This is a genomic window from Salmonella sp. A1325 (assembly GCF_056991255.1).
In genome coordinates this window covers 115,344-173,014 of the sequence record NZ_JAMLWO010000007.1, presented here as the reverse complement: position 1 = coordinate 173,014, position 57,671 = coordinate 115,344, and the positions used below count along the sequence as shown (strand labels likewise).

Genomic DNA, 57,671 nt, shown 5'->3' with positions numbered 1-57,671 from the left:
TAGGTGTTACATGTCCGAGCTTAATGAAAAGTTAGCCACAGCCTGGGAAGGTTTTACCAAAGGTGACTGGCAGAATGAAGTAAACGTCCGTGACTTCATTCAGAAAAACTACACTCCGTATGAGGGTGACGAGTCCTTCCTGGCTGGCGCTACTGACGCGACCACCAAGCTGTGGGACAGCGTAATGGAAGGCGTTAAACAGGAAAACCGCACTCACGCGCCTGTTGACTTTGACACCTCCGTTGCTTCCACCATCACTTCTCACGACGCTGGCTACATCAACAAAGCGCTTGAGAAAATTGTTGGTCTGCAGACTGAAGCTCCGCTGAAGCGTGCGATTATCCCGTTCGGCGGCATCAAAATGGTTGAAGGTTCCTGCAAAGCGTACAATCGCGAGCTGGACCCAATGATCAAAAAAATCTTCACCGAATACCGTAAGACCCACAACCAGGGCGTATTCGACGTTTATACTCCGGACATCCTGCGTTGCCGTAAATCCGGCGTTCTGACCGGTCTGCCGGATGCGTATGGCCGTGGTCGTATCATCGGTGACTACCGTCGCGTAGCGTTGTACGGTATCGACTACCTGATGAAAGACAAATTCGCGCAGTTTACGTCTCTGCAATCCGATCTGGAAAACGGCGTAAATCTGGAAGCGACTATCCGTCTGCGTGAAGAAATCGCTGAACAGCACCGCGCTCTGGGTCAGATCAAAGAAATGGCGGCTAAATACGGCTGCGATATCTCTGGTCCGGCGACTAACGCTCAGGAAGCAATCCAGTGGACTTACTTCGGTTACCTGGCTGCGGTTAAATCTCAGAACGGCGCAGCAATGTCCTTCGGTCGTGTATCCACCTTCCTGGATGCGTACATCGAACGTGACCTGAAAGCAGGCAAAATCACCGAGCAAGACGCACAGGAAATGATTGACCACCTGGTCATGAAACTGCGTATGGTTCGCTTCCTGCGTACTCCTGAATATGATGAACTGTTCTCCGGTGACCCGATTTGGGCAACTGAATCAATCGGTGGTATGGGCGTTGATGGCCGTACTCTGGTTACCAAAAACAGCTTCCGCTTCCTGAACACCCTGTACACCATGGGTCCTTCTCCGGAGCCGAACATCACCGTTCTGTGGTCTGAAAAACTGCCGCTGAACTTCAAGAAATTCGCCGCTAAAGTCTCCATCGACACCTCTTCTCTGCAGTACGAGAACGATGACCTGATGCGTCCGGACTTCAACAACGATGACTACGCTATCGCATGCTGCGTAAGCCCGATGATCGTTGGTAAACAAATGCAGTTCTTCGGCGCGCGTGCAAACCTGGCGAAAACCATGCTGTACGCAATCAACGGCGGCGTTGATGAAAAACTGAAAATGCAGGTTGGTCCGAAATCCGAACCGATCAAAGGCGATGTTCTGAACTTCGACGAAGTGATGGATCGCATGGATCACTTCATGGACTGGCTGGCTAAACAGTATGTCACCGCGCTGAACGTTATCCATTACATGCACGACAAGTACAGCTACGAAGCCTCTCTGATGGCGTTGCACGACCGTGACGTTATCCGCACCATGGCGTGTGGTATCGCAGGTCTGTCTGTTGCGGCTGACTCCCTGTCTGCCATCAAATATGCGAAAGTTAAACCGATTCGTGACGAAGATGGTCTGGCTATCGACTTCGAAATCGAAGGCGAATACCCGCAGTTTGGTAACAACGACGCTCGTGTAGATGACATGGCGGTTGACCTGGTAGAACGTTTCATGAAGAAAATTCAGAAACTGACCACCTACCGTGGCGCTATCCCGACGCAGTCTGTTCTGACCATCACTTCTAACGTTGTGTATGGTAAGAAAACTGGTAACACCCCGGATGGTCGTCGTGCTGGCGCGCCGTTCGGACCAGGTGCTAACCCGATGCACGGTCGTGACCAGAAAGGCGCTGTCGCTTCTCTGACCTCCGTTGCTAAACTGCCGTTTGCTTACGCGAAAGATGGTATTTCTTATACCTTCTCTATCGTTCCGAACGCACTGGGTAAAGACGACGAAGTTCGTAAGACTAACCTGGCAGGTCTGATGGATGGTTACTTCCACCACGAAGCGTCCATCGAAGGCGGTCAGCACCTGAACGTCAACGTCATGAACCGTGAAATGTTGTTGGACGCGATGGAACATCCGGAAAAATATCCGCAGCTGACCATCCGTGTATCTGGTTACGCAGTACGTTTTAACTCCCTGACGAAAGAACAGCAGCAGGACGTTATTACTCGTACCTTCACGCAGACCATGTAATGGGTTTGACTGAAATTACGCCATAAAAAGCGTACAAAAAAGGCTCCATATCAGTGGGGCCTTTTTAATTTTTATAAAAGCATATTTCGACAACCAGAATTTTTACTTATAAATAAAGTGTTATTATGTGATCTATATATTCTTCTCAGAATAGCATCAATTTCTCTTTTATTATTTTGATACTCCTCATAATCCTTATTTAATGCATCTGAAAACAGCATGGTGTTAGCTTCTGTAAAATCACATGACAATGACGGTATATATCCATGTAGCAGATAGATAAGTGTTGGATGAACCATATCAAACAGGACTTCTCCCTCTAATTCCCAGTAACCTATTTTACAAAATTGGGTAGAAATCTCAAAAGACCCCATTTGAAGACAACGTAGTTTATCCATCTCATCCTCAGTAAGCGTACCATTCCATTCAACACATGCCATTTTTCTATTTTCTCCAGATCGCATAAGCTTATAAACCTCATCCCTAATTTCATCATCCTCATTAACTTTCTGCCTAAGGTTAAAAGCAAAGTTTTCTAATAATTCTGGATAGCAAGCAATTTTTTCTCCATACTTAATACATGCTTTAAAAAACAACTCTTCCTCATCTTCTTCCATCACTTTAAAAATACAGTTTTCTGAAACGTTGAGGATACGATGCAAATTACATTTATCAATAACCCTGCCATCAATCTCAAATAAAACTTGTGTCTGACTCACATCAAAACGCATAACAAAGCGGTCTTGTTGAGATGGATTAGCATATTGTTTTAATTGTGCAAAGGCATATATCTTCTCCATGCCGATTGTATCAACATTAAGTTCAGCTTGATTTTCACGTTCACATCCATGGATGAGTGTGTATAATACCTCCAGCACCTCTCTTTTTTTATGTGTTCTGAAGTAGTCCTTAAATCTATCCCATAACCCCATGTATAGCGCTTCTTCTTTATCAGGACTCATCAAACGGGCTAGCCGTGAAGCATTAACTTCATAGTTATGACGATTACCAAAACTTAACGCAACTGGCATAATAACTCCCTTGATTATTTACCGCGAAAGCAAAATAATTTAATCCGTTGCTCTCATTTTTTGATTAAAACCACACTCTATTTAAGAGATTGAATCAGTCCGGGTTTAGAAATGACATCAGATTTACACCTGATAACACGTTGAATGCGACGCCAGGCGCTGTACAGCGCATAACGTTCTTTGGACACATCTGAATTATGTTGAGAATTATTTTCGTTCTGACTACAAAAAAACGGCGCCAACCATTTGAAAAAAGAGGCGGATCATAAACAGCAAAACCAGGACGCTATGGATGATACACTTACAGTATGTATTGCGGCTCGGGCGTTAAACAGAGGTACCGGGCTGATGAATGAGCCACAATTTCTGGCGGTGCGAGTTATGCAGCATAGATTTGCCGTATATTTTATACTGAATAGAGGTAAAATAGCTCCATTGCAGCACATTCTGGAACAGCCACACATTCTGTAGTCCAAAATTTACGCTCGCAGTACCGCTTTTTTACAGGATGCAACCCCCTTACCAGGGTGCTCAACATGCCCGGAATGTGTCCATAAACCCCATGTTATTTAGAGCTAGCCGAAGCGATATGAGTAACTTAACCGATTGTATTACAAATGAAAGTGTTGCAGTAACTGCTGATAAAAAGCCGGTTATTGGTCGCATTCACTCCTTTGAATCCTGTGGCACCGTTGATGGCCCAGGCATCCGCTTTATTACCTTTTTCCAGGGCTGCCTGATGCGCTGCCTGTATTGCCATAACCGCGACACATGGGATACGCATGGCGGTAAAGAAATCACCGTTGAAGACTTAATGAAAGAGGTGGTGACCTATCGGCATTTTATGAATGCTTCTGGCGGCGGCGTGACGGCATCCGGCGGCGAGGCCATTTTGCAGGCAGAATTTGTACGCGACTGGTTTCGCGCCTGTAAAAAAGAAGGTATCCACACCTGTCTCGACACCAACGGCTTTGTGCGCCGTTATGACCCGGTGATTGATGAACTGCTGGACGTTACCGATCTGGTGATGCTCGATCTCAAGCAGATGAATGATGAGATCCACCAGAATCTGGTCGGTGTCTCTAATCACCGGACGCTGGAATTCGCGCAGTATTTATCAAAGAAAAATGTGAAGGTCTGGATCCGTTACGTTGTCGTTCCCGGCTGGTCTGACGACGATGATTCCGCGCATCGCCTGGGTGAGTTTACCCGCGATATGGGTAATGTCGAAAAAATCGAACTGCTGCCCTATCATGAGCTGGGCAAACATAAATGGGTGGCAATGGGCGAAGAATATAAACTGGATGGCGTGAAGCCGCCTAAAAAAGAGACCATGGAGCGTGTAAAGGGTATTCTTGAGCAGTATGGTCATAAAGTGATGTATTAATCGCCTGCTATCTTATCCGCTTTTAAACGGCTACCCATGACGGTAGCCGTTTTGCTGTATGGGTAACGCTCTTACCGCTAAAATACCCGACTCCGCCGTCAGACAGGCCTGGTTAACAATATTGCGCTTACCAGGTATTACGCTTATCTGCTGCTGGGTTGAAGGTCTGACAACTATTGCTGACCCGGTGCCTGTTAATACCATGGTCTCCGCCTGGAACCCAGGCACCTGTGACCTTAAAAGGCGCTCGCCTGACAGGAGCGCCGTGGAAAAGAGCGTAGTTATGTGTTTCTACGCGCCAGCAGTGGGAAAATTAATCCCAACCCGACCAGGACAAAAGGCGTCACGATGTTCAACGTCAGCTGGAATGTCCACTCCGGTGTGAACGCCTCCATTTTGGGGAAAATACCGGTAAGGCAGGCAAACGCGGTGAAGGCAAAACACCATATTCCCACAGTTAACGCCAACGCCCGGTTGCGAATAAACACATATTCGGGTTTGTACTTTTGCGCCAGTCGAATGACAGCAATAAAGGCGACAAATACCCACAGATAGCGCAGCGGCATAACAACTGAGTTGAGATTAAGCAGCCATTTGTACAGGTTGTTCATATCGCCGATGCCAAGCGTTGGCAACATAATCAAGATAGCGACCAACACCAATGTCAGCAAATAACCGTTAACTGGCGTACCTGAAGCGTTAGTACGACATAAGCGCTGCGGGATATATTTACTGTCTGCATCACCCAGCAATACTTTTAGTGGCGCATCAATAGAAAACACCAGCGCGGCGATTTGCCCCAGAGTATTGGCAATGGCATAAATCACCATTAATGAATTACCCATATGGTAATACTCACCCAATTTCTGGAATGCATAATATTGCCCATTGGTCATTAAATCGTCAGGTATATGCCGGGAATCAAACATCATTCCCATCGCCAACGAACCGAGGATAGCGCAGACCGCAACCATGACGGCTAAAAAGAGCATCCCCTTCGGAAATTCTTTTCCTGGATTCCGCGTCTGGTTGACATAAGGCGAGATCTTCTCTGCCCCACCAACCGCAAAGACCAACATAGAGATAGTGGTGATATAGGTAAAATCGATATGAGGAATAAATGACTGCCAGGTGATGTTTGCGGTCGCAATTTCAACGTTTGTAATTGCTGGCGCGGTCACTGCCATCACAACATATAAAATTGACATGATAAACATGGCAATCCCGGCCACAGACCCAACAACCTTTAGCGATTTCATCCCCCTGGAAGCAACCCACATAAAGAAAACAAACAATGCCAGCGTCAGCCCCTGCAAGGCAACGACGGTATATTCTTTTATCAACGAGCCGTCGCCTTTTAAAGCCCATCCCAATGCAATGAGTATCGCCTGCGGCTTTTGCGCCAGGTAGGGAATATGCACGACCCAATAAGTCCATGCCGCAAGGTAAGCCAACCCCGGCCCCATCGTATGCTTAATCCAGGTACTGACGCCCCCTTTTCCCTCTTTGAAGGTTGAGCCCAGTTGCCCCACGATTAAGGCATAAGGAATAAAATAGAGCGCAAAAATAAACACCCAGGAGAAGACAACCACTAACCCCTGGTTAGCATAGTTATTGACAACATTGCCGAATCCCCAAACGGTAATAAACGACATCAGGGCGATGTTGTACCATCGCAACTGTTTTTCCTGCACATTCGGCATAACGTGATCCTTCGTGAACACAATGCTATTACTATAAATGAAGCGGGGAATTATGCGCGGTAAAGACGAAGAGAGAAAATAGAGGAGCGCAAAATTATAACCTTCGGCACATTTTATTTTTCAGTAAAGCAAGAAAATTATGCAGGTCAATTATTTTACGTAAAACATAAACAAAGAGTATGCAAGACTCACGTCCTGCATACGATTCAGAGAACAGTTAGATGTGGGCGACAGGATTAGGCGTCTGGCCGGCGTTACGTAACAGCATCAGCAGATAAATAAACGATACGCTGGCGATCATAATAAACAGCAGATTATCTGAATAATTCTGCATTAACATCGCAGCAAAAGACGGCCCCAACAGGCTCCCTACTGTATAACTTAACAACAGTGCCTGGTTCATTGCCACAAGCTGGTGGTGTTCGACTTTTTCACAGGCCCAGGCCATTGCAACAGGATAAAGCGTAAAACCCGCCGCCCCCAGAATAAACAGAGCTGGCGCCATCGCCGCCTGGGTTAACATGGCAATACTACCGAGTATGACAACGAAGACCTGTACGCGTAACACCAGCAAGCGACCAAATTTGTCCGCCAGACGTCCCATTGGCCATTGCCCCAAAATGCCGGCGCTCACCAGCACCGCCATCCAGAAACCGATGCTGGCGTTAGCCATCCCCTGATGCTTCAGATATAACGGCATCAGGCCATATAATGAACCAAGAACAATGCCGGAAATAATGCAACCATTCACGCCAAGACGCGCCTGGCGTAGCTTCAGCATGGCGCTAATAGAAGAGGAATGACGTGCCTGCGTTTGCTGATTTACAATTCGGGTAAAGAGTAGCGGCAGAATTCCCGCCAGAATCATTCCGGTCACCCAGGGAAGGACGTGCAGCAATTCACCAGATACTTTACTGACCAATAATTGTCCAAGGAAGGTCCCCATGTAATAGACCATCATATAGGCAGCCAGCAGGCGCCCGCGATTATGCGAGGTTCCGCTGCACATCAACGCGCTTTCGACAACCACCCAAATCATGGCGCAGCCGATACCGGCAATAAAACGCCAGCTCATCCAGCTCCAGAACCCCACCATCACGCCCAACCCGACACAACCCGCGGCGAAGATCAGCGAGGCAAGATAATAGCTACGGTTAAACCCAATGCGTTTAATTAAATACCCGGTAAATAACGTCCCGACCAGATTGCCGGTAAAATAAGACGAGCTGACCATCCCCACCTGCCAGGTCGGAAGGTTTGCCTGAGCAAGCCACAGCGGCACAAGCGTATTCAGTACCGCAATGGCCAGGGTCAACAAAAGTAGCCCGCACAGCAAAAGCATGACGGGACGGGTATAGGTGGACATGAATAAAAACCGTGAGGAAGTTCAAATTTCATGCGCATCATGCCATCGCCAAAAACATTGTCAATCGGCTCCGCATGGGCGATCCGCAAGTTTTGAGACTATCGATTTGATTTACTTATTCTGCACGTGAATATATTAAAAGGCTAAAAAATCATCCCCTTGTTTTTATTGATCTAACCCGCAAAATCGGCGTTTTGTTCAGTCGAAAAATTTCATGGTTCCTTTAGCTTCGTTTTCTTCTCTATGGATTTATATGCACCTTCTCCGCCCCGGTTATATCCCTTAAATTGATGGCGGCTAAAGGCGTATTCGGCCTGCACGTTCTGCAGGCCGAATACGCGTCAACGCGTTAGCTGGCTACCGCCATGCCCACGGTCATATGCAGCCCATAGAATACGCCGCGGCCAATCAATTCCCCCGCCAGCATCAGAATGAAGGCGACAGAGAGCAACGGTACCGCAGGTTGATACCCTTTTAACTGTGGCACAATCCAGCAGCACAACGCCGCCGCAAGCAGCACCATACGCCAGGCCATCAGCGAGCCATAATCCGGCACCAGAGCAGACGCCTGCTGAATGGAACTGTGAATCGTCGCCAGTTCCGCGCCCTGCATGGCCACCATAATGGCAATAACCACCAGCGCCAGCACCGACACCGCAGGCAACAGACGCATCGCCCAACCGTTCACGCCCGCGATGCGCAGCAGCAGATAACCCAGTAGCGGCCCCCCCATAAAGAGCGTCAGGAAGAAGCCCAGCGGCGTCCAGACGCTATACCAAGTCGGTACTGTATCGATGCTGTTATAGACGCGTACCATCATCCAGACGAAGACGACGCCCAGTACCATCGTGATAATCAGCCAGAGTGTGCGCAGTGCCGGCGGCAGCTTTTTCAGTACCGCCAACAGCCAGCCAATCCCGCCGACCGCAAAAAACACCGAGCCACTGGCAATTTCATTGCTCAGTGCGGAAGCACCCACGCGGTTAAGCGAGTTAAACGCGCGCATCGGCGAGCCCAGATGCAGCATCGAGGCGATAAAGCCAATCCCCATCAGCACCCACAGACCAAACATACAGGCGATCACCCGCTGCTGCGTTTCCGCGCGCAGGTCGCCCTTCATCAGCGCCAGAGCCAGAACAATAAAACCACCGGCCACGCACTGACCAAAGACCGTGAAGATCATCAACGGCCATTCATGCCATCCACTTCCCATCTTATACCTCCTTCGGATTGGCCAGATAACCGGTGGTGTCCCCGGTCGGGCGGCTGTTGGCGTTGGGTTTAATCACAATATTCGGCTTCGTGAAATGCGCGCGCGGCAGCGGCGCGACGGCAGCCAGCTCACCGTGTTTTTTACGCAGCTCGTCGATAGGACCAAAGTCCAGCGCTCGCAGCGGACAGGATTCGACGCAGATCGGTTTTTTGCCTTCCGCCACCCGGTCGTAACAGCCGTCGCACTTGGTCATATGACCTTTGGCCGCGTTGTACTGCGGCGCGCCGTACGGGCAGGCCATGTGGCAGTAGCGACAGCCGATACAGACCTCTTCGTTCACCACCACAAAACCGTCATCGCGCTTGTGCATCGCGCCGCTCGGGCAGACTTTGGTACAGGCCGGGTCTTCGCAGTGGTTACAGGAGATGGAGAGATAATAGGCAAAGACGTTCTGGTGCCAGACGCCGTTATCTTCCTGCCAGTCGCCGCCCGCATACTCATAAATGCGGCGGAAGCTGACATCCGGGGTCAAATCTTTGTAGTCCTTGCAGGCCAGTTCGCAGGTTTTGCAACCGGTGCAACGGCTGGAATCAATAAAAAATCCATACTGGGTTGTCATCGGTTACTCCTTACGCCTTTTCAACCTGAACGAGGTTCGTATGTGACGGGTTCCCCTTCGCCAGCGGAGAAGGACGTTGGGTCGTCAGTACGTTAATACATCCGCCCTGATCCACGCGTTTTGCATCCGGGTCATACCATGCGCCTTCTCCCAGGGCGACCACGCCCGGCATCATGCGCGGCGTCACTTTAGCCTCGATATGTACTTCGCCGCGATCGTTGAAGATGCGGACTTTATCGCCATTGTTGATACCGCGTTTCTGCGCATCCATTGGGTTAATCCACATTTCCTGGCGACAGGCGGCTTTCAGTACGTCTACGTTGCCATAAGTGGAATGCACACGCGCTTTATAGTGGAAACCCGTCAGCTGCAGCGGGAATTTATCCGTTAGCGGATCGTTATAGTTTTCAAAACCTGGCGTGTAGATCGGTAATGGATCGATCACGTCGCCTTCCGGCAGCTCCCAGGTGGCGGCGATATCCGCCAACGCCTGTGAATAGATTTCAATCTTGCCCGATGGCGTTGTAAGTGGATTCGCTTGCGGATCTTCGCGGAAGTCTTTATAGGCGACATGGTGGCCTTCGGGGTCACGCTGTTTGAAGATGCCTTGCTTACGGAACTCCTCAAAGGTGGGCAGATTCGGAATGGATTTACGCGACTGTTCGTACAGATGACGCATCCACTCTTCTTGCGTCCGTCCTTCGGTAAACTGTTGTTCCACGCCAAGACGTTTCGCCAGTTCGTTGGTCATCTCATAAATCGTCTTACACTCGAAGCGCGGTTTAATCGCCTGGTCAGTGAAGATAACGTAAGACATGTTTCCGCAGGAGGCATCCAGCGCAAAGTCCATCTGCTCAGAAGCAGTGCAATCAGGCAACAGAATATCGGCGTATTTTGCCGACGAGGTCATATGACAGTCGATAACGACGATCATTTCGCATTTCTTGTCATCCTGCAGGATTTCGTGGGTGCGGTTAATCTCAGAGTGCTGGTTAATCAAACAGTTGCCAGCATAGTTCCAGATCATTTTGATCGGCACGTCCAGCTTATCTTTCCCCCGCACGCCATCACGCAACGCCGTCATTTCCGGGCCGCGTTCAATGGCATCGGTCCACATAAACATGGAGATGCTGGTTTCAACCGGATTTTCCAACGTGGGCATACGTTCAAATGGCAGGGCATAAGACCCTTCGCGCGCGCCACTGTTACCGCCGTTAATCCCAACATTACCCGTCAGGATCGCCAGCATTGAGATGGCGCGCGTGGCGATTTCTCCATTAGCATGACGTTGTGGTCCCCACCCCTGGCAAATATAGGCGGGTTTAGCGCTGCCGATTTCTCGCGCCAGCTTAATAATGCGATCCGCCGGGATACCGGTAATTTGCGCCGCCCACTCCGGCGTCTTCGCGATACCGTCTTTACCCTGGCCAAGAATATAGGCTTTGTAGTGACCGTTTTTCGGCGCGCTGGCAGGCAAGGTTTTTTCGTCATAACCGACGCAATATTTATCCAGGAACGGCTGATCGACCATGTTCTCGGTGATTAAGACATATGCCAGACCATTGACCAGCGCCGCATCGGTACCTGGACGAATCGGAATCCACTCATCTTCACGACCAGCGCCAGTGTCGGTGTAACGAGGGTCGATAATGATCATCCGCGCGTTTGATTTCTGCCGCGCCTGTTCAAGATAATAGGTTACACCGCCCCCGCTCATGCGGGTTTCGCCAGGGTTATTACCAAACAACACCACCAGCTTACTGTTTTCAATGTCGGATGGACTATTGCCATCCGCCCAGCCGCCATAGGTGTAGTTCAGACCCGCTGCGATTTGCGCGGAAGAGTAATCACCGTAGTGGTTAAGATAACCGCCGCAGCAGTTCATCAGACGAGCGACCAGCGTTTTTCCCGGCGGCCATGAACGTGTCAAAGTGCCGCCCAGCGTACCCGTGCCATAGTTCAGATAAATGGACTCGTTGCCATACTCTTTGATAAGACGCTGCATATTGGTGGCAATGATATCGTAGGCTTCGTCCCAGCTAATACGCTCAAATTTACCTTCGCCGCGCGCGCCGACGCGCTTCATCGGATACTTGAGCCGATCCGGGTTATAGACGCGACGACGCATAGAACGACCGCGCAGGCAGGCGCGAACCTGGTGCAGGCCATCATAATCATCGTTTCCGGTATTATCCGTTTCTACATATTTGATTTCGCCATCCACAACATGCATACGTAGCGGACAACGGCTGCCACAGTTTACCGTACAGGCGCTCCAGACGACTTTCTCGCCGGTTTTCGCCGGGCTTATTGCCTCTGCGGCGTTAGCGATGCGGGTAAATGGCAGGGTAAATGCGCTACTGGCTATCGCCAGGCCGCCTATCGCGGTGGTTTTGACTAAACCACGACGGCTCACCTCGGCTGCCAGCACGGCATCAGGGATCTTAGTTTTCATAAGGGCTCACTCTGCTGCTCACAATAAAAAAAAACAATAAAACGATGTATAGAATTTTATATAGCGATAACATCGCTATAAAGTCTGATATATATCGAAAAAATAGAAAAATAGCGTTAAAAACTGACCTTCATTCGAAATCAGTATTACCCCTAATAGGGTAGGGATTATTGTCCGGTATCAAACTGGCATAAAAAAAGCGCCCGAAGGCGCTTTTTAGAAAAGGAGAAAGCGAGGATTAGCCGATATATTCCAGTCCGTTCATGTACGGACGTAATACTTCCGGCACTTCAATGCGGCCATCAGCCTGCTGATAGTTTTCCATCACGGCCACCAGGGTACGACCTACCGCCAGACCAGAACCATTCAGGGTATGGACCAGACGGGTCTTTTTGTCGGACTTGCTGCGACAGCGTGCCTGCATACGACGCGCCTGGAAGTCCCAGACGTTAGAGCAGGAAGAGATCTCGCGGTAGGTATTCTGCGCCGGAACCCAGACTTCGAGGTCATAGGTTTTGCAGGCGCCGAAGCCCATATCGCCAGTGCACAGAATGATTTTACGATACGGCAGTCCCAGTAGCTGGAGCACTTTTTCCGCGTGGCCGGTCATCTCTTCCAACGCAGCCATAGAATCTTCCGGGCGAACGATCTGCACCATTTCCACTTTGTCAAACTGATGCATACGAATCAGGCCACGGGTATCACGACCATAAGAACCTGCTTCAGAACGGAAACAAGGCGTATGCGCCGTCATTTTAATCGGCAGCTGATCTTCGTCGATGATTTCATCGCGTACCAGATTGGTCAGCGGAACCTCCGCCGTCGGGATCAAAGCATAGTTGCTGCTGTCTGCTTCTTCTTCCAGCGGACGGGTATGGAACAAGTCGCCTGCGAATTTCGGCAGTTGACCGGTGCCATACAGCGTGTCGTGGTTAACCAGATACGGCACGTAGTTTTCGCTATAGCCGTGCTGTTCCGTATGCAGATCCAACATGAACTGCGACAATGCGCGATGCATACGCGCAATCTGTCCTTTCATCACTACAAAACGGGAGCCGGTCAGCTTAACCGCGGCGGCAAAGTCGAGGCCGGAGTGCATTTCCCCTAAGGTGACGTGATCGCGGATTTCAAAATCAAACTCACGCGGGGTACCCCAGCGGCTGACTTCAACGTTGTCGTTTTCATCTTTACCTACCGGCACTTCATCCGCAGGCAGGTTTGGGATGGTCAGCGCGATATCGCGGATCTCCGCCAGCAAGGTATCCAGCTCGGCTTTCGCCGCATCCAGCTCTTCGCCCAGTTTATTCACTTCCAGGCGTAAAGGCTCGATATCTTCCCCGCGCGCTTTCGCCTGGCCGATGGATTTCGATCGAGAATTACGCTCCGCCTGCAGGTTTTCCGTGTTGACCTGCAAAACTTTACGACGCTCTTCAAGAGCGCGCAGCTTATCTACATCCAGCTTAAAGCCCCGGCGTGCCAGTTTTTCAGCGACTGCGTCTGGCTCATTACGCAGCAGATTGGGATCGAGCATGCTTATCCTGTGCTTATCGAATAATAAAAGGAAACGCGATCAATTGATGATCGCCTCTGATTGTATTGATGAACGTAAACCGCGTTTACGTAATAGCGACGTTTTCGCCTTACCTGACCGACGACAGCAACAACGCATCCATTGCGCTATACCCGCAGACCTCATAAGCAACGTGCTATCAGGCATAACGAGATTCATCATCAACGCCATGATACCTGGAGCATCATATTTAGAGATAACCTTACCGCAACGTTTACACTAGCGGTAGCGTTTTGTGGGGCTATTTTGATCCTGTTCAGCCAGCCAGGCGAGCTTTTCGCCAATCTTGCCTTCCAGACCACGATTTGTCGGATGATAATAGCGCGTTTGCGCGATTTCCGGCGGGAAGTACACTTCACCCGCAGCATAGGCATTGGGCTCATCGTGGGCATAGCGGTACTCCTGGCCATAGCCCATCTCTTTCATCAGTTTGGTTGGCGCATTACGCAGATGGACAGGAACGTCATAATCAGGACGTTCGCGCGCGTCGGCCAGCGCAGCCTTAAAGGCGGTATAGACGGCGTTGCTCTTCGGCGCGCAGGCGAGATAAACGATAGCCTGCGCGATCGCCCTTTCGCCTTCAGCCGGACCAACGCGGGTGAAACAATCCCACGCGGCAATAGCGACCTGCATCGCGCGCGGATCGGCATTACCCACATCTTCCGAGGCAATCGCCAAGCAGCGACGCGCCACGTACAGCGGATCGCCTCCCGCGGTAATGATACGGGCATACCAATAGAGGGCGGCATCCGGCGCGCTGCCGCGCACTGATTTATGTAAGGCGGAAATAAGATCGTAGAAGCGATCGCCTTTGTTATCAAAACGCGCGCTGCGCTCGCCGGCGATCTCGGTCAACAAGGAGGGCAATAAAACGCGTTTGCCGCTATCATCCGCCTCCGCCATATCGGCCATCATTTCCAGCGTATTTAAGGCGCGCCGCGCGTCGCCATTGACCAGCTCAGCAATCGCTCGCCGTGTCTCATCCGGTAACACGATATCCTGATCGCCGTAACCACGCGTTTTGTCCTGCATCGCCTGGTCCAGTACTTGCTCAATATCGTCAGTGGTCAACGATTTCAGCAAATAGACCCGCGCTCGCGACAAGAGCGCCGAGTTCAGCTCAAAAGAGGGATTTTCCGTGGTCGCGCCGATAAAGGTGATAGTGCCATCTTCGATATGCGGTAAAAAGGCGTCCTGCTGGCTTTTGTTAAAGCGATGCACTTCATCGACAAACAGGATGGTACGGCGACCAGCATTACGATTCTGGCGGGCGCGCTCGATAGCTTCACGAATCTCTTTTACCCCAGAAGTGACGGCGGAAATACGCTCGACATCGGCGCTGGCGTAGCGGGCGATCACTTCAGCGAGCGTGGTTTTCCCCGTCCCTGGCGGCCCCCATAAAATCATGGAGTGCAGATGCCCGGCCTCAATAGCGCGAGGCAACGGCTTACCTGCGGCCAGCAAATGCTGCTGGCCGATATACTGCGCTAAATTTTCCGGCCGCATTCGCGCGGCCAGCGGTTGAAACGTATTATCAGAAAAATCGAGCGACAGATTGCTCACTCATCGCCTCTACTTACGTTGGTCGTCTATCGTTACCCCTTGCGGCGGAGTAAACGTAAATTTTGACGGATCAACAGCGCCGTTTTGCTGGGATTTTAGCTGATAGGCGCTACGCTGATCGTCTTGTTCTACGGCGCTAAACTGGTGGATAGTCCCGTCGCGTCCCACATTGATGGTGAACTGTTTCAGATTGCCGTTGCTGGCTTTCGGCGTCAGCACAAAATTATCGCCATCCTGCTTAATATTATATTGCTGCCAGTCGCTGGCCTGGTTGCGGGCAATCAGCATAAACGGTGTATTTCCGGTGGCATCTTTCAACCACGTGGCGGTAGCCTGTTCTACAAACGGGTTATAGAACCATAACGTTTTGCCGTCAGAAACCAGAATACTCTCGTCAGGTTGCGTCATATGCCAGTTGAATAGATTTGGCCGCTTAACCCATAAATCACCCTGTCCCTCCTGCACCGCGGCACCGCTGCCATCGGTGACTTTTTGAGTAAAGGTGGCATGAAAGCTGCTCACTTTATCCAGACGGCTTTTCAGAGAGCTGGCGGCGTCAGCCCATACGCTGCTGGCTACAACGCTTGAAAGTAATGCACAGGCGATTGCCATTTTTTTCATCATTATTCCTCAGGTTTCGACACTCCCGACCAGGAGCTCCTTTTGCTTTCTATTCCAGGCCAAAAATCAGCATGAGGAAAGAAGAAAATACTGAATTTTGTTGCCGGATGGCAGCCTGCACAGCGCCATCCGGCTTACAGGTTTACTCAAAAGGCGGCGGAGCCAGCACTTCACGATTACCGTTATGCCCCTGAGCGCTGACAATACCCTGCGCTTCCATCTGTTCGATAATACGCGCCGCACGGTTATAGCCGATGCGGAACTGACGCTGAACGCCGGAAATGGACGCTTTACGCTTCTGGGTGACGAAATTAACGGCCTGATCGAATAGCGCATCTAATTCTTCGCCGCCGTCAAAACCGCCACCACCACCTTCGCTTTCGCTGTCGGAGGTAATGCCATCCACATATTGCGGACGACCGCGCGCTTTCCAGTCCTGAACCACCGCATGGACTTCCTGGTCACGCACAAACGCCCCATGGACACGTACCGGCATGGTGGAGTTTGGTCCGGAATAGAGCATGTCCCCCATTCCCAATAGCGACTCAGCGCCACCCTGATCAAGAATGGTGCGGGAGTCGATCTTACTGGATACGGTAAAAGCGATACGGGTTGGTATGTTGGCTTTAATTAAACCAGTAATCACATCGACCGACGGACGCTGCGTCGCCAGTACCAGGTGAATCCCCGCGGCGCGCGCTTTCTGCGCCAAACGCGCGATCAGCTCTTCAACTTTTTTGCCAACGGTCATCATCAGGTCGGCAAATTCATCAACCAGTACCACGATATACGGCAGTTTTTCCAGAACCGGATGCTGAACATCCATACTGTCGCCCGGCTTCCAGTACGGGTCCGGAATCGGACGTCCCATGCGGGCCGCTTCGGCGATTTTCTCGTTATACCCAGCCAGATTACGCACGCCGAGCGCGGACATCAGCTTATAGCGACGCTCCATCTCATTGACGCTCCAGCGTAACGCGTTAGCCGCGTCTTTCATGTCGGTAACAACTTCTGTCAGCAGATGCGGTATACCTTCATAGACCGAGAGTTCTAACATTTTCGGGTCGATCATGATAAAGCGAACGTCTTCCGGCTGCGCTTTATACAGCATACTGAGGATCATGGCGTTAACCCCGACCGACTTACCGGAACCGGTCGTACCGGCCACCAGCAGGTGAGGCATTTTCGCCAGATCCGCCACTACCGGATCGCCCGCGATATCCTTACCTAACACCACGGTAAGCGGCGACGGATTCTCGCGGAATTTGGCGTTATCCAACACTTCGCGCAGATAAACGGTTTGCCGTTTCTTGTTCGGCAATTCCAACCCTACGTAAGGTTTGCCTGGAATGACTTCCACAACGCGTACGGCTACCGTTGACAATGAGCGCGCCAGATCCCGGGAAAGGTTGGAGATACGCGCCGCTTTAACGCCCGGGGCCAGATTCAGTTCAAAGCGAGTAATGACCGGGCCTGGCGAATAGTTCACCACATCAGCTTTAATGCGGAAGTCCGCCAGGCGCGCTTCAACCAGACGCGCCATTTGTTCCAGCGCAAAGGTATCTACCGGTTCAACTTCGCTCGGCGGCGGCGTCAGAAGATCTAACGAAGGCAGCGGCGTCGTCGGACGCTGTAATGGACGACTGTCGCCGTTACGCATCAACAGCGGGTGGATCAGGCTGTCTTGCGGCGCTGTCGGTTGCTGCGGCTGCTGATACTGTGGCTGCGGCGCTACCGGCTGTTGCGGCTGCTGATACTGCGGCTGCGGCGCTACCGGCTGTTGCGGCTGCGGATACTGCGGTTGCGGCGCTACCGGCTGTTGCGGCTGCTGATACTGTGGCTGCGGCGCTACCGGCTGCTGCGGCTGCTGATACTGCGGCTGAGGCGCTACCGGCTGCTGCGGCTGCTGATACTGCGGCTGTGGCGCTACCGGCTGTTGCGGCTGCTGATACTGCGGCTGAGGCGCTACCGGCTGTTGCGGCTGCTGATACTGTGGCTGCGGCGCTACCGACTGTTGCGGCTGCTGATACTGCGGTTGTGGCGCTACCGGCTGCTGAACAGGCGTTGATTCGGGCATGACACTCGGCGTGAACAGCGGTTCGTGCGGGCCTTCATCAACCAATACTTTCATTGGCGAGAAATCCAGATCGTCCAGTGAGAACGGCTGCGCGCCAGCGGGTTGCTCGCCGGAATAGCGCTGCTGTTGCGAAGCGGCAAACTGGCGGGCTAATTCAGCTTCCGCAGCGGTATCGTCATCTTCTGCCTGTTGAGTATCATGCTGATACGTCTCACCATAACGATGCTGCTGCGACTGCGCAAACTGACGGGCTAATTCGTCCTGATGCATTGCATCTATTTCTTCATCGGTTAGCTGCGCGCCCGTCTCGTACTGATTGCGCTCCGCCTCGCGGGCTTTTTCTTCTGCAATCCTCTGTGACGGCAGCTTAATACCATACGATGCCAGTTCCCGTCGGGTCGGCACGCGAACGCGGTTCGGACGCGGCAGTTGCGGACCAATTCCCTCTTTCACCTGCGGACGCGGCGCGCCGCCGGTAGCCAGACTAAAGGCAGGCGCAGCGGCCGCGGCGCCTGCTGCCAGGGTGCCACTCTTAATACCTGCGTCAAGCGACGCGGCGGCGGCTACCGCTTCCACTGGCGGTATGGATGGCGCGACAGATACCGTAGGTTTGACCGGCACGTTCTCTTTTACCGGCTCCGGAATCGGTTGATACCATGCCGCCAGTTGTTCGCGCTCACGGGCGCGTTTCTCTTCCACCTCTTCAAAATAGTAAAGCGGAGGACGGGCGGGTCTGGTCTCTTCTATGTCAGGTTCAGGCTCGGTGGTAACCGGCTGTTCGATAACCGGCGGCGGCATGTGAGAAGGTTCAGCCGCTATCGGCTCCGGCTGATAAACCGGCGTCGGCTGATGGGTCGGCTCCGGCTGCCAGTGTTGTTCGGCATCCGGCGCCTGCCATTGCGGCTGTGTTTCCTGCGGCGCAAGAGAGTCATATTCTGCTGCGGTCGCTGGCGTCGCGGCGTATTGCGGCGCGGAAGCGACAGGCACAGGTTGCTGCCACGGCGCACTTTGCGCCTCCTGCGGTTGAGCATATTGCGGATGAGGCTGATACCCCTCCGGCGCAGGCGCGATAACCGGTTCGCCGGTTTGCGGTCCCGGTACGGGCTGCCACTCCACGGTCGGTTGCGCGACAACCGGCTCAGCCCCCGGCATGGGCGGCGTTTGCATTATGGGATCGGCGGACGCTGCCCACGTCTGGGTGACGGCAGTTGCGGCCGCAGCGGCGGCGACCGCTTCGGTGACAGAATGGCCGTTTAACAGCGGATCATATTCATCATATTCCGGCTGCGTCGCACGGTTGCCCGAAAACAGAACGTCGTCGGGATCGGCAGCGACGCCGCGCGCGCTATACTGAATGTCCTCGTCATCATCCATCCGTTTGCCGGAAAAGAGCGCGGCATCGGTCTGACGGCCCCGTGGATTGCTGAATTTTTCAGCCAGTCGCTTACGACGCGCCAACGCGCCGCGCAAAATACGCGCCCGGCGAGATTCACGCTGCACGCCGTCGGTTTCTTCATCGTATTCGTCATCATACTCTTCGTCGTCAACCCACGTATCATCACGCCGGGTACGGTTGCTGGCGAAGGTCAGTATATTAAGCAGCCAGCCGCCTAATTTTTCGGCGATACTAACCCAGGACCAACCGGTAAAGAGCGTCAGCCCGGCAGCCCAAATACAGAGAAGCATTATCGTTCCACCGCTACTATGCAATAACGGCTGCAGCGTGGTGCTTAACAGGCTGCCAATTACGCCGCCAGAGGCGAAATACCAGATATCGTCGGCATTAATGGCCGCCAGACCGCAGGAAGTGAGAATCAGCGCCAGCACGCCGATAAGGCGTAGCGACACAGCAAAATAGTCGATGTAATCATCCGTAGACTGATGACGCCACGCAAACCAACACCCGCCGACAATAATGACAGGGATGGTGTAGGCCATTACGCCAAAAATAAAGAACAGTGTATCGGCCAGCCACGCGCCCGGCGCGCCGCCTAAATTATGGATGGGCTCATGCCAGGCGGTTTGCGACCAACTGGGGTCCGAAGGGTTAAAGCTCAACAAGGCCGCCATCAGCCAGACGGCAAAAAGGGCAATAAGTATCAACAACGCTTCCAGAAGTCGGCGCCCGCTGCTTAACTTCGTCAATGTGACGTCTTTGTCTTCAGTATATTCCTGGCTCAAAAAAGGCTCTCCAGGTTCCAGGCTTTTCCCGCCCGATGCTAAAACGGACAACAGCACCGGGTTGCCCCGGCACTGTTGCTGTATGGATTAACAGGAGTGTAATCAAACTACGGCGATTTTGCACCTGTTCCGTGTTAGCGTGTCTTAATAACCAGACGATTACTCTGTTTTACCTCTTCCATCACTACGTAAGTTCGGGTGTCGTTCACACCTGGCAAGCGCAGCAACGTCTCTCCCAATAGTTTTCGATACGCTGACATATCCGGTACACGGGTTTTCAACAGGTAGTCGAAATCGCCGGAAACCAAATGACACTCCTGAATCTCTTCAAGCTTTTGCACGGCGGCATTAAACTGTTCAAACACATCCGGCGCGCCGCGATTTAAGGTAATCTCAACGAATACCAGAAGTGACGCATCCAGATAATGCGGGTTCAACAGCGCCGTATAGCCCTGGATAAACCCCTGTCGCTCCAGCCGACGCACACGCTCAAGGCAAGGTGTCGGCGAAAGTCCTACTCGTTTAGAAAGCTCGACGTTGGAAATACGCCCATCCTTTTGCAGTTCATTAAGAATGTTACGATCGATACGGTCGAGATCTTTGCCAGGGCGCTTCTTGCTATCTACCATTATTATTGTCTCTCTGTATTCCTTCCCTACTCCTGCCTGACTCTACTCACATCACTGTTCAGAGTCGCTGCCCATCACAATAGACCGAAACCCAGAGGGATTAACGGCGCGCAATGCCTGGTCTATGGTGAGAAGACCGTTGCCTCGCGGCAGCTATCGACATCACGAATGGCGTCTGTCCACGCCATGCGTAGATTTCACTAGCCCGGTAAACATGGTATTTACATGCATGATTATGCAGCACATACATAACACAGTTTTTTTCTTCCTCGAATGTTTTCGCAAAACAGCAGGTGATTGTCAAAGCAAAACATCGATTTTTAGTACAACATGCCAGTTATTCATTAGAGAGGGCGGTAAACTGTCATTTCGCCACCTTATAAGTTACCGATTTTAATTAAAGTTTGTGATGATAACGTCGCTGTCGCGGTCGTTCATCGGTTCATGCTATTACACATATTGTTAACAAAATCGTTATGCTCTTTTTTTACGTCTGTAAATTCCCTACAATTCTGCTCATTGTCTGCCAACAACTATGGGGATCTCATGGGCACGACCAAACACAGTAAGCTGCTTATTCTGGGCTCAGGACCGGCGGGATATACCGCGGCGGTGTATGCCGCGCGCGCAAATTTACAGCCGGTACTTATTACCGGTATGGAAAAAGGCGGTCAACTGACTACCACGACGGAAGTGGAAAACTGGCCCGGCGATCCAAACGATTTGACCGGCCCGCTGCTGATGGAACGCATGCATGAACATGCGGCAAAATTTGAAACTGAGATAATTTTTGATCACATCAACAAAGTGGATCTGCAAAATCGTCCGTTCCGTCTGACAGGTGACAGCGCAGAGTACACTTGTGATGCGTTGATCATTGCGACCGGCGCTTCCGCGCGCTATCTGGGGCTGCCATCGGAAGAAGCCTTTAAAGGGCGCGGCGTTTCCGCCTGCGCAACCTGCGACGGTTTCTTCTACCGCAATCAGAAAGTGGCGGTGATCGGCGGCGGCAACACCGCGGTTGAAGAAGCGCTTTATCTGTCCAACATCGCTTCGGAAGTGCACCTTATCCATCGCCGTGACGGTTTCCGCGCTGAAAAAATCCTCATTAAGCGCCTGATGGATAAAGTTGAAAATGGCAATATCATTCTGCACACCAACCGGACGCTGGAAGAAGTGACCGGCGATCAGATGGGCGTCACCGGTCTGCGTCTTCGCGACACGCAGCAGAGCGATAATATCGAGACGCTGGATATCGCCGGACTTTTCGTAGCCATCGGTCATAGCCCAAACACGGCGCTCTTCGAAGGCCAGCTTGAGCTGGAAAATGGTTATATCAAAGTTCAGTCCGGCACCCATGGCAACGCCACACAAACCAGCATCCCTGGCGTATTCGCGGCGGGTGACGTCATGGATCATATTTACCGTCAGGCGATCACCTCTGCAGGTACGGGCTGTATGGCGGCGCTGGATGCTGAACGCTATCTCGATGGTCTGGCCGACGCGAGCAAATAGTTTTTACAAATCAGTAACAAAAGTAAAAAAGGCGACTATAAGTCGCCTTTATTTTTGCGTCGTTGTAACATTGCCCCTGCCTGAAATTCTAATAACTCACCTGCTAAGCGTGCAATGAATAAAACCCGTCAAAAAGAGCTGACCCGCTGGTTAAAACAGCAAAGCGTAATCTCCCAACGGTGGTTGAATATTTCCCGCCTGTTGGGGTTCATGAGTGGCGTATTAATTGTCGCTCAGGCCTGGATCATGGCGCGTATCCTGCAACATATGATCATGGAGAACATTCCACGGGAAGCGCTGTTGCTCCCTTTTATCCTGCTGATACTGATCTTTGTCCTCCGCGCCTGGGTGGTGTGGTTGCGTGAGCGCGTCGGTTTTCATGCCGGACAACATATTCGCTTTGAGATCCGCCGTCAGGTGTTGGATCGTCTGCAGCAAGCCGGCCCAGCCTGGATTCAGGGCAAGCCCGCCGGTAGCTGGGCGACGCTGGTGTTGGAACAGATTGACGATATGCATGACTATTATGCGCGCTATCTGCCGCAAATGGCGCTTGCCGTTTGCGTACCGCTCTTAATCGTGGCGGCGATTTTCCCGTCAAATTGGGCGGCGGCGCTGATTCTGCTGGGCACTGCCCCGCTCATTCCCCTATTTATGGCGATGGTGGGAATGGGCGCGGCTGACGCCAACCGCCGCAATTTCCTGGCGCTTGCCCGGCTAAGCGGCCATTTTCTTGACCGTCTGCGCGGGATGGAAACGCTGCGAATTTTCGGTCGTGGAGAAGCGGAAACCGAAAGCATTCGCGCAGCATCGCAGGATTTTCGTCAGCGCACGATGGAAGTACTGCGCCTCGCCTTTTTATCTTCCGGCGTGCTGGAGTTTTTCACCTCGCTTTCTATTGCGCTGGTCGCCGTTTATTTTGGCTTCTCTTACCTGGGCGAGCTGAACTTTGGTCATTACGGTACCGGTGTGACGCTCGCCGCCGGGTTCCTCGCCTTGATCCTCGCGCCGGAGTTTTTCCAGCCGTTACGCGACCTCGGTACGTTTTATCATGCTAAGGCGCAGGCAGTTGGCGCGGCGGATAGTCTGAAGACGTTTCTGGAAACACCCCTCGCCCACCCGGCGCGCGGCGAAGTTGAGCTGGCGGAAAACGAACCTGTAACCATTGACGCAGTCAATCTTATTATCACCTCGCCAGAAGGCAAAACGCTTGCCGGGCCGCTGAATTTCTCATTAGCGGCAGGAGAACGCGCCGTCCTGGTAGGACGCAGCGGTTCCGGTAAAAGCTCTCTGTTGAATGTATTATCCGGTTTTCTCTCCTATCAGGGATCTTTGCGTATTAACGGTGTCGAGCTTCGCGATCTCTCGCCGGAATCCTGGCGCCAGCATCTCTCCTGGGTTGGACAAAACCCGCAATTACCTGCGGCGACGCTACGCGAAAATGTATTACTGGCGCGCCCGGACGCCAGCGAGCAGGAACTTTATGCCGCGCTTGACGCCGCATGGGTAAGCGAGTTTTTACCGCTGCTGCCGCAGGGAGTAGACACCCCGCTCGGCAATCATGCCAGCAGACTTTCCGTCGGCCAGGCACAGCGTGTAGCGGTCGCCCGTGCGCTACTTAATCCCTGTCAACTGCTACTGCTGGATGAACCGGCGGCAAGCCTGGACGCTCACAGCGAGCAACGCGTCATGCAGGCGTTAAAAGCGGCGTCAAAACGCCAGACCACATTAATGGTAACGCATCAGTTGGAAGATCTCGCCGACTGGGACGCTATCTGGGTTATGCAAGATGGCGCGATTGTCGAACAAGGCAGTTATGCCGAACTCAGCGCCGCCAACGGCGCTTTTGCGACGTTATTGGCTCACCGTCAGGAGGATATTTAAATGCGCGCGCTACTCCCTTATCTGACGCTTTATAAACGCCACAAATGGATGCTAACGCTGGGAATTGCGCTGGCAATCCTGACCCTGCTTGCCAGTATCGGGCTGCTGACGCTTTCCGGCTGGTTCCTGTCCGCGTCCGCTATCGCAGGCTTCGCGGGAATTTACAGTTTTAACTATATGCTCCCGGCAGCCGGAGTGCGCGGCGCGGCCATTACCCGTACCGCCGGTCGTTATTTTGAACGTCTGGTAAGTCATGACGCCACGTTCCGCGTGCTGCAACATCTGCGTATTTACACCTTCAGCAAACTTCTACCGCTCTCCCCCGCGGGTCTGGCGCGATATCAGCAAGGTGAACTGCTGAATCGCATCGTTGCCGACGTCGACACGCTGGATCATCTCTATTTGCGCGTCATCTCCCCGCTGGTCGGCGCTTTTGTAGTGATTATGATTGTCACCCTGGGGCTTAGCGTTCTCGACGTGACGCTGGCGATCACGCTGGGCGGCATTATGCTGTTGACGCTGTTTATTATGCCGCCGGTGTTTTATCGCGCCGGCAAAAATACCGGCCAAAATCTGACGCATCTACGCGGTCAGTATCGCCAACAGCTCACGTCATGGTTACAGGGCCAGGCGGAACTCACCATTTTTGGCGCCAGCAAACGCTATCGGGCGCAAATGGAAGCCACCGAATTACAATGGCATGAGGCCCAACGCCGACAGTCTGAACTGACCGCCTTATCGCAGGCGTTAATGCTGCTGATTGGCGCGCTGGCGGTGATGTTAATGTTGTGGATGGCCTCCGGCGGCGTTGGCGGCAATACGCAGCCCGGCGCGCTCATCGCGCTGTTTGTCTTCTGCGCGCTGGCGGCTTTCGAGGCGCTTGCGCCCGTTACCGGCGCATTCCAGCATCTGGGGCAGGTTATCGCCTCTGCGCTTCGTATCACTGAATTAACGGAGCAAAAACCGGAGGTGACCTTTCCACAGGCAGAAACTCCCGCGCCGGAAAAGGTCACACTCACCCTGCGGGATGTTTCGTTTCGTTATCCCGACCAGCCGATTAATGCGCTCAATGCCCTCTCATTACAGGCTAATCCTGGCGAGCATGTCGCTATTCTGGGGCGTACCGGCTGCGGAAAATCAACGCTGTTGCAGCTACTCACCCGCGCCTGGGACCCGCAACAAGGCGAAATTCTGCTCAACGATCTTCCGCTATCCTCGTTGAGCGAATCCGCCTTACGCCGGACTATCAGCGTGGTGCCGCAGCGTGTCCACCTGTTCAGCGCCACGCTGCGTGATAATTTATTACTGGCGGCGCCCAATGCCAGCGACGAAGCCATTTCCGATATGCTGCGTCGCGTCGGCCTCGAAAATCTGCTCGAAGATAGTGGGCTTAATAGCTGGCTCGGCGAAGGCGGTCGCCTGCTATCCGGCGGCGAACTTCGTCGCCTGGCCATCGCCCGCGCGCTGTTGCACGATGCCCCGTTGATGCTGTTGGATGAGCCTACTGAGGGGCTGGATGCGACCACCGAGAGCGAAATGCTGGAATTACTTGCCGATGTGATGCGCGAGAAAACCGTCCTGATGGTGACTCACCGTTTGCGCGGCCTGGCCCGTTTTGATCAAATCATCGTAATGGACGACGGGCGCATCATTGAGCGAGGCACTCATGCAGAATTGTTAGCCGGACAAGGGCGCTATTATCAGTTTAAACAACGTCTGTAAGCTATTATTGAACGATCCGACTTGCGTACTGGAGTTTCGCCGTCATGCGTCTGGTTCAGCTTTCCCGACATTCTATCGCCTTCCCTTCGCCGGAAGGCGCTTTACGCGAGCCTAACGGTTTACTGGCGCTGGGCGGCGATCTCAGCCCTGCCCGGTTGTTAATGGCCTACCAGCACGGGATTTTCCCGTGGTTTTCGCCGGGCGACCCGATTCTGTGGTGGTCGCCCGATCCGCGCGCCGTGCTGTGGCCTGAAAAGTTTCACCTCAGTCGCAGCATGAAGCGCTTTCACAACGCATCCCCTTACCGCGTGACGCTCAATTACGCTTTCGATCGGGTCATTGATGGATGCGCCAATCACCGTGACGAAGGCACCTGGATAACGCGTGGTATTGAGGAAGCCTATCGCCGATTACATGAATTGGGCCACGCGCACTCCATTGAAGTGTGGCGCGATCGGGAACTGGTCGGCGGGATGTATGGCGTCTCGCAGGGGGCGCTGTTTTGCGGCGAATCGATGTTTAGCCGCCAGGAGAATGCCTCTAAAACCGCACTGCTGGTTTTTTGCGCTGAATTTACCCGCCACGGCGGTAAACTTATTGATTGTCAGGTACTTAATAGTCATACCGCCTCGCTCGGTGCCATTGAAATTCCACGTCGTGACTACCTCGATCACCTCGCGGCCTTACGCCAACAGCCGCTGGCCTCCCGTTTTTGGGTGCCGCGGACATTATTTTTGCCCCGGAAGTGAATGTTTTCGGCACATTTTTTATTGGGGTGTTATAATTGCTGCCGCAGAATTGGTTTAGCTCATTATCCCGCAGCCCGTTGTCAGGTAACGCCCATCGTTTATTTCACCGTTCCCTTATATGTTGCGCTTATGTCGATACATCAGGCGGTAGTATCAGGGAAAAGGTGTATAACGCGGCGTTGTCGTGTGTCGCGGAATCATGTGCTAAACCTGGTTTGCTGTGTTTTAAACGCACAAATCTTTACTTATCAAAAGAAGTTCGGCATTATCTTGCCGGTTCAAATTATGGTAGTGATACCCCAGAGGATTAGATGGCCAAAGAAGACAATATTGAAATGCAAGGTACCGTTCTCGAAACGTTACCTAATACCATGTTCCGCGTAGAGTTAGAAAACGGTCACGTGGTTACTGCACACATCTCCGGTAAAATGCGTAAGAACTACATCCGCATCCTGACGGGCGACAAAGTGACCGTTGAGCTGACCCCGTACGACCTGAGCAAAGGCCGCATTGTCTTCCGTAGTCGCTAATTGTCTCCTCACGCCCTGAAGGGCGGCTGGATAAAAGGTCGGTTTAACCGGCCTTTTTTGCGTCCATTAAGTCGATGAATGACGAGCAGGTTACTCTTCCACCATGCGCGCATACTCTTCCGTCAAAAAATCGACCAACGCGCGTACGGAAGGTAATAATCCTCGCCGGGATGGGAACACAGCATGAATAACCTCCCGCCGGGGCTCCCACTCTTCCAGCACCGCGACCAGTTCACCGGCGGCCAGTTGTTCTTTCACCATTAAGACAGGTAACTGCACAAGCCCCACGCCCGCCATCGCCGCCTCGCGTAGCGCCAACATGTCGGTGGTAATCATACGCGGGGTAAAATGGACTTCCGCACGTGCGCCCTGCGGGCCATAAAGTTCCCAGCGGTGAATATGCTTGCCGGATGCAAGACTTAGCCCTGGCCAATGGCTCAACTCCGCCGGCGCGGAAGGGATTCCCATCCGTGCGATGAGATCCGGGCTGGCAAACAGGCGATGCCCTCTGTCAGCCAGGACGCGCATCACCAGATCGCTATCCTCAAACGGGCGCGGCCTGACGCGAATCGCCACATCCACCCCCTCCCCTACGACGTCCACCCGACGATTGGTCGCTTCAAGCTGTAGCGAAACATCAGGATAACGCGCCATAAACTTCGCCAGCATTGGGCCGATGTGTACATGCAGCAACGTCACCGGGCAGGTTAGCTTCACGATACCGCGAGGTTCTACCTGCAATGCGGCAATGGCATCCTGCGCCGCCTGAGCTTCCACCAGCATCGCTTTACAGTGCTCATAGAATGTTTGTCCCACTTCGGTAACGTTAAACTGCCGGGTGGTTCGCTGAATCAATCGCACGCCCAACCGTTCCTCCAGTTGCGCAATACGCCGGCTCAGTTTTGATTTTGGTTCATCAAGCGCACGCCCCGCCGCGGCAAACCCACCCTCTTCGACCACATGCACAAACCACGCAAAATCATTGAGATCCGTTTTTATCATTACATTGTCCTATTAATGGAACGGTATGAGCCATTTTAGCCACTACCGAACCTTTTGTCATGAATATAAGCTTATTCACATCAAGACAACGCCACTGAGGAGAACACCATGAAACAGATTACAGGCGTCTATACCGCACCTCGCCCGCACTGGGTTGGCGATGGATTTCCGGTTCGTTCACTCTTTTCTTATCAGTCACATGCGCAGCAGTTGAGTCCATTCCTGCTGCTGGATTATGCCGGGCCGCACACATTTACGCCGGGTAATGAAAAACGCGGCGTTGGAGAGCATCCACACCGCGGTTTCGAGACCGTGACGATTGTTTATAGTGGCGAAGTCGAGCATCGGGACTCTACCGGTCGCGGCGGCGTTATCGGCCCGGGCGACGTTCAGTGGATGACCGCAGGCGCAGGCATTTTGCATGAAGAGTTCCATTCCGACGCGTTTACCCGTCGGGGCGGCGAACTGGAAATGGTGCAGTTGTGGGTTAACCTTCCAATGAAGGACAAAATGACCACCCCGGGTTATCAAAGCATTACCCACGATGTTATCCCGACCGTTACGTTGCCGGATGACGCCGGAGTCGTGCGGGTCATTGCAGGGCGTTATGAAGAGACAAAAGGCCCGGCGCACACTTTCTCGCCGCTCAATGTCTGGGATATGCGCCTGCAACGCAATCGCCAGCTTACATTGGCACAGCCGGAAGGATGGAGCACCGCGCTGGTGGTACTGAAAGGCAATATCACGGTGAACGGCACGACGCCGGTCAACGAAGCGCAACTGGTGGTGTTGAGCCAGCAAGGGAAAACGCTGCACCTTGAGGCCAGCAGCGACGCCAGCGTATTGCTGTTATCAGGCGAGCCGCTGAATGAACCGATTGTGGGTTACGGCCCATTTGTTATGAACACGAAACAAGAGATCGCAGAAGCAGTCCGCGATTTCAACTCCGGCCGTTTTGGCCAAATCTGAAAACATGAAGGAGAACACGATGTCAAGTCCTGCTAATTTTAATGGTTTGCGCCCGGTAATTGATGTTAACGATTCCGTGATGCTTTTAATCGATCATCAAAGCGGTCTTTTCCAGACCGTAGGCGATATGCCAATGCCGGAATTACGCGCTCGCGCCGCGGCGTTGGCGAAGATGGCGACGTTAGCGAAAATGCCGGTCATTACCACGGCATCCGTACCGCAAGGTCCGAACGGCCCGCTGATCCCAGAGATCCACGCTAATGCGCCACATGCGCAGTATATTGCACGCAAAGGTGAAATTAACGCCTGGGATAACGAAGATTTCGTGAACGCGGTAAAAGCGACGGGTCGTAAGACGCTGATCATTGCCGGGACGATTACCAGCGTGTGCATGGCATTCCCGGCCATTAGCGCGGTAGCGGAAGGTTATAAGGTATTTGCCGTGATCGACGCATCCGGCACCTACAGTAAGATGGCGCAGGAGATCACCCTGGCGCGTATCGTACAGGCTGGCGTCGTACCAATGGATACTGCCGCGGTCGCCTCTGAGCTGCAAGGCACCTGGAACCGTGAAGACGCCGCCGCGTGGGCCGACGTTTATACTCAGGTATTCCCGGCCTATCAACTGCTGATCGAAAGCTACAGCAAAGCGCAGGATGTGGTGAAAAACAACGAAATGTTGGATTCACAGCGCTAATTTGCCTCCCCGCGCCAGTTTGGGCGGGGATTATGTCTATTGCATGAGCAAACGACAGTGAATATGTAAATTCTGCTTGACCGTTTTAGCGCAACTCCCTATAGTAGCGCCCCGTTGCCCCCCAAGTGGTCAGGCAGAAATACAATATGGTGAGGTGTCCGAGTGGCTGAAGGAGCACGCCTGGAAAGTGTGTATACGGCAACGTATCGGGGGTTCGAATCCCCCCCTCACCGCCATATTTAAGTTGAGAGCCTGTACAGAAGTACGGGCTTTTTGCTTATATGTATCCCCCAAACCAAGGGGGGATGAGAACACCCGACCGGGGTTCGACAACTGGCGCAGCCAGTTGGACAGACGACGAGCCTGCGAGGAGACTGCCCGAAGGGCGAGCGCAGCGAGTCAATCCCCCCCTCACCGCCATATTTAAGTTGAGAGCCTGTACAGAAGTACGGGCTTTTTGCTTATATGTATCCCCCAAACCAAGGGGGGATGAGAACACCCGACCGGGGTTCGACAACTGGCGCAGCCAGTTGGACAGACGACGAGCCTGCGAGGAGACTGCCCGAAGGGCGAGCGCAGCGAGTCAATCCCCCCTCACCGCCATATTTAAGAAAGAGCTCGTACGAAAGTACGGGCTTTTTTTCGCATTAACCCCCCATCGATTACCGGATGATGGCGCAATTTACAAGCGCCTTATCCGCCTATCGCGAGCACAACGCCATCAGGCTAACTATTAGCCGGCGTAAAAAAACCGGGCGCTAAGGCCCGGTTTGTACGGCAGTGAAACGAAGATTAATGCGCGGCTTCCGGCTTGTGCTTTTGCGCACTCTGGAAGCCATACGTCAACGCATTTTTCTCTTTATCCAGCGCGACGGTGACCTGTCCGCCATCAACCAGCGATCCAAACAGCAACTCATTGGCCAGCGGTTTTTTCAGATTATCCTGAATCACACGCGCCATCGGTCGTGCGCCCATCGCCCGGTCATAGCCCTTTTCCGCCAGCCAGTCGCGCGCTTCCTGACTGACTTCCAGGGAGACGCCTTTCTGATCCAACTGGGCCTGCAACTCGACGATAAACTTATCGACAACCTGATGGATCACCTCGCCAGACAGATGATCGAACCAAATAATGTTGTCGAGACGGTTACGGAACTCCGGCGTAAACACTTTCTTGATCTCGCCCATCGCATCGGTACTGTTGTCCTGATGAATAAGACCAATAGATTTACGTTCGGTTTCTCGCACGCCGGCGTTGGTGGTCATCACCAGCACCACATTGCGGAAATCCGCCTTACGGCCGTTGTTATCGGTCAGCGTACCGTTATCCATCACCTGCAGCAGCAGGTTAAAGACATCCGGGTGCGCTTTTTCGATCTCATCCAGCAACAGCACCGCATGAGGATGCTTAATCACCGCATCCGTCAGCAGCCCGCCCTGGTCGAAACCGACGTATCCCGGAGGCGCGCCGATCAAACGGCTCACCGTATGACGCTCCATATATTCGGACATATCGAAGCGCAACAGCTCAATACCCAGCGCTTTTGAAAGCTGTACCGTAACTTCAGTTTTCCCTACGCCAGTTGGCCCGGCGAACAGGAAGGAGCCGACAGGTTTATGCTCATGGCCCAGACCGGCACGACTCATCTTAATAGCTTCGGTCAGCGCCTCAATCGCGTTATCCTGGCCGAAGACCAGCATTTTCAGACGATCGCCCAGGTTCTTCAGCGTATCGCGATCGCTCTGCGAGACGCTCTTTTCAGGAATTCGCGCAATTCGCGCCACTACGGACTCAATATCCGCCACGTTGACCGTTTTCTTACGTTTACTCATCGGCATCAGACGCGCCCGAGCGCCCGCTTCGTCAATCACGTCAATGGCTTTATCCGGCAGATGGCGGTCATTGATATATTTTACCGCCAGCTCGACCGCCGCACGCACCGCTTTCGCGGTATAACGCACGTCGTGGTGCGCTTCGTACTTAGGTTTCAAGCCGTTGATAATTTGCACCGTCTCTTCCACCGAAGGCTCGGTAATATCAATTTTCTGGAAACGGCGTGCTAATGCGCGGTCTTTCTCAAAAATATTGCTGAATTCCTGATAGGTCGTTGAGCCGATCACCCGGATCTTGCCGCTGGAAAGCAGCGGTTTAATCAGATTTGCCGCATCCACCTGTCCGCCCGACGCCGCGCCAGCGCCGATAATGGTATGGATTTCATCGATAAACAGGATGCTGTTGGTATCCTGCTCAAGCTGTTTCAGCAACGCCTTAAACCGTTTTTCAAAATCGCCGCGGTATTTGGTGCCTGCCAGCAGCGAACCGATATCCAGCGAGTAAATGGTGCAATCGGCCATCACTTCCGGCACATCGCCCTGCACGATACGCCAGGCCAGCCCTTCGGCAATCGCCGTTTTGCCAACGCCGGATTCCCCCACCAGCAACGGGTTATTTTTACGGCGACGACACAGAACCTGGATCGCGCGTTCCAGTTCTTTTTCACGACCAATCAGCGGATCGATGCCGCCCACGCGAGCAAGTTGGTTAAGATTCGTCGTGAAGTTTTCCATACGTTCCTCCCCGCCAGCTTGTTCGTCGCCAGTTGGCTGATTGCCGAGATCGGAAGATTGGCTCGGTTCGTCTTTTCGCGTCCCGTGAGAAATAAAGTTCACGATATCCAGACGGCTCACTTCATGCTTGCGCAGCAGATAAGCCGCCTGTGATTCCTGTTCGCTAAAGATAGCCACCAGCACATTCGCGCCAGTCACTTCACTACGCCCGGAAGACTGAACATGGAAGACGGCACGTTGCAGGACACGCTGGAAACTTAACGTCGGCTGCGTATCACGCTCTTCTTCACTGGCAGGCAGTACGGGTGTGGTTTGTTCAATGAAGGCTTCGAGTTCCTGACGGAGCGCCACCAGATCCACGGAGCATGCTTCCAGCGCTTCGCGAGCCGATGGGTTGCTGAGCAGCGCCAGCAACAGATGCTCGACGGTCATAAACTCATGACGGTGCTCGCGCGCTCTGGCGAAAGCCATGTTTAAACTGAGTTCCAGTTCTTGATTGAGCATAGGCACCTCCCCCAATTTTTATACCTGCATTCAGGCTTTTTCCAGCGTACACAGCAACGGATGCTCGTTCTCCCTTGCATACTTGTTCACCATCGCCACTTTGGTTTCCGCCACCTCGGCGGTGAACACGCCGCAGATGGCTTTGCCTTGATAGTGAACTGCAAGCATCAATTGCGTTGCACGTTCTACATCATAAGAAAAGAATTTTTGTAACACGTCAATAACAAACTCCATCGGAGTGTAGTCATCATTGACTAATATCACTTTATACATAGATGGCGGTTTTAGCGCGTCGCGCACGCTATCTTCCACCAGCTGGTCAAAATCCAGCCAATCGTTCGTCTTACCCATCGTCAGTCGTCATTATCGGTTACGGTTGTCGGCAGGAAAATCTGCCGCTGACCAAAGTCTATGCACATAATCAATCTACCTCAATTGATAGATAACTAACATCTATCAGTACCATCCGCGACATCTGTCACATTCCCGGCAATAGCGTTAACTGCTTCAAATTTTTGATTCATTTTTACCCGATCCCCCCTGCCTGATGCTTGACGCCTCGCCTGATTTCTCTAAATTGTAATGTCGAGAGTTGGTGAGGTTTTGAACAGCCCCCACTCCGTCACCGGTTCATTCCATCTTACTTATATAAGATTTACGAAGGATGTCGAAGCATGGAAACGGGTACTGTAAAGTGGTTCAACAATGCCAAAGGGTTTGGTTTCATCTGCCCTGAAGGCGGCGGCGAGGATATTTTCGCCCATTATTCCACCATTCAAATGGATGGTTACAGAACGCTTAAAGCCGGACAGTCTGTCCGGTTTGATGTACACCAGGGGCCAAAAGGCAATCACGCCAGCGTCATCGTGCCCATCGAAGCAGAGGCCGTTGCATAGCTCCTCTGTCTCATTGTGTACATCCAGGAGGCAAAATGCCAGCCCGATCGGCTGGCATTTTTATTTAACGCCAGTTCCTGATAGCGACACTGTTACATCTTATCAGGCCGACAAATGACGTCAGCAAGATTACTCCCTTGCCAGCGCATCCACCGGGTCCAGTCGCGCCGCGTTTCTCGCCGGTAGCCAACCAAACAGTATCCCAGTAAACGTCGAACATAAAAACGCGCTCGCCAGCGCAGTCAGTGAAAAACCGATCTCCCAGCCGGGCAGGAAAAGCTGTAGCATAAATGCGATGAACATCGACAAGCTAATCCCCAGCGCTCCTCCAACCAGACAAACCAGCACCGCTTCAATAAGAAACTGCTGTAGCACATCGCTGGCGCGCGCGCCTACCGCCATACGGATGCCGATTTCACGCGTTCGCTCGGTGACGGAAACCAGCATAATATTCATAACGCCGATGCCGCCGACAACCAGCGAAATGACGGCCACCAGCGTCAGAAATAACTGAAGAGTATAGGTGGTTTTTTCAGCCGTTTTCAGGACGCTGTCCATATTCCAGGTGAAGAAGTCTTTTTTACCGTGGCGTAAGGTGAGCAGGCGGGTAAGCTGCTGTTCAGCCTGATCGCTATCAACGCCATCTTTCACACGAACGGTGATCGAGTTAAGCCATGACTGACCCATTATGCGATCTGACATCGTGCTATAGGGCAACCAAACTTGCAACAGATTGCTATTGCCGTACATGGACGGTTTCTCTTCCGCCACGCCAATAACAATAACCGGCATATTACCCACCAGCACCACTTCCCCTACGACATTCGCTTTATTTGGAAATAGCTGGCGTCGCGTGTTGGCATCCAGCACCACCACCTGCGCGCGATCCTGTTGCTGTACAGCATTGAAGGTGTTCCCCTCCCTAAAAGACATGCCGTAAACGTTAAAATAATCGCCACTGACGCCATTAGCATTTACGGCAATATCAATATTGCCATAGCGAAGACGTAAGCTCTTTGAAACGCTGGGCGTCGCAGAGTTAACCCACGGCTGTTTCTGAATAGCGACCAGATCGTCATATTTCAGCGCCTGTCGATACTGCGGGTTGTCGTCGCCGAAATCTTTGCCTGGATGAATATCAATCGTGTTAGTGCCCATAGCGCGGATATCCGCCAGTACCATCTGTTTTGCGGCGTCGCCGACCACCACAATCGACACCACCGACGCAATACCGATAATAATTCCCAGCATGGTCAGTAAAGTACGCATTTTGTTAGCGGCCATCGCTAACCACGCCATCGACAGCGCTTCGCGAAAGCTGCTGGCAAATTGCCGCCAGCCGGGAGCCGTATTAACTACGACAGCGTCAACGCCCTGTTCGCGTTTCTTTTCCTGCGCGAGCGGATTATGGACAATCTTGCCATCGTGAATTTCAATAATCCGCTCCGCCTGGGCGGCAATCAGCGGATCGTGCGTCACAATGATCACCGTATGTCCGCGATCGCGCAGTTGGCGCAAAATCGCCATCACCTCTTCGCCGGAATGGCTATCCAGCGCGCCGGTCGGTTCATCCGCCAGAATCACCTGTCCGCCGTTCATCAGCGCGCGGGCAATACTGACACGCTGCTGCTGTCCGCCAGAAAGCTGTGAAGGTGGGTAATCGACGCGATCGCTTAATCCCAGCCGCAGAAGTAACTCTCTGGCGCGCGCCTGGCGTTTTTTGCGTTCAATGCCGGCGTAGACGGCGGGGATTTCAACATTTTGCGCTGCCGTTAAATGCGACAACAGATGGTAGCGCTGAAAGATAAAGCCAAAATGCTCACGCCGCAGCTGCGCCAGCGCGTCCGGGTCCAGCGTCGAGACGTCCCGCCCCGCCACCCGATAAGTGCCGCTGGTCGGTTTATCCAGGCACCCGAGGATATTCATCAGCGTTGATTTTCCAGAACCGGAAACGCCGACGATCGCCACCATCTCCCCGGCGTGGATTTGCAGGGAGATATCTTTCAACACCGCCACCTGCTCTTCTCCGGAGGGGTAGCTGCGACTCACATTGCGCAGTTCAAGCAATGCCGTCATGGCGTCGCTCCTGGCCTGCTTTCGCCGATGATCACCTCATCGCCCGCTTCCAGACCTTTAACCACTTCCACGTCTGTATCGTTACGCTCGCCAATGACCACTTCGCGCTCACGTTTTTCGCCGTTACGCAACAGCGCCACTTTATAACGATTGCCGCCCACCGGTTCGCCAAGCGCGGCGAGAGGAATAATCAGCACATTTTTGACATCCATGAGTTGAATATAAACCTGTGCGGTCATATCAAGACGCAAGATTCTTTTGGGATTCGGCACTTCAAACCGGGCGTAATAAAAAATAGCGTCGTTGACCTTTTCCGGCGTCGGCAGAATATCTTTTAAAACGCCTTCATAGCGCGTTTGCGGATCGCCTGCAATGGTGAACCATGCTTTCTGCCCCGCCCGAAGATGGATCACGTCCGCTTCCGAGACCTGCGCTTTTACCAGCATGGTGCTCATATCCGCCAGCGTCAGAATATTGGGCGCCTGCTGAGCTGCAATCACCGTTTGTCCTTGCAGGGTAGTGATTTGCGTCACTTCCCCCGCCATGGGGGCAACAATACGGGTATATTCCAGGTTGGTTTTCGCGGTGTCCAACGAGGCCCGATTACGTTTGATCTGGGCATCTATGGTGCCAATACGCGCCTGTTTAACCGCCATCTCCGTCGCCGCGGTATCCAGATCCTGTTGCGATACCGCCTGAGTCTTAGCTAACTGCTGCTGGCGCGCCAGCGTAACCCGCGCCAGCTTTAACTCAGCGGCTGCCTGCTGACGCTCCGCGTTCAGCTCCATCAGGGTGGCCTCGACCTCTTTTATCTGGTTCTCCGCCTGATCTGGGTCAATCACGCCGAGTAGCTGATCTTTTTTAACGTTATCTCCAATGGAGACCAGCAGCGTTTTCAACTGGCCGCTCACCTGCGCGCCGACATCCACTTTACGCAACGCGTCCAGTTTTCCAGTCGCCAGTACACTCTGTTCAAGATCGCCTGGCCGCACGATTAATGTCTGATAAGTTGGCAGCGGCGCATTTATCATTCGCCAGCTAACCATCCCCCCCACTAAAAGAATTAAAATAATGACCAGATAACGCTTTTTAAATTTCTTTCCCTTAGCACGCATAGAAACCCTGACGGCAAAATTTTAACCAGAAAGTAAACCGCATCTAAACAAACCTGACACAATAAAGATAGCGTCGGCTGTATTGACGATTGGTTAATGTTTCCTGTGGTTCAATCTCGACAATCTTATGTCGCGGATTACGATCATGACACAGCTTACAGATAATACCTGGTACACTTCAGATCACATCTCTCCTTTACAATTATTTATTCGTCTGACGCGCGGGCAATTACAGCCAGGAAAATTCTGGCGTAAAGCCAGCTTTCGTCGCAAGTTTTTAATCCGCTCATTAGTCATGCCGCGTGCGACCAGCCAATTACTGACCAATCTCACCCAATGGCCGGAGTTAAATACGTTACTTGCTCGTCAGCCGCGTTTGCCTATTCGGCTACATCGTCCTTATATGGCTGTAAATATTAAACGCGATTTCGCCTTAGATGCGCTGTGTTTTCATTATCAACAGATGCGCCAACTTTTATCGCGGGAACAACAGGTTAGCTATTTAAGTCAGTATGGCCTGAATCTTGCTAAATTTGAAACTAAAACCGGCGAGTTGTTTCAACTTGATTTAGTCAGTCTGGTCTCACTGGATAAAGAAGGTGAAAGCACTATTGTTGTTCGCGACGCACAGTTACGTATTCTGGCAGAGATCACATTTACCCTGTGTCGCTTTAACCAACAACGCACACTATTTATCGGCGGATTACAGGGCGCGGCAAACGACGTCCCTCACGAAATTATCCAGCAGGCGACCAAAGCCTGCCATGGTCTTTTTCCCAAACGCATCGTGATGGAGGCTCTCTGTCAGTTTGCGCAAGTCTTTCAGACGGAGCAGATTATAGCCGTGAGTAACGATGCGCACGTTTACCGTAGCTGGCGATACATGGATAAAAAGACGCAAATGCATGCCGACTATGACGCGTTTTGGGAATCGTTAGGCGGTGAAAGAATTAAAGGGAATTACTATACGCTACCGCTGGCGATCGCCCGAAAAAGCGAAGCGGAGATCGCCAGTAAAAAACGGGCCGAGTATCGCCGCCGCTATGCTTTACTCGATAGCGTTGTCGAACAGGTTCCGGCCACATTCAAACGCTAATCCGCCCGGCCCCGCGCCAGCCAAACCACGCGCGAGAACATCTTTCTGAACAGCGGCGGCACGGCGTCAATTCCCCGCCGCCCGGCTTCCATCGCGACTTCAATCGCCAAATCCGGCTTTGACGAGCGGTGGATAGCTTTAGTGATAATTTTCCGGGTATTCATCGGTACATTAGGCGGAAGCTGCGCAACCCGGTGAAAAACATCGGCAAAGCCCTGACGATACATAAAATGTTCCATATCCAGCGCAGGCAGCGCCGTGAGATGTTCGCGTTCTTCTTCCCGATCGTTATTAAGCAGGCTGCGGACCGTCGCGGCATATTTTTTCCCCGCTTCGTCGCCATCCACCAGGACATGCCACTCGATTCCCATACGGCGGGCGAACTTCACCAGCGGTTTCAGACCGGACTGAGCAAACTCAATGACTTTAATGCCCTCCGCATCAAAATGATGTCCACACTGACGCGCCAGCTCATTAATAACCCAGGTTTCCGTCTCGCCTTCCACCAGTAGCCAGCAACGCGCAAACAGCGACGACGCGCGATTAAAGCGGATATGAAAGGCGATGCGCCGTCCATCTTCCGCGCTTAACCCGCCCGGGCCCAAACGCCAGGCGGCGACGCGGGAAGATTCGCGCACCAGCCGTACGACATGCTCCACCGGCGTTAGCGAGAGCAATTCGCCTGAGTTAGTCGTCGCTATCCGCTGTAGCGGCAACAGATTGAGCAATTGCCAGGCGACTGAAAGCATAATGGGATGCAAACGGGTTTCCGGATCTTCCACCAGCAGTAATGGTCGCGCGTCTTTATGTAACCGCAGCGTCCCTTTCGCCTGTAACAGCGTGGAGAAAAGCCCCAGCAGGATCACCCGATGCGACCGGCTGCCCGGTTTGTCGATCATCCGATTAATAATATCCAGATAGCGCCAGCTACGTTGCTCATTTTGCGAACGCCGGCGCATGAGTCGGTGACGCGCCTGTCCTGCGCCCTGCTCCGAAAAATAGTGCTCAAGCAGTTGCACCATCGCGGACAGTCCCTGGCGAATCTGCCCGTCGGTTAAATTTTGCGGCCGGGTCGCCAGCTCACGCGCCAGAAAATCCAGCTGTCGGGCCGTGACTTCAACATCCGGCACATTGGGCACCGTACCGTTGCGAATACGTCGCATAAAGCGCGCATCGCGCAAACGTAGCACTGGCATCAGACGAACCAGGTGGCGCACCTGATCGTTAATATTTTCCACCGGCAATGGCTGCCCATCGCTATTAAGAAAACTGCGTAGCGTCATCACGCTGCCATCGGCGCCGCATTCTCCCTCTAGCCGATAAAAAATACGGTGAAAATCATCCTCGCAAGGCGACCAGCATGCTTCCAGCGCTCGATAACGACGTACCCGATGCCGCCCTGGCTGCGTTTCGCGAAAAGTCAGAATAATATGCAGGTGATGCTCGCGTCCTTTTATGTCGCCAGGCGGAAACCAGAAATCCTCACGGACAAAATGGTAGAGATCGAGCTCCGGCGACAATAACAGAGTCAGCGCATCCAGCAGGCTGGATTTGCCCCAGGCGTTTTCCCCAATCAGCACGTTGTTTTGTTCCAGCATCAACGACAGTCGGTTGATACCGCGAAATCCCACTATTTCAACGCGTTCGAGAATCATGCTTCCTCCAGAAAAGCGTCACCACTCCATTAAACTCACCGCAGTATAACGGCAAATGCTTCCACCTGGCGTGATATTCCCCCCTTTGCCTGAGGCAACTGTCTGATAAATGTACGGCTGACGGTGTCGCTTTACTGATAGTCTGGAATTCGGTAGTGTCATGTACGCTATTCAAACAATAAAAAAGGGCCCGGCTGTTCATGTTTTCAGGACTTTTAATCATTCTGGTTCCACTGATTGTGGGCTATCTCATTCCACTGCGACATAAAGCCGCATTACAACTTATTAACCGGCTACTGAGCTGGATCGTGTATCTTATTCTCTTTTTTATGGGAATAAGCCTGGCGTTTTTGGATAACCTCGCCAGTAATCTGGTGGCGATTTTTCATTATTCCGCCGTCAGTATTACGATTATTTTATTGTGTAATATCGCTACCTTACTGTGGCTGGAACGTATCCTCCCGTGGCGTCACCATCATCAGCAGGAAAAACTGCCTTCGCGTATTGCCATGGCGCTGGAGTCGCTGCAACTGTGCGGCGTAGTGGTATTGGGGTTTGTTATCGGCCTGAGCGGACTCTCTGTTTTACAGCACGCCACCGAAGCCAGTGAATATACGCTGATCTTTTTATTGTTCCTGGTGGGGATTCAGCTACGAAATAGCGGCATGACCTTAAAGCAAATTGTGCTTAACCGCCGGGGAATGATGGTCGCGGTCGTTGTCGTGGCAAGCTCATTACTGGGCGGCGTGATTAATGCGTTTATCCTGGACTTACCGCTAAAAACCGCCCTGGCGATGGCGTCAGGTTTCGGCTGGTACTCTCTTTCCGGTATTTTGTTGACGGAGTCGTTTGGACCGGTTATCGGCAGCGCGGCATTTTTTAACGATCTGGCCCGCGAACTTTTGGCCATTATGCTTATTCCCGGTCTGATTCGCCGCAGCCGTTCAACGGCGTTGGGCCTGTGCGGAGCGACCTCAATGGACTTTACGTTGCCGGTATTACAGCGCTCCGGCGGCGTAGAGATTGTTCCGGCGGCTATCGTACATGGCTTTATCCTCAGCCTGCTGGTCCCCCTCTTAATGGCGTTCTTCTCGGCCTGATACCTCTTTGGCGGTAGGCATCTGCCGCCAAAATTGCGCTAAATCAATCTCCTTGCACATTATGGCAGAAATCCCTTTTATCCCTTTGTTCACAGGCATAATCTTAAACATGTATATTAAATATAACTTTAAAAGGTGTGACCATGTTTTGTGTGCAATGTGAACAAACCATCCGTACACCAGCCGGAAACGGCTGCTCCTACGCGCAGGGAATGTGCGGTAAAACAGCTGAAACGTCCGATCTGCAGGATCTGCTGATTGCGGCTTTGCAAGGTTTGTCTGCCTGGGCGGTGAAGGCCCGTGAATATGGCATCATTAATCACGACGTTGATAACTTTGCGCCGCGCGCGTTTTTCTCCACGCTGACCAATGTTAACTTCGACTCTCCGCGTATCGTCGGCTACGCCCGTGAAGCGATTGCCTTGCGTGAAGCGTTGAAAGCGCAGTGCCTGAGCGTGGATGCCAATGCGCATTGCGACAATCCGATGGCCGATCTGCAACTGGTTAGCGACGATCTGGGCGAACTGCAACGTCAGGCGGCGGAATTTACCCCGAATAAAGACAAAGCCGCCATTGGCGAGAACATCCTCGGCCTGCGTCTGCTGTGCCTGTACGGTCTGAAAGGCGCGGCGGCGTATATGGAGCACGCGCACGTTCTCGGTCAATACGACAACGACATTTACGCGCAGTACCACAAAATCATGGCCTGGCTCGGCACCTGGCCTGCTGATATGAACGCGCTGCTGGAGTGCGCAATGGAAATCGGCCAGATGAACTTCAAAGTGATGAGCATTCTGGATGCCGGTGAAACCACCAAATACGGTCACCCAACGCCGACTCAGGTCAACGTCAAAGCGACTGAAGGCAAGTGCATTCTGATCTCCGGTCACGATCTGAAAGATCTCTACAACCTGCTGGAGCAGACCGAAGGCACCGGTGTTAACGTCTACACTCACGGTGAAATGCTGCCCGCACATGGCTATCCGGAACTGCGTAAATTCAAGCATCTGGTCGGTAACTACGGCAGCGGCTGGCAGAATCAGCAGGTCGAGTTCGCCCGCTTCCCTGGCCCAATCGTGATGACCTCTAACTGCATTATCGACCCGACCGTGGGCAGCTATGACGACCGTATCTGGACCCGTAGCATCGTCGGCTGGCCGGGCGTTAGCCATCTTGAAGGTGATGACTTCGGGCCGGTCATTGCCCAGGCGCAGCAGATGGCGGGCTTCCCGTATAGCGAAATTCCGCATCTCATCACCGTCGGTTTTGGCCGTCAGACCCTGCTCGGCGCTGCCGATACGCTCATCGATCTGGTCAGTCGTGAAAAACTGCGCCACATCTTCCTGGTCGGCGGCTGTGACGGCGCGCGCGGCGAGCGTAACTACTTTACCGATTTCGCCACCAGCGTACCGGATGACTGCCTGATCCTGACTCTGGCGTGCGGTAAATACCGTTTCAACAAACTGGAGTTCGGCGACATCGAAGGGCTGCCGCGTCTGGTCGATGCCGGTCAGTGTAACGATGCTTACTCCGCGATTATCCTGGCGGTGACGCTGGCGGAAAAACTGGGCTGCGGCGTCAACGATCTGCCGCTATCGCTGGTGCTCTCCTGGTTTGAGCAGAAAGCGATCGTGATTCTGCTGACGCTGCTGTCATTAGGCGTGAAAAATATTGTCACCGGGCCGACCGCGCCGGGCTTCTTCACGCCGGATCTGCTGGCTATCCTCAACGAGAAGTTCGGTCTGCGCTCCGTGACCACCGTTGAAGAAGACATGAAGCAATTGCTGAGCGCGTAAGGAGGCCAATGATGACGATGCCAACCTCACAATGTCCCTGGCGAATGCAGGTGCATCACATCCGTCAGGAGACGCCGGATGTATGGACAATTGCGCTATTATGCCATGACTACTACCCTTACCGCGCCGGGCAGTATGCGCTGGTGAGCGTGCGTAATTCAGCGGAAACGCTGCGCGCCTACACCCTTTCGTCTACGCCGGGCGTCAGTGAATATATCACGCTGACCGTTCGTCGGATTGAAGATGGCACGGGTTCACAGTGGTTGACCCATGACATCAAGCGCGGCGATTACATCTGGCTGTCTGATGCAATGGGCGATTTTACCTGTGACGATAAAACAGAAGATAAGTTTCTGCTGCTCGCCGCCGGTTGTGGCGTAACGCCAATCATGTCGATGCGTCGCTGGCTGGCGAAATACCGCCCGCAGGCCGATGTGCAGGTCATCTTTAACGTCCGTTCGCCGGATGATGTGATTTTTGCCGACGAGTGGCAACAGTATCCGGTCACGCTAGTGGCGGAAAATCATGCCACGGAAGGTTTTGTCGCGGGCCGTCTGACCACGGAATTATTACAGCGCGTACCGGATTTGGCATCGCGCACCATCATGACCTGCGGCCCGGCGCCCTATATGGATTTCGTCGAACAGGGCGTGAAAGCGCTTGGCGTAACGCGCTTCTTTAAAGAGAAGTTCTTCACGCCGGTGGCGGAAACGGCAACCAGCGGCCTGAAATTCACCAAACTACAGCCAGCGCAGGAATTTTATGCCCCGATCGGTACGACGCTGCTGGAGGCGCTGGAGAGTAATAAAGTACCGGTTGCCGCTGCCTGTCGGGCAGGTGTTTGCGGCTGCTGTAAAACCAAAGTCGTTTCCGGCGACTATACGGTGAGCAGCACCATGACGCTGAGCGAGGCGGAGATTGCCGAAGGTTACGTACTGGCCTGCTCCTGCTATCCGCAGGGCGATCTTGTTCTCGCATAATCGGTAAACGTTCCATCGTAGGCCCGGTAAGCGTTAGCGCCACCGGGCGATTTACCACTCGCTTCATCCTTTCGCCCCTCTCTTCGCCAAAGAAAAACGTCATCGTCATCTTCAACTAAACTTGTAACCGTTATCACATTTAAGGAGATGGAGAACCATGAAACAAACCGTTGCTGCTTTTATCGCCAAAACGCTGGAACAGGCTGGCGTAAAACGAATCTGGGGCGTCACTGGCGACTCCCTGAACGGCCTGAGCGATAGTCTTAATCGTATGGGAACCATTGAATGGATGCCAACCCGCCACGAAGAGGTCGCCGCTTTCGCCGCTGGCGCACAAGCGCAGCTTACCGGCGAGCTGGCAGTGTGCGCCGGTTCATGTGGACCGGGCAACCTGCATTTGATCAATGGCCTGTTTGATTGCCACCGTAACCACGTCCCTGTTCTGGCGATCGCCGCCCATATTCCGTCCAGTGAAATCGGCAGCGGTTATTTCCAGGAGACCCACCCGCAGGAGTTGTTCCGTGAATGCAGCCACTATTGCGAGTTGGTTTCCAGCCCGGAGCAGATCCCGCAGGTGCTCGCCATCGCCATGCGCAAAGCGGTGCTAAACCGCGGCGTCTCCGTGGTCGTACTGCCGGGTGACGTGGCGCTGAAACCCGCGCCTGAAAACGCCGTCACTCATTGGTACCATGCCCCGCACCCCGTCGTCACGCCGGCGGAGGAAGAGCTGAAAAAACTGGCGCAACTGCTGCGCTACTCCAGCAATATCGCATTGATGTGCGGTAGCGGCTGCGCGGGCGCGCATGAGGAGTTGGTCGCGTTGGCGGCAAAACTAAAAGCGCCAATCGTTCATGCCCTGCGCGGCAAAGAGCACGTTGAGTACGATAACCCTTATGATGTGGGAATGACCGGCCTGATTGGCTTTTCTTCTGGCTTCCACACCATGATGAACGCCGATACGCTGATCCTGCTCGGCACCCAGTTCCCCTACCGCGCCTTTTATCCGAGCGATGCCAAAATCATTCAGATTGACATCAACCCGGGCAGTATTGGCGCGCACAGCAAAGTCGACATGGCGCTGGTGGGCGATATTAAAGCCACGCTTCGCGCCCTGCTGCCGCTGGTGGAAGAAAAAAACAATCGTAAATTCCTCGATAAAGCTCTGGAGCACTATCGGGACGCCCGTAAGGGACTTGATGACTTAGCCAAACTCAGCGACAAAGCCATCCATCCACAATATCTGGCGCAACAAATTAGTCATTTCGCCGCTGACGACGCTATTTTTACCTGCGATGTCGGCACCCCGACCGTCTGGGCGGCCCGCTATCTAAAAATGAACGGCAAGCGCCGCCTGCTGGGCTCGTTTAACCACGGGTCAATGGCCAACGCCATGCCACAGGCGCTCGGCGCTCAGGCCACCGCGCCGGGTCGGCAGGTTATCGCGATGTGCGGTGATGGCGGCTTCAGTATGCTGATGGGCGATTTTCTCTCGGTGGTACAGATGAAGCTGCCGATAAAAATCGTCGTCTTTAATAACAGCGTGCTGGGCTTTGTGGCGATGGAAATGAAAGCCGGCGGCTACCTTACCGACGGTACCGAACTGCACGACACCAATTTCGCGCGTATCGCCGAAGCCTGCGGTATTACCGGTATTCGCGTGGAAAAAGCCGCAGACGTGGACGGAGCGCTACAGCGCGCGTTTTCCATTGACGGCCCGGTACTGGTTGACGTGGTCGTGGCAAAAGAAGAGCTGGCGATCCCGCCGCAGATCAAACTGGAACAAGCGAAAGGCTTTAGCCTGTACATGCTACGCGCCATTATTAGCGGCCGCGGCGATGAAGTGATCGAACTGGCGAAAACGAACTGGCTAAGGTAAAACAGTGCACATCACCTTTTAAAATCCAGGGATGTGCCATGATTGATTTACGCAGTGATACCGTTACCCGACCGGGCCGCGCCATGCTCGAGGCGATGATGACCGCCCCGGTCGGGGACGACGTATACGGCGATGACCCTACTGTTAACGCCCTTCAGCGCTACGCCGCCGACCTTTCCGGTAAAGAAGCGGCGCTTTTTTTACCCACCGGCACCCAGGCCAATCTGGTCGCGCTGCTTAGCCATTGTGAACGCGGCGAAGAGTATATCGTCGGTCAGGGCGCGCATAATTATCTCTATGAAGCTGGCGGCGCTGCGGTGCTCGGCAGCATTCAGCCGCAGCCTATCGACGCCGCCGCGGACGGTACGCTGCCGCTGGAGAACGTGGCGGCGAAGATTAAAGCGGATGACATCCACTTCGCGCGCACGCGCTTGCTCAGTCTGGAAAATACGCATAACGGGAAAGTGCTGCCGCGCGCGTATCTGAAAGACGCCTGGACATTTACCCGCGAACGTGGACTGGCGCTGCACGTTGACGGCGCCCGAATTTTTAACGCGGTGGTTGCCTACGGCTGTGAGTTAAAAGAGATTACGCAGTATTGCGACTCTTTTACCATCTGCCTGTCAAAAGGTCTCGGAACGCCGGTCGGTTCGCTGCTGGTCGGCAACCGCGATTACATTAAACGCGCGACGCGCTGGCGTAAAATGGTCGGCGGCGGAATGCGTCAGGCCGGGATTCTGGCAGCGGCCGGACTGTATGCGCTGAAGCATAACGTGGCGCGTCTGCAAGAGGATCATGATAATGCCGCCTGGCTGGCGCAGCAGCTTCGGGAAGCGGGCGCGGAGGTCATGCGCCACGAAACGAATATGCTGTTTGTTCGCGTTGGCGAAGCACAGGCCGCCGCGCTTGGCGACTATTTACGGGAACGGAATATCCTGATTAACGCCGCGCCGATTGTGCGTCTGGTGACGCATCTGGATGTTTCTCGCGAACAGCTTGCCGACGTCGTCGCCCACTGGCGCGCCTTTTTAGCCCGCTAAGGAGAGCAACGTGGCGCAACGTATTCTGGTTCTCGGTGCCAGCGGCTATATCGGCCAGCACCTGGTCTTTGCGCTAAGTCAGCAAGGGCATCAGGTACGGGCGGCGGCGCGGCGCGTGGAACGTCTGGAAAAACAGCGCCTCGCCAACGTCAGTTGTCATAAGGTCGATCTGCACTGGCCGGAAAATTTACCCGCGCTGCTTCGCGACATTGATACCGTTTACTATCTGGTACACGGCATGGGCGAAGGCGGCGATTTTATCGCCCATGAGCGTCAGGCGGCGCTCAACGTGCGCGACGCGCTGCGCCAGACGCCGGTTAAGCAACTTATTTTCCTCAGTTCACTGCAGGCACCGGCGCATGAGCAATCCGATCACCTGCGCGCCCGCCAGCTTACGGCTGACACGCTGCGCGACGCAGGCGTACCGGTGACGGAATTACGCGCCGGGATCATCGTCGGCGCAGGCTCCGCCGCCTTCGAAGTCATGCGTGACATGGTTTACAACCTGCCAATACTCACGCCGCCGCGCTGGGTGCGTTCGCGCACCACGCCCATCGCTCTGGAAAATTTACTCTACTACCTGGTCGGCTTGCTGGACCACCCTGCGCACGAGCATCGTATTCTGGAAGCCGCCGGGCCGCAGGTATTAAGCTATCAGCAGCAGTTTGAACGTTTTATGGCCGTCAGCGGTAAACGGCGTCCGCTGATCCCGGTGCCTTTTCCGACCCGCTGGATTTCGGTCTGGTTTTTAAACGTCATTACCTCTGTGCCGCCGACTACCGCAAAAGCCTTAATCCAGGGGTTAAGGCACGATTTGCTGGCCGATGACGCCGCGTTAAAAAAGTTGATCCCCCAAACGCTTATCACCTTTGATGACGCCGTTCGCCGCACGCTGAAAGAAGAAGAAAAACTGGTGAACTCCAGCGATTGGGGCTACGACGCGCTGGCCTTCGCCCGCTGGCGTCCCGAATACGGCTATTTTCCAAAGCAGGCGGGCTTTACCGCGCAGACCCCGGCCAGCCTATCGGCGCTCTGGCAGGTCGTAAATCGGCTGGGTGGCAAAGAGGGCTATTTTTTCGGCAATATTTTGTGGCAGACGCGCGCCGCGATGGACCGTCTGGTGGGGCATAAACTGGCGAAAGGCCGCCCGTCGCATACCTTGCTCAAGCCTGGCGATACGGTAGATAGCTGGAAAGTGATCATTGTCGAACCAGAAAAACAGCTCACGCTCTTGTTTGGCATGAAAGCGCCGGGTCTGGGGCGGCTTAGCTTCACGCTGCACGATAAAGGCCGCTACCGCGAAATTGACGTGCGCGCCTGGTGGCATCCACACGGAATGCCGGGCCTGATTTACTGGCTACTGATGATCCCGGCGCACCTGTTTATTTTCCGGGGAATGGCAAGGCGTATTGCCCGACTTGCAGAACAAATCACAGAAAAATGAGAAAAAGTTGCTGTATTCTTTCGTGTTTCCCATTGCATACCGACGTAATTCACGGAAGAATGCGCACGACGGTTTATTAAACACAGTGGATTGATATGAAGGTACTGGTTACCGGCGCCACCAGCGGCTTAGGTCGAAACGCGGTTGAATTTTTGCGCAATAAAGGCATCAGCGTCAGAGCGACGGGTCGCAATGAAGCGATGGGCAAGCTGCTTGAAAAAATGGGCGCGGAATTCGTCCATGCGGATTTAACCGAACTGGTCTCCTCGCAGGCTAAAGTGATGCTCGCCGGGATCGACACGTTGTGGCACTGCTCCAGCTTTACCTCGCCCTGGGGAACCCAACAAGCTTTCGATCTGGCGAATGTTCGCGCCACCCGCCGTCTGGGAGAATGGGCGGTCGCCTGGGGCGTGCGCAATTTTATTCATATCTCCTCTCCCTCGCTCTATTTTGATTACCACCATCACCGTGATATCAAAGAGGATTTCCGTCCGCATCGGTTTGCCAATGAGTTCGCCCGCAGTAAAGCCGCCGGTGAAGAGGTGATTAATCTGCTGGCGCAGGCTAATCCGCAAACACGTTTTACGGTATTGCGTCCGCAAAGCCTGTTTGGCCCGCACGATAAAGTATTTATCCCACGTCTGGCGCATATGATGCACCATTACGGTAGCGTCTTATTACCGCACGGGGGCAGCGCGCTGGTCGATATGACCTACTATGAAAATGCGATCCACGCCATGTGGCTGGCCAGCCAGCCGGGCTGCGATCATCTGCCTTCTGGCCGCGCTTATAACATCACTAACGGCGAAAACCGCACCTTACGCAGCATCGTACAAAAGTTAATTGATGAACTGACTATCGACTGCCGCATTCGCTCTGTGCCTTACCCGATGCTGGATATGATCGCCCGCAGTATGGAGCGCTTCGGCAAAAAATCCGCCAAAGAGCCCCCGCTAACGCATTACGGCGTGTCAAAACTGAATTTTGATTTTACGCTCGATACGACTCGCGCGCAGGAAGAGCTGGGCTACCAGCCCATCGTCACGCTGGACGAAGGCATTGAACGCACCGCCGCCTGGCTACGCGATCACGGAAATTTACCGCGTTAATCCTGGCCGTACTTCTCCAGTAATGCTTCGGCAATCGCCTGCGTTTCGGCATCTGCGATACCGTTCCATTGCGCCGGACGGAAGTGCATCTGGAACGCCATAATCACCCGCTGCTGCTCGCGTGCCGTCATATCGGCTTTGACTTCATAACCATAGCGCGAGAGTAACGCAAGCACCGTTGCGGTATCGACTGGCGTATACGGCGCGCGTCCAGCCAGATAAAACGCCACACGCTGGGCGTCAGGCCAGGCGCCAATCCCCTGTGCCGCCAGCTCGCGCCACGGGAAGCGCGGGCCGGGATCGTCTTTACGCTGCGGCGCGATATCCGCATGGGCCACCACATTCTGCGGTTTGATGTCATAGCGCGCGATAATGTCCTTCGCTAACGGAATCAATGCCTGAATTTGCGCGGATTCAAACGGCGCGAAAGATTTCACCCCGCCGGACATTCGCCAGCCGCGATTTTCCAGCTCAATGCCAATAGACGTATCATTGAGACGCGTGGCGCCTCGCCAGAAACTGACGCCCGCATGCCAGGCCTGATCCTGTTCCGGCACCAGTTGCCAGATGCGCGGTTTACCGCCATATAATGGCGGGGTTGCGGGAATCAGGTAATGCGAACTGACGTTGCGGCCCGTTAACGTCGCCAGCGAAACGTCAAAGTTTTCCGCCGTATAGTGAATCACCAGGACTTTAATGCGCGGATAGGCCGCCTGCGACCGATGTCGGGTATCAAGCTGATATCCCTCTTTATCGATAATTCCTTTTTCGCTCGCGCAGCCTGTTAACAGCAACGCGAGACCCACCAGCCACAGTAGCGCTCTCATCGGCGCGTTTTCACCGCCGTTCCGCTGACGCTGACCATCAGCATACTGCCATCCTTGCCGACAGTTTCGTAATCAATATCGATGCCTACCACCGCATCGGCGCCCAACGCTTTAGCCTGCTCACCAAGTTCCTGAAAAGCAATTTCACGCGCTTTACGCAGCTCTTTCTCATACGCGCCGGAACGTCCGCCGACGATATCCCGAATGCCGGCGAAAAAATCGCGGAAAATATTGGCGCCTAAAATGGCTTCGCCCGTCACCACACCGCAATACTCCACGATGCTTTGTCCTTCCAGCGTTGGGGTTGTTGAAAACTGCATAGTGAATCTCCCGGGTTAGCTAAGCACACGATCTCAAACGCATTATCAAGCTGATACGCTATCATTGAAAGGATATAATTGATTATCGTAGATCGGTTTTTGCTCGATCGCCTATAAGGAAATCATCATGCGCTATTCTAAACTCTCTTTGCTCATCCCGTGCGCGCTTCTGCTTAGCGCCTGTACGACTGTCACTCCCGCCTACAAAGATAATGGCCCGCGTATCGGCGCGTGTGTGGAAGGCGGCCCGGACAGCGTGGCTCAACAATTTTACGACTACCGTATTCAACACCACAGCAATGATATCGCCGCGCTTCGCCCCTACTTGAGTGATAACCTGGCGAAATTGTTGACCGACGCCAGCCGCGATACGGAGCACCGCCAGTTGATGAGCGGCGATCTGTTCTCCAGCCGCGCTACGCTGCCGGATAGCGCCAACGTCGCCAGCGCATCAACCATTCCGAACCGAGATGCGCGCAACATTCCTCTGCGGGTAGCGTTAAAACAGGGCGATCAAAGCTGGCAGGATGAAGTGCTTATGATTCACGAAGGCTCATGCTGGGTGATTGACGACGTTCGCTATCTGGGCGGAGATGTCCATGCCCCTGCCGGTACGCTGCGCCAGTCGATAGAAAACCGTTAACAGACAGTATTCCCCCGCTTTTGCACCCATAACCCCGTAAATTGTCTGGCATTCTGCCCGGGATGCCGACAATTCTTCTTACCTACTATTCCTCCTGCTATTTTGTGCTATGTTTAGGGAAGAATGTGGGATATATTTAACTTTTAACGCATAAATATTGCATAACTATTCTGCGAAAGGTACTATCTGCGGCTTCAATAGCTATCAGACTGCCTGTATACGAGTGTCAATGAGTATTCAATTAAACGGCATTAATTGCTTTTACGGCGCGCATCAGGCGCTGTTCGATATCACGCTGGATTGCCCCGAAGGCGAAACGCTGGTGTTGCTTGGCCCAAGCGGGGCGGGTAAAAGTTCGCTGCTGCGTGTACTCAATCTGCTTGAGATGCCGCGCTCCGGCACTCTGACTATCGCCGGGAACCATTTTGACTTTACGAAAACGCCGTCCGATAAGGCGATTCGTGAGCTACGTCAAAATGTCGGAATGGTCTTTCAGCAATATAATCTTTGGCCGCATCTCACCGTTGTGCAGAATCTGATTGAAGCGCCCTGCCGCGTACTGGGTCTGACAAAAGATCAGGCGCTGGCGCGCGCAGAAAAGCTGCTGGAGCGTTTACGTCTGAAGCCATATAGCGATCGTTATCCGTTGCACCTTTCCGGCGGTCAGCAGCAGCGCGTCGCGATTGCCCGCGCGCTGATGATGGAGCCGCAGGTGCTGCTGTTTGATGAACCGACCGCCGCGCTGGACCCGGAAATTACCGCTCAAATCGTCAGTATTATTCATGAGCTGGCGGAAACGAACATTACTCAGGTGATCGTTACGCATGAAGTCGAAGTGGCGCGTAAGACCGCCAGTCGTGTGATTTATATGGAAAATGGTCACATCGTCGAGCACGGTGATGCGGGTTGCTTTGCCCACCCTCAGACCGAAGCGTTCAAAAACTATCTCTCTCACTAAGATTCGGGACAATGACAATGAAAAAAGTTCTGATTGCCGCGCTAATTGCAGGCTTTAGCCTTTCCGCTACAGCAGCCCAGACCATTCGTTTTGCGACCGAAGCGTCCTATCCGCCGTTCGAATCGATGGATGCTAATAACAAGATTGTCGGCTTTGACGTCGACCTGGCCAACGCGCTATGTAAAGAGATCGACGCCTCCTGTACCTTTACCAATCAGGCGTTCGACAGCCTGATCCCCAGCCTGAAATTCCGCCGCTTCGACGCTGTAATGGCGGGAATGGATATCACGCCGGAACGTGAAAAGCAGGTGCTGTTTACCACGCCATATTACGACAACTCCGCGCTGTTCGTGGGTCAGCAGGGCAAATACACCAGCGTCGATCAACTGAAAGGCAAGAAAGTCGGCGTACAGAACGGTACGACGCACCAGAAATTCATCATGGATAAGCATCCGGAAATCACCACCGTACCGTATGACAGCTATCAGAACGCGAAGCTGGATCTACAAAATGGCCGTATCGACGCTGTTTTCGGCGACACGGCGGTCGTGACCGAATGGCTGAAAGCCAATCCTAAGCTGGCGCCGGTCGGCGATAAAGTCACCGATAAAGATTATTTCGGCACCGGTCTGGGTATCGCGGTACGTCAGGGCAACACCGAGCTGCAGCAGAAATTCAATACTGCGCTGGAAAAAGTGAAGAAAGATGGGACTTACGAGACCATCTATAACAAATGGTTCCAGAAGTAATCTTTGATGAACGAATTTTTTCCTTTAGCAAGCGCCGCCGGGATGACCGTCGGCCTTGCCGTCTGCGCGCTGATCATTGGCCTCGCGTTAGCCATGTTCTTTGCCGTCTGGGAGTCCGTAAAATGGCGCCCGATTGCCTGGATAGGCTCCGCGCTGGTCACTATTTTGCGCGGCCTGCCGGAAATTCTGGTGGTGCTGTTTATCTATTTCGGCTCCTCGCAACTCCTGCTTACGCTGTCTGACGGGTTTACCCTCCATCTCGGCTTTACGCAGATCCCGGTGCAAATGGAGATTGAGAACTTTGACGTCAGTCCGTTCCTGTGCGGCGTGATTGCGTTGTCCCTGCTGTATGCGGCCTATGCGTCGCAGACGCTACGCGGCGCGCTGAAAGCCGTTCCGTCTGGTCAGTGGGAGTCGGGTCAGGCACTGGGATTATCAAAGACGGCGATTTTTTTCCGTCTGGTGATGCCGCAGATGTGGCGTCACGCCCTGCCAGGGCTGGGTAATCAGTGGCTGGTGTTGCTAAAAGATACGGCTCTGGTCAGCCTTATCAGCGTTAACGATCTAATGTTGCAGACCAAAAGTATTGCCACACGCACCCAGGAACCGTTTAACTGGTACATTATTGCGGCGGCTATTTACCTGGTCATTACGCTGATCAGTCAGTACATTCTCAAACGCATAGACCTGCGCGCGACACGTTTTGAGCGGAGGCCGGACTAATGCTTGAGTATTTACCTGAACTGCTAAAAGGGCTACACACCAGCCTGACGCTGACCGTGGCTTCTATTGCCGTCGCTTTGGTGCTGGCGTTAGTTTTTACCATTATCCTGACGCTAAAAACGCCGTTCGTGGTGTGGCTGGTGCGCGGCTATATCACGTTGTTTACCGGTACGCCGTTGTTGGTGCAAATTTTCCTGATCTACTACGGACCCGGTCAATTCCCGACATTGCAAGAGTATCCGCTACTCTGGCATCTACTGTCTGAACCGTGGCTGTGCGCACTGATCGCGTTGTCGCTAAACAGCGCCGCTTATACCACGCAGCTATTTTATGGCGCGATTCGCGCGATTCCGGAAGGTCAGTGGCAGTCCTGCGGCGCGCTGGGGATGAGTAAGAAAGATACGCTGGCGATTTTGTTGCCCTATGCGTTTAAACGCGCCCTCTCCTCCTATTCTAATGAGGTGGTACTGGTCTTCAAAAGTACCTCGCTGGCCTATACCATCACCTTGATGGAGGTCATGGGGTACAGTCAGTTGCTCTATGGTCGTACCTACGATGTGGTGGTATTTGGCGCGGCAGGCGTAATTTACCTGGTCGTCAACGGTCTATTGACGCTGATGATGCGTTTGATTGAGCGTAAAGCCCTGGCGTTTGAGCGGCGCAATTAACCAGGCAGGATAAGGCATTCTCGCCGCCGTTCGACAATGGTCAGATGGCGCTGCGCTTATCAAGCCTACGATGCATAATATTGAATAAACCCGACGGACAAGTGGTTAACTTGTCCGTCTTTTTTTATCCATTTAAAAATATTTAATCATTTTTATTGCATATAAATTCAATTGATGGCATTGTAAATCTATGCCGCAGACACGGCGCATAATCATAAGATTACGGGAGTGACATCATGAAAAAGTTAGTTCTGGCCGCATTACTCGCCTCTTTCGCCACTGGCAGCATCGCCGCTGAAAAAATCAATTTCGGGGTTTCCGCCACCTATCCCCCGTTTGAATCCCTGGATGCGAGTAATAAAATTGTGGGCTTCGATATCGATCTGGCAACCGCATTATGCAAGCAAATGCAGGCAGAATGTACTTTTACCAATCATGCTTTCGATAGTCTTATCCCGGCGCTGAAATTCAGAAAATATGATGCCGTCATTTCCGGAATGGACATTACCCCGGAGCGCAGTAAGCAGGTCGCCTTTAGCAATCCCTATTATGCGAATTCCGCGCTGGTGATTGCCAAAAAAGACACCTATAAAACCTTTGCCGATCTAAAAGGTAAGCGTATCGGTATGGAAAATGGCACCACGCATCAAAAATATCTCCAGGATAAACATCCGGAGGTCAAAACCGTGGCCTACGACAGCTACCAGAATGCGATTATCGACCTGAAAAATGGCCGTATTGACGGTGTCTTTGGCGATACCGCAGTGGTCAATGAGTGGCTGAAAACGAATCCGCAACTGGGTCCGGCAACAGAGAAAGTGACCGATCCGCAATACTTCGGTACCGGACTTGGCATCGCGGTGCGCCCGGACAATAAGGCGTTGCTGGAAAAACTGAATAATGCGCTGGCCGCCATTAAAGCGGACGGCACTTATCAGAAAATCAGCGATCAGTGGTTCCCGCAGTAAGACGTATGTGATTAGCCCACCGTGTTGCGAAATGGCAGTATAAATACCTTATTCAGACCACGAAATCATCCTGGCCTGATAAGCGCAGCGCCATTGAGCATTCTACAGTTTGTCATCAGTCTCAAACGCCTGCATCAACAGGCGATTCGGACTAATACTTGCCGGGTGACGCTAACGCGTACCCGGCTTACAACATTGTTACGTTTTTAGATAACATCCAGACCCAGACGGCGATACTGCTCCGCCGGAGCATCATTTTCTTTCATCAAACGGATAAGTAAGTTGATCATCCTTGCTTCGATGGCCTCATCATGAATAGGATGTTGCTGCTGCGGATCATCTCTGAGATCAAACAAGAGATGACCAAAGCTATTCACACCTTTATATTTTTCCCTGGCCGGAATACGTAATACCTGAAGCCCTTTAGTAAAGTTAAACGGAGGTGCCAGAGATAATTTTCCCAGTTCATCCACATCATAACGCGCATTCATCTTGATCGGCATTAACGTGTAGTTCGCAATGTCATGCTCACGCCCCGGCTGCGCGGCCCGCATATAAACATAGCGTCCGTCGGTAACATTAACATGTCCGCTAAACACGCCAAACAGAGCGCCTTCCCTGACGGGTTCATCACTGGCAATGACTTTCGCCAGCGGTTGGCCCTGCATATCTGCGGGAATAGGTTGTTGAAAATAATCCAGTAGCATTGGCGCCCAGTCAATCATCTGCACCAGCGACTGCCGTCGCGCTCCGCATACCGCGCTGCGCGGGTCCCAGATAAACAGCGGGTTATTCGCCACCTCGTTATAATAGGGCATTTGATTTTTAGCCCACCAACCGTGCTCCCCCAGCAAGAAGCCGTGATCGGTACCGACAATCAGCATCGTATCGCGCCAGAGATCGTGTTCATCCATCAGATCAAGGATACGTCCCAGATTGCGGTCGCACATGGAAACCAGGGCCCGATAACGACAGCGAATATGCGCTATCGCCTCCTCGCTTTCACTGACTTTGCCGCGCGGCCAGTCATAATGCGGGCCTTGCCACTCATCGTCATAGAGCGATAAATATTCCTCGGTGGTATAAAACGGCTCATGCGGATCGAACGTCTCAACCTGCAATAACCAGTTATCTTCGGCATGATTTTTATGGATAAAATCGCACCCGGCGTCAAAAACTTTCGTCTGGGGAAAATCGGCTTCCTGCTGGATGTATTCGCGGTTCGCCCAGTCATGACGCCATAGCCCGGAAACGCCGCCTCCGGTTTGTTTTTGTGGAACGCGCAGTACTTCCGGAATGGGCGGCTCGCCAACGCTCGCCTTCCAGTGATCGCCCTCCTGACCGCGTACTACGTCCCAGGAGCTATAGCGGTTATGGTAATTACCGCCGCCGTCTTCCCAGTAATGCAGATGATCGCTGATAAGATGGGTGTAGATCCCCGCTTTTTTCAATAATTCCGGCATGGAATCATCAAAGGGTTCCAGCGGGCCCCACTCACGATGCAGGAAATTATAGCGCCCGGTGTGCAGTTCCCGACGGGCTGGCATACAGGGCATACTGCCGACATAACTATTGTCAAAGGTGGCGGCATGTGCCGCCAGGCGTTGAAAGTTAGGCGCTTTCGTTAGCAAATCACCATAGGGCGGCAAATAGTTTTTATTCAGGCTGTCAAACAGCAGAATAATCGCTTTCATGACTCAGCCTCATTTGTTGAGCAGGTGCGGAAAATTTTTCTCTACCACATCGTAAATCTGTTTACCTATTGATTCGCCATCCATGATATTTTCAATGGGAATGAGATATTGTCCGTGTTTAGGATCGAGGCTAACGACATCAAGCAATTTTTTTGAAATCGCATAAATATCTGCCCAGTCGGTAAATCCACCGACCTCTCCCGCTGCCGTATGCTCCATATCAAAAGAGAAGTCATATTTTGCTAACGCTTTTTTAACCACAGTCTGTAACATTACGCTACTGCCTACACCATAACCGCATACGAATAAAATATTTACAGAATCTTTCATAATAAAATCCTTTATATAAACCGAATCAATTAAATGGAATAAGGACCAAGATGGAACGTTGAAGCAATAAATTTCAGTAATTCACAAATCGCAGGCCACAGAGTCGCCCAGTCAAATATTCCCGTCCAGCCCACACCTTCTTTTGCCAGCCCGGTTAAAGGAATGGCCCATACCGTACCGAAAGTCTGAATAATCCCTAACAGGAAAGTACAAATAATAACGGAACGATATCCCCCCATTCGGTTGGCTAATACGCCGATGGGACCGCCGGAAAAGAAGAGCGGAACAAAACCAGGCAATACCATAATAGGGCTATGGATGAGCAGCAGAATGCCCATGGAAAAAATCGTGCCGAAGGTACAAAAGACGAATCCCAGCGTGGCCGCGTTCGGCGAAAAAGGTAATAAAGCAGCAACATCCACAGCCGGTATAGCGTTAGGAATAAAGCGATCCTGCCATCCTTTAAACGAACCGTTAATTTCGCCTACCATCATCCGCACGCCCTGCAGCAAGATGACCATATACATAGAGAATTGCAGGCCCAGATTGATGATATAGATATACCAGGGTTTGCCTTTCGCCATTAACTGTACGTTATCGATCCCTGTCGCCAATAGAAAACCGCCAACGAAGAGCGTCATCACAATGGCGATTGCCGTCACGTTGTGGTTAAAAATGGCTAACCAACCGGGAAGTTTCAGGTTTTCGGCGTCATGCTTTTCCGGATCGCCGAATTTATGCGCGAATTTCGAGAAAAACCACAGTC

47 protein-coding genes, 1 tRNA gene, 1 other RNA gene and 1 pseudogene (1 of these 50 only partly in view) are annotated in these 57,671 nt (G+C 53.0%); 27 read left to right on the top strand and 23 right to left on the bottom strand.

Annotation, left to right across the window (positions count from 1 at the left end):
• Positions 1-10: 10 nt before the first annotated feature.
• Positions 11-2,293, top strand: coding sequence for a formate C-acetyltransferase (gene pflB, locus NAZ64_RS15225; RefSeq protein ID WP_001292799.1), 2,283 nt, complete (start codon positions 11-13; stop codon positions 2,291-2,293).
• A gap of 71 nt (positions 2,294-2,364) precedes the next feature.
• Here the strand turns inward: pflB and sopD2 are convergent, their stop codons facing one another.
• Positions 2,365-3,324 carry a type III secretion system effector SopD2 gene (sopD2, locus tag NAZ64_RS15220; RefSeq protein WP_079944626.1) on the bottom strand — a complete coding sequence of 320 codons (960 nt, stop codon included), beginning with the start codon at positions 3,322-3,324 and terminating at the stop codon, positions 2,365-2,367.
• Between the two features lie 190 nt (positions 3,325-3,514).
• Between sopD2 and NAZ64_RS15215 the strand changes: the two are divergent.
• Together NAZ64_RS15215 and pflA are read left to right on the top strand one after the other, a co-directional pair.
• Positions 3,515-3,795: pseudogene (locus tag NAZ64_RS15215) on the top strand (cytoplasmic protein).
• 118 nt (positions 3,796-3,913) lie between these two features.
• Positions 3,914-4,711: a pyruvate formate lyase 1-activating protein gene (gene pflA / locus NAZ64_RS15210; RefSeq protein ID WP_000067928.1), complete on the top strand. Its 798-nt coding sequence runs from the start codon at positions 3,914-3,916 to the stop codon at positions 4,709-4,711.
• A gap of 281 nt (positions 4,712-4,992) precedes the next feature.
• On the opposite strand, the gene NAZ64_RS15205 is transcribed toward pflA, so the two are convergent.
• From NAZ64_RS15205 to lrp, 10 genes are all read right to left on the bottom strand, one after another.
• The gene (locus tag NAZ64_RS15205; protein ID WP_001134260.1) at positions 4,993-6,414 is read right to left on the bottom strand and encodes an APC family permease; all 1,422 of its coding nucleotides are present in this window, start codon (positions 6,412-6,414) and stop codon (positions 4,993-4,995) included.
• 217 nt (positions 6,415-6,631) lie between these two features.
• Positions 6,632-7,780, bottom strand: coding sequence for an MFS transporter (locus NAZ64_RS15200; protein ID WP_000109271.1), 1,149 nt, complete (start codon positions 7,778-7,780; stop codon positions 6,632-6,634).
• 349 nt (positions 7,781-8,129) lie between these two features.
• Positions 8,130-8,993, bottom strand: coding sequence for a dimethyl sulfoxide reductase anchor subunit family protein (locus tag NAZ64_RS15195; protein ID WP_000534681.1), 864 nt, complete (start codon positions 8,991-8,993; stop codon positions 8,130-8,132).
• 1 nt (position 8,994) lies between these two features.
• Positions 8,995-9,612 (bottom strand): dimethylsulfoxide reductase iron-sulfur subunit DmsB, encoded by a 618-nt coding sequence (gene dmsB, locus NAZ64_RS15190; protein WP_000213069.1) that lies wholly within the window; start codon positions 9,610-9,612, stop codon positions 8,995-8,997.
• 10 nt (positions 9,613-9,622) lie between these two features.
• Positions 9,623-12,067, bottom strand: coding sequence for a dimethylsulfoxide reductase subunit A (gene dmsA, locus NAZ64_RS15185; RefSeq protein WP_483640977.1), 2,445 nt, complete (start codon positions 12,065-12,067; stop codon positions 9,623-9,625).
• Positions 12,068-12,305: 238 nt separating this feature from the next.
• On the bottom strand, positions 12,306-13,598 hold the full coding sequence (gene serS / locus NAZ64_RS15180) for a serine--tRNA ligase (protein WP_000886697.1): 1,293 nt from the start codon (positions 13,596-13,598) through the stop codon (positions 12,306-12,308).
• 258 nt (positions 13,599-13,856) lie between these two features.
• Entirely contained in the window at positions 13,857-15,200 is a 1,344-nt protein-coding gene (rarA, locus tag NAZ64_RS15175) for a replication-associated recombination protein RarA (RefSeq protein ID WP_000067786.1), read from the bottom strand.
• 9 nt (positions 15,201-15,209) lie between these two features.
• Entirely contained in the window at positions 15,210-15,821 is a 612-nt protein-coding gene (gene lolA, locus NAZ64_RS15170) for an outer membrane lipoprotein periplasmic chaperone LolA (RefSeq protein WP_001519746.1), read from the bottom strand.
• Between the two features lie 142 nt (positions 15,822-15,963).
• The gene (ftsK, locus tag NAZ64_RS15165; RefSeq protein ID WP_483640976.1) at positions 15,964-20,079 is read right to left on the bottom strand and encodes a DNA translocase FtsK; all 4,116 of its coding nucleotides are present in this window, start codon (positions 20,077-20,079) and stop codon (positions 15,964-15,966) included.
• A gap of 134 nt (positions 20,080-20,213) precedes the next feature.
• On the bottom strand, positions 20,214-20,708 hold the full coding sequence (gene lrp, locus NAZ64_RS15160) for a leucine-responsive transcriptional regulator Lrp (protein ID WP_000228469.1): 495 nt from the start codon (positions 20,706-20,708) through the stop codon (positions 20,214-20,216).
• Between the two features lie 546 nt (positions 20,709-21,254).
• Here lrp and trxB point away from each other — a divergent pair.
• The 5 genes from trxB to infA all read left to right on the top strand — a co-directional run bounded on the left by trxB (position 21,255) and on the right by infA (position 27,105).
• Positions 21,255-22,223, top strand: a complete 969-nt coding sequence (trxB, locus tag NAZ64_RS15155) for a thioredoxin-disulfide reductase (protein WP_000537406.1) — start codon at positions 21,255-21,257, stop codon at positions 22,221-22,223.
• 114 nt (positions 22,224-22,337) lie between these two features.
• Positions 22,338-24,104, top strand: a complete 1,767-nt coding sequence (cydD, locus tag NAZ64_RS15150; protein WP_017465599.1) for a heme ABC transporter permease/ATP-binding protein CydD — start codon at positions 22,338-22,340, stop codon at positions 24,102-24,104.
• Complete coding sequence (gene cydC / locus NAZ64_RS15145) at positions 24,105-25,826, top strand: heme ABC transporter ATP-binding protein/permease CydC (protein ID WP_220569317.1); 1,722 nt, start codon at positions 24,105-24,107, stop codon at positions 25,824-25,826.
• Positions 25,827-25,870: 44 nt separating this feature from the next.
• The gene (gene aat, locus NAZ64_RS15140; RefSeq protein ID WP_001241650.1) at positions 25,871-26,575 is read left to right on the top strand and encodes a leucyl/phenylalanyl-tRNA--protein transferase; all 705 of its coding nucleotides are present in this window, start codon (positions 25,871-25,873) and stop codon (positions 26,573-26,575) included.
• A gap of 311 nt (positions 26,576-26,886) precedes the next feature.
• Positions 26,887-27,105: a translation initiation factor IF-1 gene (gene infA, locus NAZ64_RS15135; RefSeq protein WP_001040187.1), complete on the top strand. Its 219-nt coding sequence runs from the start codon at positions 26,887-26,889 to the stop codon at positions 27,103-27,105.
• Positions 27,106-27,195: 90 nt separating this feature from the next.
• Here infA and NAZ64_RS15130 read toward each other — a convergent pair whose 3' ends face one another.
• The gene (locus NAZ64_RS15130) at positions 27,196-28,107 is read right to left on the bottom strand and encodes a LysR family transcriptional regulator (protein ID WP_000597928.1); all 912 of its coding nucleotides are present in this window, start codon (positions 28,105-28,107) and stop codon (positions 27,196-27,198) included.
• A gap of 108 nt (positions 28,108-28,215) precedes the next feature.
• Between NAZ64_RS15130 and NAZ64_RS15125 the strand changes: the two genes are divergently transcribed.
• The 4 genes from NAZ64_RS15125 to NAZ64_RS15110 all read left to right on the top strand — a co-directional run bounded on the left by NAZ64_RS15125 (position 28,216) and on the right by NAZ64_RS15110 (position 30,376).
• Positions 28,216-29,076 (top strand): pirin family protein, encoded by an 861-nt coding sequence (locus NAZ64_RS15125; RefSeq protein WP_000809969.1) that lies wholly within the window; start codon positions 28,216-28,218, stop codon positions 29,074-29,076.
• A 19-nt stretch (positions 29,077-29,095) separates the two neighbouring features.
• A complete protein-coding gene (locus tag NAZ64_RS15120) occupies positions 29,096-29,773 on the top strand; it encodes a hydrolase (RefSeq protein ID WP_000097897.1) in 678 nt (225 codons plus the stop codon).
• A 148-nt stretch (positions 29,774-29,921) separates the two neighbouring features.
• Positions 29,922-30,009 (top strand) — tRNA-Ser (locus NAZ64_RS15115).
• Between the two features lie 233 nt (positions 30,010-30,242).
• Positions 30,243-30,376: non-coding RNA, RtT sRNA (locus NAZ64_RS15110), on the top strand.
• A 189-nt stretch (positions 30,377-30,565) separates the two neighbouring features.
• Here NAZ64_RS15110 and clpA read toward each other — a convergent pair.
• From clpA to NAZ64_RS15095, 3 genes are all read right to left on the bottom strand, one after another.
• A complete protein-coding gene (gene clpA / locus NAZ64_RS15105; RefSeq protein ID WP_220569319.1) occupies positions 30,566-32,842 on the bottom strand; it encodes an ATP-dependent Clp protease ATP-binding subunit ClpA in 2,277 nt (758 codons plus the stop codon).
• A 30-nt stretch (positions 32,843-32,872) separates the two neighbouring features.
• On the bottom strand, positions 32,873-33,193 hold the full coding sequence (gene clpS, locus NAZ64_RS15100) for an ATP-dependent Clp protease adapter ClpS (RefSeq protein ID WP_000520789.1): 321 nt from the start codon (positions 33,191-33,193) through the stop codon (positions 32,873-32,875).
• A gap of 95 nt (positions 33,194-33,288) precedes the next feature.
• Positions 33,289-33,366: a hypothetical protein gene (locus NAZ64_RS15095; protein ID WP_212742690.1), complete on the bottom strand. Its 78-nt coding sequence runs from the start codon at positions 33,364-33,366 to the stop codon at positions 33,289-33,291.
• 150 nt (positions 33,367-33,516) lie between these two features.
• Here NAZ64_RS15095 and cspD point away from each other — a divergent pair, with 150 nt between their 5' ends.
• Positions 33,517-33,738 carry a cold shock-like protein CspD gene (gene cspD, locus NAZ64_RS15090; protein WP_000447499.1) on the top strand — a complete coding sequence of 74 codons (222 nt, stop codon included), beginning with the start codon at positions 33,517-33,519 and terminating at the stop codon, positions 33,736-33,738.
• Between the two features lie 129 nt (positions 33,739-33,867).
• On the opposite strand, the gene macB is transcribed toward cspD, so the two are convergent.
• Both macB and macA read right to left on the bottom strand, forming a co-directional pair.
• On the bottom strand, positions 33,868-35,814 hold the full coding sequence (macB, locus tag NAZ64_RS15085) for a macrolide ABC transporter ATP-binding protein/permease MacB (protein ID WP_076935421.1): 1,947 nt from the start codon (positions 35,812-35,814) through the stop codon (positions 33,868-33,870).
• The gene (gene macA / locus NAZ64_RS15080; RefSeq protein WP_061377670.1) at positions 35,811-36,929 is read right to left on the bottom strand and encodes a macrolide transporter subunit MacA; all 1,119 of its coding nucleotides are present in this window, start codon (positions 36,927-36,929) and stop codon (positions 35,811-35,813) included. The genes macB and macA overlap by 4 nt, the downstream gene beginning before the upstream one ends.
• Before the next feature lie 145 nt (positions 36,930-37,074).
• On the opposite strand from macA, the gene NAZ64_RS15075 reads away from it, so the two are divergent.
• Entirely contained in the window at positions 37,075-38,025 is a 951-nt protein-coding gene (locus tag NAZ64_RS15075; RefSeq protein ID WP_220569320.1) for a VirK/YbjX family protein, read from the top strand.
• On the opposite strand, the gene NAZ64_RS15070 is transcribed toward NAZ64_RS15075, so the two are convergent.
• Positions 38,022-39,680 (bottom strand): ATP-dependent endonuclease, encoded by a 1,659-nt coding sequence (locus NAZ64_RS15070; protein WP_000599770.1) that lies wholly within the window; start codon positions 39,678-39,680, stop codon positions 38,022-38,024. The genes NAZ64_RS15075 and NAZ64_RS15070 overlap by 4 nt on opposite strands.
• A 200-nt stretch (positions 39,681-39,880) precedes the next feature.
• On the opposite strand from NAZ64_RS15070, the gene NAZ64_RS15065 reads away from it, so the two are divergent.
• From NAZ64_RS15065 to NAZ64_RS15035, 7 genes are all read left to right on the top strand, one after another.
• Positions 39,881-40,780, top strand: a complete 900-nt coding sequence (locus tag NAZ64_RS15065; RefSeq protein WP_069722018.1) for a LysO family transporter — start codon at positions 39,881-39,883, stop codon at positions 40,778-40,780.
• 143 nt (positions 40,781-40,923) lie between these two features.
• Positions 40,924-42,576, top strand: a complete 1,653-nt coding sequence (hcp, locus tag NAZ64_RS15060) for a hydroxylamine reductase (RefSeq protein ID WP_000458785.1) — start codon at positions 40,924-40,926, stop codon at positions 42,574-42,576.
• Between the two features lie 11 nt (positions 42,577-42,587).
• On the top strand, positions 42,588-43,556 hold the full coding sequence (hcr, locus tag NAZ64_RS15055) for an NADH oxidoreductase (RefSeq protein WP_483640982.1): 969 nt from the start codon (positions 42,588-42,590) through the stop codon (positions 43,554-43,556).
• Between the two features lie 157 nt (positions 43,557-43,713).
• Entirely contained in the window at positions 43,714-45,432 is a 1,719-nt protein-coding gene (poxB, locus tag NAZ64_RS15050; RefSeq protein ID WP_000815322.1) for a ubiquinone-dependent pyruvate dehydrogenase, read from the top strand.
• 38 nt (positions 45,433-45,470) lie between these two features.
• Positions 45,471-46,472, top strand: a complete 1,002-nt coding sequence (gene ltaE / locus NAZ64_RS15045) for a low-specificity L-threonine aldolase (protein ID WP_000566346.1) — start codon at positions 45,471-45,473, stop codon at positions 46,470-46,472.
• Positions 46,473-46,482: 10 nt separating this feature from the next.
• Positions 46,483-47,916: an SDR family oxidoreductase gene (locus NAZ64_RS15040; RefSeq protein ID WP_000079006.1), complete on the top strand. Its 1,434-nt coding sequence runs from the start codon at positions 46,483-46,485 to the stop codon at positions 47,914-47,916.
• Between the two features lie 95 nt (positions 47,917-48,011).
• Positions 48,012-49,025, top strand: a complete 1,014-nt coding sequence (locus NAZ64_RS15035; protein ID WP_000866907.1) for an NAD-dependent epimerase/dehydratase family protein — start codon at positions 48,012-48,014, stop codon at positions 49,023-49,025.
• Here NAZ64_RS15035 and NAZ64_RS15030 read toward each other — a convergent pair.
• Both NAZ64_RS15030 and NAZ64_RS15025 read right to left on the bottom strand, forming a co-directional pair.
• Positions 49,022-49,852 (bottom strand): N-acetylmuramoyl-L-alanine amidase, encoded by an 831-nt coding sequence (locus NAZ64_RS15030; protein ID WP_094964353.1) that lies wholly within the window; start codon positions 49,850-49,852, stop codon positions 49,022-49,024. The genes NAZ64_RS15035 and NAZ64_RS15030 overlap by 4 nt on opposite strands.
• Positions 49,849-50,172, bottom strand: coding sequence for a heavy metal-binding domain-containing protein (locus NAZ64_RS15025; RefSeq protein ID WP_001160725.1), 324 nt, complete (start codon positions 50,170-50,172; stop codon positions 49,849-49,851). Before NAZ64_RS15025 ends, NAZ64_RS15030 begins: the two co-directional genes overlap by 4 nt.
• A 127-nt stretch (positions 50,173-50,299) precedes the next feature.
• Between NAZ64_RS15025 and NAZ64_RS15020 the strand changes: the two genes are divergently transcribed.
• From NAZ64_RS15020 to artJ, 6 genes are all read left to right on the top strand, one after another.
• Complete coding sequence (locus tag NAZ64_RS15020; RefSeq protein ID WP_001270724.1) at positions 50,300-50,815, top strand: lipoprotein; 516 nt, start codon at positions 50,300-50,302, stop codon at positions 50,813-50,815.
• A gap of 229 nt (positions 50,816-51,044) precedes the next feature.
• A complete protein-coding gene (artP, locus tag NAZ64_RS15015) occupies positions 51,045-51,773 on the top strand; it encodes an arginine ABC transporter ATP-binding protein ArtP (protein WP_000027186.1) in 729 nt (242 codons plus the stop codon).
• Positions 51,774-51,790: 17 nt separating this feature from the next.
• Entirely contained in the window at positions 51,791-52,522 is a 732-nt protein-coding gene (gene artI, locus NAZ64_RS15010; RefSeq protein WP_000756586.1) for an arginine ABC transporter substrate-binding protein ArtI, read from the top strand.
• A 6-nt stretch (positions 52,523-52,528) separates the two neighbouring features.
• Complete coding sequence (gene artQ, locus NAZ64_RS15005; protein ID WP_001001677.1) at positions 52,529-53,245, top strand: arginine ABC transporter permease ArtQ; 717 nt, start codon at positions 52,529-52,531, stop codon at positions 53,243-53,245.
• Positions 53,245-53,913, top strand: a complete 669-nt coding sequence (artM, locus tag NAZ64_RS15000) for an arginine ABC transporter permease ArtM (RefSeq protein WP_000895396.1) — start codon at positions 53,245-53,247, stop codon at positions 53,911-53,913. The genes artQ and artM overlap by 1 nt, the downstream gene beginning before the upstream one ends.
• Before the next feature lie 236 nt (positions 53,914-54,149).
• A complete protein-coding gene (gene artJ, locus NAZ64_RS14995; RefSeq protein ID WP_000737533.1) occupies positions 54,150-54,881 on the top strand; it encodes an arginine ABC transporter substrate-binding protein ArtJ in 732 nt (243 codons plus the stop codon).
• A 206-nt stretch (positions 54,882-55,087) separates the two neighbouring features.
• Here artJ and NAZ64_RS14990 read toward each other — a convergent pair whose 3' ends face one another.
• The 3 genes in view from NAZ64_RS14990 to NAZ64_RS14980 are tightly spaced (at most 29 nt apart) and all read right to left on the bottom strand, a layout consistent with a single transcriptional unit that may run on beyond the window.
• Positions 55,088-56,575: a sulfatase gene (locus NAZ64_RS14990; protein WP_076726333.1), complete on the bottom strand. Its 1,488-nt coding sequence runs from the start codon at positions 56,573-56,575 to the stop codon at positions 55,088-55,090.
• 9 nt (positions 56,576-56,584) lie between these two features.
• Positions 56,585-56,905 carry a PTS sugar transporter subunit IIB gene (locus NAZ64_RS14985; RefSeq protein WP_000655399.1) on the bottom strand — a complete coding sequence of 107 codons (321 nt, stop codon included), beginning with the start codon at positions 56,903-56,905 and terminating at the stop codon, positions 56,585-56,587.
• A gap of 29 nt (positions 56,906-56,934) precedes the next feature.
• Positions 56,935-57,671, bottom strand: the 3' portion of a protein-coding gene (locus NAZ64_RS14980; RefSeq protein WP_000399323.1) for a PTS sugar transporter subunit IIC. Its footprint extends 607 nt past the window's final position; only the last 737 of its 1,344 coding nucleotides appear in the window; its start codon lies beyond the right edge, outside the window; it ends in the stop codon at positions 56,935-56,937.

What these genes read in the sequence shown, in the direction of transcription:
- pflA (WP_000067928.1), top strand. Translation starts at nt 3,914, where the DNA reads ATGAGTAACTTAACCGATTGTATTACAAATGAAAGTGTTGCAGTAACT.
- NAZ64_RS15205 (WP_001134260.1), bottom strand. Translation starts at nt 6,414, where the DNA reads ATGCCGAATGTGCAGGAAAAACAGTTGCGATGGTACAACATCGCCCTG.
- cydC (WP_220569317.1), top strand. Translation starts at nt 24,105, where the DNA reads ATGCGCGCGCTACTCCCTTATCTGACGCTTTATAAACGCCACAAATGG.
- NAZ64_RS14990 (WP_076726333.1), bottom strand. Translation starts at nt 56,575, where the DNA reads ATGAAAGCGATTATTCTGCTGTTTGACAGCCTGAATAAAAACTATTTG.
- cspD (WP_000447499.1), top strand. Translation starts at nt 33,517, where the DNA reads ATGGAAACGGGTACTGTAAAGTGGTTCAACAATGCCAAAGGGTTTGGT.
- hcp (WP_000458785.1), top strand. Translation starts at nt 40,924, where the DNA reads ATGTTTTGTGTGCAATGTGAACAAACCATCCGTACACCAGCCGGAAAC.
- clpS (WP_000520789.1), bottom strand. Translation starts at nt 33,193, where the DNA reads ATGGGTAAGACGAACGATTGGCTGGATTTTGACCAGCTGGTGGAAGAT.
- lrp (WP_000228469.1), bottom strand. Translation starts at nt 20,708, where the DNA reads ATGGTAGATAGCAAGAAGCGCCCTGGCAAAGATCTCGACCGTATCGAT.
- aat (WP_001241650.1), top strand. Translation starts at nt 25,871, where the DNA reads ATGCGTCTGGTTCAGCTTTCCCGACATTCTATCGCCTTCCCTTCGCCG.
- NAZ64_RS15035 (WP_000866907.1), top strand. Translation starts at nt 48,012, where the DNA reads ATGAAGGTACTGGTTACCGGCGCCACCAGCGGCTTAGGTCGAAACGCG.
- dmsB (WP_000213069.1), bottom strand. Translation starts at nt 9,612, where the DNA reads ATGACAACCCAGTATGGATTTTTTATTGATTCCAGCCGTTGCACCGGT.
- trxB (WP_000537406.1), top strand. Translation starts at nt 21,255, where the DNA reads ATGGGCACGACCAAACACAGTAAGCTGCTTATTCTGGGCTCAGGACCG.
- NAZ64_RS15020 (WP_001270724.1), top strand. Translation starts at nt 50,300, where the DNA reads ATGCGCTATTCTAAACTCTCTTTGCTCATCCCGTGCGCGCTTCTGCTT.
- NAZ64_RS15075 (WP_220569320.1), top strand. Translation starts at nt 37,075, where the DNA reads ATGACACAGCTTACAGATAATACCTGGTACACTTCAGATCACATCTCT.
- NAZ64_RS15095 (WP_212742690.1), bottom strand. Translation starts at nt 33,366, where the DNA reads ATGAATCAAAAATTTGAAGCAGTTAACGCTATTGCCGGGAATGTGACA.
- artI (WP_000756586.1), top strand. Translation starts at nt 51,791, where the DNA reads ATGAAAAAAGTTCTGATTGCCGCGCTAATTGCAGGCTTTAGCCTTTCC.
- macB (WP_076935421.1), bottom strand. Translation starts at nt 35,814, where the DNA reads ATGACGGCATTGCTTGAACTGCGCAATGTGAGTCGCAGCTACCCCTCC.
- artP (WP_000027186.1), top strand. Translation starts at nt 51,045, where the DNA reads ATGAGTATTCAATTAAACGGCATTAATTGCTTTTACGGCGCGCATCAG.
- NAZ64_RS15070 (WP_000599770.1), bottom strand. Translation starts at nt 39,680, where the DNA reads ATGATTCTCGAACGCGTTGAAATAGTGGGATTTCGCGGTATCAACCGA.
- NAZ64_RS14985 (WP_000655399.1), bottom strand. Translation starts at nt 56,905, where the DNA reads ATGAAAGATTCTGTAAATATTTTATTCGTATGCGGTTATGGTGTAGGC.
- lolA (WP_001519746.1), bottom strand. Translation starts at nt 15,821, where the DNA reads ATGAAAAAAATGGCAATCGCCTGTGCATTACTTTCAAGCGTTGTAGCC.
- NAZ64_RS15120 (WP_000097897.1), top strand. Translation starts at nt 29,096, where the DNA reads ATGTCAAGTCCTGCTAATTTTAATGGTTTGCGCCCGGTAATTGATGTT.
- NAZ64_RS15200 (WP_000109271.1), bottom strand. Translation starts at nt 7,780, where the DNA reads ATGTCCACCTATACCCGTCCCGTCATGCTTTTGCTGTGCGGGCTACTT.
- serS (WP_000886697.1), bottom strand. Translation starts at nt 13,598, where the DNA reads ATGCTCGATCCCAATCTGCTGCGTAATGAGCCAGACGCAGTCGCTGAA.
- NAZ64_RS15130 (WP_000597928.1), bottom strand. Translation starts at nt 28,107, where the DNA reads ATGATAAAAACGGATCTCAATGATTTTGCGTGGTTTGTGCATGTGGTC.
- infA (WP_001040187.1), top strand. Translation starts at nt 26,887, where the DNA reads ATGGCCAAAGAAGACAATATTGAAATGCAAGGTACCGTTCTCGAAACG.
- macA (WP_061377670.1), bottom strand. Translation starts at nt 36,929, where the DNA reads ATGCGTGCTAAGGGAAAGAAATTTAAAAAGCGTTATCTGGTCATTATT.
- NAZ64_RS15025 (WP_001160725.1), bottom strand. Translation starts at nt 50,172, where the DNA reads ATGCAGTTTTCAACAACCCCAACGCTGGAAGGACAAAGCATCGTGGAG.
- clpA (WP_220569319.1), bottom strand. Translation starts at nt 32,842, where the DNA reads ATGCTCAATCAAGAACTGGAACTCAGTTTAAACATGGCTTTCGCCAGA.
- ltaE (WP_000566346.1), top strand. Translation starts at nt 45,471, where the DNA reads ATGATTGATTTACGCAGTGATACCGTTACCCGACCGGGCCGCGCCATG.
- dmsA (WP_483640977.1), bottom strand. Translation starts at nt 12,067, where the DNA reads ATGAAAACTAAGATCCCTGATGCCGTGCTGGCAGCCGAGGTGAGCCGT.
- pflB (WP_001292799.1), top strand. Translation starts at nt 11, where the DNA reads ATGTCCGAGCTTAATGAAAAGTTAGCCACAGCCTGGGAAGGTTTTACC.
- poxB (WP_000815322.1), top strand. Translation starts at nt 43,714, where the DNA reads ATGAAACAAACCGTTGCTGCTTTTATCGCCAAAACGCTGGAACAGGCT.
- NAZ64_RS15030 (WP_094964353.1), bottom strand. Translation starts at nt 49,852, where the DNA reads ATGAGAGCGCTACTGTGGCTGGTGGGTCTCGCGTTGCTGTTAACAGGC.
- artQ (WP_001001677.1), top strand. Translation starts at nt 52,529, where the DNA reads ATGAACGAATTTTTTCCTTTAGCAAGCGCCGCCGGGATGACCGTCGGC.
- hcr (WP_483640982.1), top strand. Translation starts at nt 42,588, where the DNA reads ATGACGATGCCAACCTCACAATGTCCCTGGCGAATGCAGGTGCATCAC.
- artM (WP_000895396.1), top strand. Translation starts at nt 53,245, where the DNA reads ATGCTTGAGTATTTACCTGAACTGCTAAAAGGGCTACACACCAGCCTG.
- artJ (WP_000737533.1), top strand. Translation starts at nt 54,150, where the DNA reads ATGAAAAAGTTAGTTCTGGCCGCATTACTCGCCTCTTTCGCCACTGGC.
- NAZ64_RS15195 (WP_000534681.1), bottom strand. Translation starts at nt 8,993, where the DNA reads ATGGGAAGTGGATGGCATGAATGGCCGTTGATGATCTTCACGGTCTTT.
- cydD (WP_017465599.1), top strand. Translation starts at nt 22,338, where the DNA reads ATGAATAAAACCCGTCAAAAAGAGCTGACCCGCTGGTTAAAACAGCAA.
- sopD2 (WP_079944626.1), bottom strand. Translation starts at nt 3,324, where the DNA reads ATGCCAGTTGCGTTAAGTTTTGGTAATCGTCATAACTATGAAGTTAAT.
- NAZ64_RS15065 (WP_069722018.1), top strand. Translation starts at nt 39,881, where the DNA reads ATGTTTTCAGGACTTTTAATCATTCTGGTTCCACTGATTGTGGGCTAT.
- NAZ64_RS15125 (WP_000809969.1), top strand. Translation starts at nt 28,216, where the DNA reads ATGAAACAGATTACAGGCGTCTATACCGCACCTCGCCCGCACTGGGTT.